The sequence below is a fragment of the Salinibacterium sp. AL4.1 genome (assembly GCF_059767305.1).
Genome location: NZ_JBSOQK010000001.1, coordinates 225945 through 283615, shown reverse-complemented (window position 1 = coordinate 283615; position 57671 = coordinate 225945). Strand labels below are relative to the sequence as shown.

Sequence of the window (57671 nt, the reverse complement as noted above, 5' to 3'; positions counted from 1 at the left end):
CGTCGAGCGCTTCGAAACGCGAAAGCTCGTCGACCGCGCCAAGGGCCTCCTCAACGAGAAGATGGGCCTCAGCGAGCCAGACGCGTTCCGTTGGATTCAAAAGGCTTCTATGGACCGCCGTCTCACGATGCACGATGTTTCGCAGGCGATCATCGACCAGTTGAGCGCCAAGAAGTAGACGCTTCACCAAAAACCCGGTCCGCCTCGTGATAGCGAGGCGAACCGGGTTTTCGTTTTTCTCACGCGTGCGACACGCCCGTGGTTACGACGTGGGGCGATCTTTCAGGATGTTCGTAATCCGGATCGTGGAGAGGCGGCGCTCTTCCTCATCGCGAACGACGATCTCGTGAGTCGCTAATGTGCGCCCCAGCGCAAGCGCAGTGCAGGTCGCGGTCACGACGCCGGAGCGCACGGACCGGCTATGAGTCGCGTTAATCTCGATCCCCATGGCGATGCGCCCAGGTCCGGCGTGGATCGCGGACGAAATCGAGCCCAAGGACTCTCCGAGCACGACGTGTGCTCCGCCGTGAAGGATGCCGATTACTTGGGTGTTGCCCTCCACTGGCATCGTCGCCACGGAGCGTTCAGCGCCCAGCTCGAGAAATTCGATGCCCATTTTTCGGGTGAGTGATCCGCCACCAGACTCAACGAGGCGAGCAATTAGTTCAGGATCTAGGGTCTCGGGGTACTTCACAGAGGGTGTCCTTCTTGTTGGGCCGTTTCCGCTGTCGGCAGCCCCGGCTAGGCTGGCTGCGTGTCGGATTCCCAAAAGCCTACTCTTATGATCATTGACGGCCACTCGCTGGCCTTCCGAGCGTTTTATGCGCTCCCCGTCGACAGTTTTCAGAACCGCGAGGGGCAGCACACCAATGCCATCCACGGTTTCTTGTCGATGCTGATTTCTCTTCTTCAGAACGAGAAACCAACGCATCTGGCGGTCGCCTTCGATATTTCGCGGTACTCCTTCCGTACCCGTGAGTATCCCGAGTACAAAGGAACTCGCGGCGAGACGCCCGTCGAGTTCGTCGGTCAAATACCGCTTCTTGAGGAAGCGCTCAAGGCCATGGGCATTCAGACGCTCAGCAAAGAAGACTTTGAAGCCGACGACATTCTCGCCACTCTGGCTCACGAGGGTTCGGAGAATGGCTATCGAGTACTCGTGGTCTCAGGTGACCGCGATGCGATTCAAATGGTCAATGACAACGTCACCTTGCTCTACCCGAACGCTCGCGGTGTTTCTGAGCTCAAGCGTTACGACCGTGATGCTGTGTTCGAGCGTTACGGCGTCGAACCTCATCAGTATTCGGATGTCGCAGCACTCGTCGGGGAGACCAGCGACAACCTCATCGGCGTCGACAAGGTGGGGGAGAAGACCGCTGTCAAATGGGTCAATCTGTACGGTTCCCTCGACGAGGTGCTCGCCCACGCTGACGAGATCAAGGGTGTCGTTGGGCAAAACCTCCGCGATCAGATTGATCGTCCCGTGCGTAACCGCAAGCTCAACCACTTGCTCACCACGGTCGACTTGCCCGTGAGCGTTGGAGACCTCGACCGCCGACCGATCGACGAGACGGCCGTCCGCGAGGTATTCGATCGTCTGCAGTTCAAGACGTTGCTGCAGCGAGTAATGAAGATCGCTGCAGCTGAACGCGGCGACGACGCGACGGCCAAGGCATCATCCGACGCCGTTGATGACGCGGCGGCCATTCCCGCCGTCCGAACCATGGTCGACGAAGAGCTCGCTAAATGGATTTCTACCAACAGCAAAGACAACACGGCGCCGCTCGGGCTCACAGTCACGAGCGTGGACGGTGTAGTCACCGGGCTAGGGCTCGCGACAGCTACCGAGACAGCGTTCGTTCCTTGGGCTGCTGATCGGCCCGACTACGAGGCGCTCACGACCTGGCTCGCGAGTGATTCTCCCAAGTTCATGCACTCCGCCAAGACGCAACTCAAAATAGCCGCAGAGTCGGGTCTGAACATTGCCGGTGTCGCGTTCGACACCATGTTGGCAGCCTGGGTGCTCAAACCGAGTGGTAAGCCCGAAGAGCTTGAGGCACAGGTTTACAACTACCTCGGCGAAACGATCGAGCAGGGCGATCCCAACCAGTTGGTCCCCGAAACCGAAGAGATGAGTCCAGCAACGAAGTCGTGGTACGTCGTGCGGCTAGCGGAGTACCTTGCGTCGCGCCTCGACGAGGGGTCCCTTACGGTTCTCACCGACATCGAAATGCCGCTTGTGCCCGTCTTCGCGCAGATGGAGCGCACGGGAATCGCCGTCAACCGCCAGCTGCTCACTGATCTCAGCTCGTCGCTCAGTACGACTGCGGCTGACGTCGCCCGGAATGCGTTTGACGTGATTGGGCGCGAGATCAATCTCGGTAGCCCCAAGCAACTTCAAGACGTGCTGTTTACCCAGCTCGAAATGCCGAAAACTCGTGCCAACAAAACGGGGTTCTCGACGGATGCTGCCAGTCTCGCCGATCTCCAAGAACAAGCACCGCACCCCTTCCTTGACCTGCTGCTTCAACATCGTGATGCGACCAAGTTGGTTCAGATAATCACCGGAATTGAGAAAGCGATCGATGACACCGGTCGTGTTCACACGACGTACGAGCAGGCCGGATCCAGCACGGGACGCATTGCCTCGAACGACCCCAACCTGCAGAACGTGCCGGTCAAAACGGCCACAGGGCGACAGATTCGCGCGGCGTTCGAAGCGGGCGCGGGATTCGACACGCTCCTCACTGCGGACTACTCGCAGATCGAAATGCGCATCATGGCACACCTCTCCGGGGATGAGGGCCTTATTCAAGCCTTCAACGAGGGTGAGGACCTCCACCGTTTCGTCGGCTCTCGCATCTTCGGCGTCGAGCCGGCAGACGTCACCGCCGAAATGCGCACCAAGGTCAAGGCGATGTCGTACGGGCTCGCCTACGGATTGAGTGCGTTCGGGTTGAGTAAGCAGTTGCGTATCGAGACCAGTGAAGCCAAGGCGCTGATGACTGACTACTTTGCTCGCTTCGGCGCAGTGCGTGACTACCTGCGTAACGTAGTTGAGCAGGCTCGAGTCGACGGGTACACCACGACAATCTTCGGCCGCCGCCGTCCCTTCGGAGACCTCAACTCCAAGAATCGTGTTCTGCGGGATAACGCGGAACGTCAGGCCCTGAATTCGCCTATTCAGGGCTCGGCAGCCGACATTCTTAAGCGGGCAATGCTGCAGATCGATGCAGACATTCGCAGCGAAGGGCTTCGATCGCGCATGCTACTTCAGGTGCACGACGAACTGGTCTTTGAAATCGCTGGGGGAGAACTCGAGCGAATGACTACACTCGTTCATGAGCGAATGTCAGGGGCTGCGTCGCTGACGGTTCCGCTCGATGTACAAATCGGAACGGGCCACAACTGGGACGCTGCCGCGCACTAAGCGCGCCAGCGGCCGACGCCGTACCCCGCACCCGGTATGCACGAGCAACACGCGCACCCCACGAAGGAGCAGATGTGAATAGCAGAACAGTCACTGTTGGTTCGAAAGTGGGGCTGCACGCCCGCCCCGCTTCGGTGTTCGCGCAGGCGGTCGCTGAGTGCGGCGTTGTAGTGATGCTGACGGATGCCGCGGGCAAGACCGTGAACGCAGGCAGCATCCTCAGCGTGCTCTCGATGGGTATCGGCTACGGAGATTCGATCACTCTCAGTTCCGACGACGAGGGCGCCGACCCCGCTCTGGATTCTCTCGCTCAGTTGCTCGCAAGCGAACTCGACAACTAATACACCCACCCCGGCAACGTGAAGGAGCCCGACACCGATGTCAGACACGAACATCTCATCTGCAGCAGCCCACCATGCACCTCGTGCGGCCACACCGATCGACGCAATCGCCGAGGCGTGGGTAGAGAAGCTGGTGGAGCTGAACCCCGCTATTGGAACCTACATCGGTTCGCCGGGGGAGCACTCGGGCTATGCCGACTACTCGCCTGAAGGTCACGCGAATGTAGTCACGGCTACCCGCGAAGTGCTGGCGCGTCTAGAAGCGGCAACGATCGTTGACGACGTTGACGTCGTGACCAAGACAGAGATGGTCTCGACGCTCAAGCTTGATCTCGATTCCGATGCCGCTCAACTGTGGAAACGCGATCTCAACAACCTCGCTAGCCCAGCTCAAGATATTCGGGGCGTTCTTGACCTAATGCCCACCGCGACTGAAGCGGATTGGTCTGTCATCGCCGAGCGCCTCCACAACATCCCCGAGGCGATCAACGGCTACATAGCAACGCTTCGTCACGGAATCGAAGGTTCAGTCGTCCCTGCCCAGCGTCAAGTCGCTGAAGTGATCGCTCAAGCGCGCCAAATCGCTGCTCCCGGCGGGTTCTTCGACTCATTCATCGCCCAAGCCGCCGCGGAAGGTGGCAGCAGCACGCTCAACTCCGCACTGTCGGAGGGCGCAGCGGCTGCAGCATCCAGCTATCAGAAGCTCGAACACTTCTTGGCAGACGAACTGGCACCGAACGCAACTTCGCAGGATGCATTCGGTCGTGATTTGTACGCGCTGCAGTCGCAGTCGTTCCTCGGCGCGAAAATCGATCTAGACGAGACCTATGAATGGGGAATCGAAGAGCTTGCGCGCATGACGGCCGAGCAACAGGAGATTGCTCACGAGATCAAGCCGGGTGCTTCGATTGCCGAAGCGATCGAGCTTCTCGACGCTGACCCGTCCCGCACCCTTCACGGCACGGATGCTCTGCAGCAGTGGATGCAGAAGCTCAGCGATGAAGCGATCGAGGCGCTGGCTGGCACACACTTCGACATTGCTGAACCGATGCGCGCTCTCGAGTGCATGATTGCCCCCACGCACGATGGAATCATCTACTACACCGGCCCCAGCGATGACTTCTCGCGCCCCGGCCGCATGTGGTGGTCTGTTCCCGAATCGGTGACGGAGTTCACGACCTGGCGCGAGGCAACGACCGTCTATCACGAGGGCGTTCCCGGCCACCACCTCCAGATTGCTCAGGCTGTCTACAACCGCGATCAGCTCAACACGTATCGGCGTCAGCTGGCCGGCTCCTCGGGTCATGCCGAAGGCTGGGCACTCTACGCCGAGCGACTCATGAGTGATCTGGGCTTCCTCGACGACCCTGCGAATCGTCTTGGGATGCTCGACGGCCAGCGGATGCGGGCGGCGCGGGTAGTTCTTGACATCGGTGTACACCTCGGCAAGCCCAAGCTCACGGGTTCTGGCGTGTGGGATTGGGACTATGCGCTCGATTTCATGACGAACAACGTGACTTTGGATCCCGCAAACGTGCGGTTCGAAGTGAACCGTTACTTCGGGTGGCCAGGGCAAGCCCCGTCCTACAAAGTTGGCCAGCGTATTTGGGAACAGTTGCGAGACGAGTGCCACGCCAACGAGGGTGCGGACTTCGATCTCAAAGAGTTCCACCGGCGAGCTCTTAACGTCGGCGGCGTCGGTCTCGACACGCTCCGTGCAGCACTTTTGGCCCCATACTCGGCGTCGTAAACCCACGGTCGTCACTGGCGGTGCGCGAGTATCGGTCCACGGCGGATGCGGGTGAAGCGACATCCGCGAAATACCGGCGCATAATGGTTGGTTTTGTGGGCTTCGAAGGGCTAGGCTGGAGTGTCGCAATTGCGACTTCTTATTCGCCTGCCTTCGGCGATCCACAAGATTCATTTCGTCGGCGGCCCAATTATTCGCTTCTCGAAGCGTGACCCATACCGGAGCAACTACTACATGACAAACGCAACGACCGACAAGGCACCCAAGCAGGTCGCCATCAATGACATTGGATCTGCTGAAGATTTCCTCGCCGCGGTCGAAAAGACGCTGAAGTTCTTCAACGATGGTGACCTTATCGAAGGTACCGTCGTCAAGATCGACCGCGACGAGGTTCTCCTCGACGTCGGTTACAAGACTGAGGGTGTCATTCCCTCTCGTGAACTTTCCATCAAGCACGACGTTGACCCCACTGAGGTCGTCAACGTTGGTGACACCGTTGAGGCCCTCGTTCTCCAGAAGGAAGACAAAGAAGGCCGCCTCATCCTCTCCAAGAAGCGCGCACAGTACGAGCGTGCTTGGGGCGACGTCGAGAAGATCAAGGAATCGGATGGCGTTGTCACCGGTTCGGTCATCGAGGTCGTCAAGGGTGGACTCATCGTTGACATCGGACTTCGTGGATTCCTCCCGGCATCGCTCATCGAGCTGCGCCGCGTTCGTGACCTCACGCCGTACCTCGGCCAGGAGATCGAAGCCAAGATCCTCGAGCTCGACAAGAACCGCAACAACGTTGTTCTGTCGCGCCGTGCACTCCTTGAAGAGACGCAGTCGGCGAGCCGCACTTCGTTCCTCAACAACCTCGCCAAGGGCCAGGTTCGCAAGGGTGTCGTTTCGTCGATCGTCAACTTCGGTGCATTCGTTGACCTCGGCGGCGTAGACGGCCTCGTCCACGTTTCTGAGCTCTCGTGGAAGCACATCGAGCACGCTTCAGAGGTTGTTGAAGTTGGCCAAGAAGTTACCGTTGAAATCCTCGAGGTTGACCTCGAGCGCGAGCGCGTGTCGCTGTCGCTCAAGGCAACGCAGGAAGACCCGTGGCAGGTATTCGCCCGCACCCACGCAATCGGACAGGTTGCTCCCGGTAAGGTCACCAAGCTCGTTCCGTTCGGTGCGTTCGTTCGCGTCGCAGACGGCATCGAGGGCCTCGTGCACATCTCCGAGCTTTCGGGTAAGCACGTTGAACTCGCCGAGCAGGTTGTGTCGGTTGGCGACGAAGTATTCGTCAAGGTCATCGACATCGACCTCGAGCGTCGCCGTATCTCGTTGAGCCTCAAGCAGGCCAACGAGGGCGTTGACCCCGAGGGTACCGAGTTCGACCCGGCTCTCTACGGAATGCTCACGGAGTACGACGACCAGGGTAACTACAAGTACCCGGACGGCTTCGACCCCGAGACCAACGAGTGGAAAGACGGCTTCGAGTCGCAGCGCGAGAAGTGGGAGCAGGATTACGCTGCTGCCCAGGGTCGCTGGGAACAGCACAAGAAGCAGGTTGCCGCCGCAGCGATTCAGGAAGAATCGATCAGCAGCGCACCCGCCGGAGCATCCTCGTTCTCGAACGACGACGCTGCATCGAGTGCAGGCGCGGGAACGCTCGCAGACGACGAGACTCTCGCCGCTCTTCGCGAGAAGCTCTCGAGCAACAACTAGTAGCACCTAGCTGAACGTTGTGGCCAGTCTCCTTCGGGAGGCTGGCCACAGTCAGTTAAGGCGGCGTCTGTCTGGGCGCTAAGAAATCTGAGCCTTAACCCGACGGGCTCGTCTCACTCTCACCACAAGCAGAGCGATAAGTCCCACGAGCGCGATCGTGCCGATCACCGGGACGATCAGCGCGAGAAGACTGAGCACAACGCTGCTGATGTCTTCGACAGTGCTCACGACCGGCGCGGCTACCCCGGCTGTTGCCGCATTGAGCACCGGCCGAGCAGCCATCTTCGTGGCATGGGTACCCAGCGCGAGTACTATTCCGATCACGACGGGCACCCAGGCGCTCGACGAGAAGAAAGATGCGGGGTCGGTAACAACCGCTGTTTCTGAGGCAGCCCCGGTCCCAAAAGCGATTCCGCCGGCTGCCGGTCGGACGATGGTTTGGATCCAGTCGTTGATTGAATCAACCATTGGCACCTTGTCGGCGATGACCTCGACGACGAGAAGCACGCCGAGGATTGCAATCACCCAAGGATTCTCGAGCCAAACCCAGGCGCCGGGCAACTCTACGAAATCTAGCGTTCGACCCGCGACCCCGAGCACGAGCAGGGGTATGTACGCGTTAAGACCGGCCGCCACAGCGAGTCCGCTACCGGTGAGAATTTCGAGCATCCGCAGCTCCTTTCGACAGGCTGAGGCTAGCATTAGGGCATGCATTTGATAGCGCTCACTGGAGGTATTGCCTCGGGTAAATCGACCGTCGCGGCGCGTTGGGCGGAGCACGGAGCCGTCGTTGTCGATGCGGATGCGTTGGCACGAGAAGTCGTGGAGCCGGGGTCACCCACGCTCAGTGCGATCGCGGACCGTTTCGGCGAGCAGGTGTTGCGAAGCGACGGCGCGCTCGACCGTCAAGCACTGGGGGCACACATCTTTGACGATGCGAAAGCGCGCGAAGCGCTGAACGCGATCACGCATCCCGCCATTAGCGCTCTTGCGCATCAACGCTTCGAACAGGCCGCCGAGCAAAACCCTGACGTGTTCGTCATCTACGATGTGCCGCTGCTCGTGGAGTCTGGTCAGCCACTGGCGAAGTTCGAGGCGGTCGTAACGGTCGAGGCCGATGCGGAGCGCCGAGTGCAACGGCTCATCACCCATCGGAATATGGATCCCAGCGAAGCAAAGCGTCGCGTTGCGTCGCAAGCAACTGGTGATCAACGGCGTGCCATTGCCGACTTCGTCGTCGATTCGGGTGACGACTTAGAGAGCACCGTTGCGCGAGCGGATGACGTGTGGCACGAACTCCACAACAAGCTGGTGCGTTCGCCCTAAGCGTGCGCCAGACGCTCGACTTTCAGGCTCGTTGTCAGTGCCCTTGTTTACACTTGAGGGATGCAACCAACTCGATCTGTGCGTCCTTTTGAGGTGATCAGCGAGTACTCGCCTTCGGGCGACCAGCCTCAAGCGATCAAGGAATTGGCTCAGCGCATCAACGCGGGCGAAACAGACATCGTGCTGTTGGGTGCTACCGGTACTGGTAAATCGGCAACGACCGCGTGGCTAATCGAGCAGGTGCAGCGTCCGACGCTCATCATGTCGCACAACAAGACTCTCGCGGCTCAACTTGCTAACGAATTCCGCGATCTGATGCCCAACAACGCTGTCGAGTATTTCGTGTCTTATTACGATTACTACCAGCCTGAGGCCTACATTCCTCAGACAGATACCTTCATCGAGAAAGACTCCTCGGTAAACGCCGAGGTTGAGCGACTCCGTCACTCCACTACGAACTCGCTACTGAGCCGCCGCGACACGGTCGTGGTTTCGACGGTGTCAAGCATTTACGGATTGGGCGCCGCAGAATCCTACTTGGAAGCGATGATTGCTCTGCAGGTGGGCATGCGCATCGATCGCGAGGCGCTCATTCGCAAGTTCGTCGGCATGCAGTACCAGCGCAACGACTACGACTTCTCCCGGGGCAATTTTCGAGTGCGTGGCGACACTATTGAAATCATCCCGGTGTACGAAGAGTTGGCTATCCGCATCGAGATGTTCGGCGATGAGATCGAAGCCCTCTACTCGCTCCACCCGCTCACGGGCGAAATCGTGAAGAAGATGGACTCAGTTTCCGTCTTCCCCGGTACGCACTATTCGGCCAGCCCAGAAACAATCAAGACGGCGATCGTCTCGATTCAAGAAGAACTGGCAGAACGCCTTGCCGTCCTTGAACGTCAGGGAAAGCTTCTCGAAGCACAGCGTCTTCGAATGCGCACGACGTTCGACATCGAAATGATGGAACAGATCGGATTCTGTAACGGCATCGAGAACTACTCGCTGCACATGGACGGCCGCCAACCGGGGGAGCCGCCAAGCTGTTTGCTCGACTATTTCCCCGATGACTTCCTGGTTGTGCTCGACGAGTCGCACGTTACGGTGCCGCAAATTGGTGCGATGTACGAGGGCGACGCCTCTCGCAAACGCACTCTGGTGGAGCATGGCTTCCGCCTCCCCAGCGCTCTCGATAACCGACCGCTCAAGTGGGAAGAATTTCTCGAACGGGTGGGCCAGAAAGTTTATCTTTCGGCGACACCCGGTAAGTACGAACTCGGAATCACTGACTCCATCGTTGAGCAGGTCATCCGCCCCACGGGTCTCATCGACCCCCAGATCATCGTCAAGCCGTCACAGGGGCAGATCGATGATCTGCTCGAACAAATCACGGTGCGGGTGGAGAAGAACGAGCGCGTCTTGGTGACTACGCTCACGAAGAAGATGGCAGAAGAGCTCACCGAGTTCCTCTCCGAAAACGGTGTTCGAGTGCGCTACCTGCATTCGGATGTAGATACGCTGCGCCGAGTTGAACTGCTCACAGAACTCCGCCAAGGCGTCTACGACGTGCTCGTCGGCATCAACTTGCTTCGTGAGGGTCTCGACCTTCCCGAGGTATCGCTCGTGGCAATTCTTGACGCCGATAAGGAAGGCTTCCTCCGCTCGTCGACCTCCCTCATCCAGACCATTGGTCGAGCGGCGCGTAACGTTTCGGGCGAAGTGCACATGTACGCCGACGTGGTGACGCGCTCGATGGCTTTCGCAATCGAAGAAACCGACCGGCGCCGCGAAAAGCAGATCGCTTACAACACCGAACACGGAATCGACCCTCAACCTCTTCGAAAGAAGATTGCTGACATCACTGATGCGCTGCTCCGCGAAGGTGCAGATACCGCTGAACTTCTCGCCACACGCAGCCGGGACGGCAAGAAGCGCGCTCCGACTCCGAACCTCAAGCGTGAAGGGATCGCGGCCGCGGGCGGCAACGATCTCGAACAAATAGTTTCAGACCTCAACGAACAGATGCTGCAAGCAGCATCCGAATTGAAATTCGAACTCGCAGCTCGACTGCGCGACGAAGTTCAAGATCTCAAGAAAGAACTGCGGCAGATGGAGCAGGCCGGTCACTTGAAATAGCGGCCGGTGCGCGCCGCCGTCGAACGCGTTCGCAGCGGTTGTAAGTGCCTTGACGCGAGGAGCGGCTACTCTTCCTCGTTGCACAGCGATTCGTGGAGAGCGAGAAGAGTTCGCTCTGATTCGGTGGAGTCATAGCGGAGCGCGGTAGACCGCGCAGCATCTCGCCTATTCTCGACCGGCTCACCCTGAATGATGCGCAGTGCGTGTTCGATATGGGTCAGGTCCGGCTCGACTGCGAGCCCGCCACCGTCGACAAATTGGAGCAACGGGCTGCAGGCACTGGTTGCAACAACGGGCGTTCCTGAGGCGAGCGACTCCAACGCAACCGCATGACCGTGATGGTTTCCGACTGTCACTAGGGTGATGTCAGCAGTGGCGAAAACTTCGGCACGTTCAGCGAGCTCTAGATCGCTTGCGCTCAGAAACTGTACGGGCAGCTCGACAGTGCTGCGCTCCAGGCGTCCCAGAAGCGGTCCATCTCCCAGCATCACCAGATGGACATTCTCGCCGGCTGCAACGAGCCGCTTCACCACGTCGACGGCGAGGGCCGGCATACCGGCGGAGGTGAGGGGCGTTGCGCACAGAAGGACGAGGTCGGCATCGCTTGAATCTCTCAGGGTGCTGTTGTGGCGAAGCGGCGAGAACACCTCCACATTTACGCCCGCCGGGGCGTAAACCAATTCATCGCCGCTAGCTGTTGCTGCGACAGCTGGCTTATGTGCTGCGCGAGCGGTGTCGCTACCATCCTGTGCCGAGTTCGGCGCAGTTTCTGGCCGCCCGAGTTCCTGAGCGACCGGAGCCACACTCAGTACGCGGTCATAACCGACGAGGTCATGGATGCTGGGCACAGCTTTGCTTGACGGGTCGACAACGTAAATCGCGGGGACACGGTTGTGTCGCGCCCACGACCCGATTTCACGAGCGCTCAGGCGATCGGCGACCTCAATGTGATCGGGAACAAGCTTCTCAAGTGCATGCCGAATTGCTTTCGCTATCGGCACAAAACCACGAGATAGCGAGCGTCCACGAGCGGGAACCGTAATAACCGTGCCGTACTCAGCCCACGCCACAGATGCCTCTTTACCCGGAACAATGACCGTAAACTCGTGGCCTGATGCTCGGTAAGCGAGTCCGCGAGAGCGGACCGCGCTCGACGGGCCGAGCGCGGGAGCAGTGAAGAAACTCGTGACGTGCGCAATGTGCATGGTGCCATTATCCCGGTTGCTGCTCGCGCTACACGGTGAACGTACAGGCAATGTCAGTGGTCTCCGTAGAATAGTAAGAGTGACTACTGCACAGTCGATCCCCAATTCTCACCTCAGCGTCCGTGGCGCTCGGGTTCACAATCTCAAGAACGTCGACCTGGAGATTCCGCGCGATTCTCTCGTCGTCTTTACCGGCCTGTCTGGTTCGGGTAAGTCGAGTCTTGCATTCGACACGATCTTCGCGGAGGGTCAACGACGCTATGTTGAGTCTCTCTCGGCCTACGCCCGCCAGTTCTTGGGACAGGTGGATCGACCCGACGTCGACTTCATTGAGGGCTTGAGCCCTGCGGTGTCGATCGATCAGAAGTCGACCAACCGCAACCCTCGCTCTACTGTCGGCACGATCACAGAGATTTATGACTACATGCGGCTCTTGTGGGCCCGCATCGGTGTCCCGCATTGCGCTGTTTGTGGTGAAAAGATCGAGCGCCAATCGGTGCAGCAGATCGCTGACCAGCTCATGAAGCTTGAGACAGGCAAGCGCTACCAAGTGGTGAGCCCCGTGGTCTCGCAGAAGAAGGGCGAATTCGTCGATCTCTTCGCAGAACTCGCGTCGAGCGGTTACTCTCGTGCCATTGTTGACGGCGAAGTTGTGCAGCTCAGTGATCCACCCAAGCTTAAGAAGCAGATCAAACACGACATCTCCGTTGTCGTCGATCGTCTGGTCGCTGGCGACGATATCTTGACCCGTCTCACCGACTCCCTCGAAACGGCGCTTCGCCTCACCGACGGCACCGTTGCGATCAACTTTGTGGACGAAGAGGGCGATGCCGCCTGGCGTTCGTTCTCCGAAAAACTATCGTGCCCGAATAACCACCCCGTCCAACTCACCGAAATCGAGCCACGTACGTTTTCGTTCAACGCTCCTTTCGGCGCTTGCCCGGAGTGTTCAGGGCTCGGTACTCGCATGTCGATCGACGCCGAACTACTCGTTGCCGATGACTCGGTGAGCCTTGCTGAAGGCGCGATTCTTCCGTGGGCTCAGGCGGGTAAGGGCCTTTATAACTACTTTGAAAAGCTACTCGATGGCCTCTCTCGTGATCTCGATTTCTCTTTGGACACCCCGTGGGGCGAATTGCCCGAAGATGTTCGGGAGGCCGTGCTTCGCGGCAACGACTTCAAGGTCTCGGTCAAATGGAAGAACCGTTACGGCCGTGAGATGAAGTACTCGACCGGCTTCGAAGGCGTTATTCCGTACATTGAGCGTAAATATCTCGAGGCCGAGACTGACGTGCAGCGTCAGCGTTATGCCGCGTACCTTCGAGAGATTCCGTGCCCTGTCTGCGACGGAAAACGGCTCAAGCCTGAGGTCTTAGCTGTCACGGTCGCTGATAACAGCATTTCGGATATCTGCGAGCTCAGCTTGATTGATGCTTACGGCTTCATGAAGGAACTGGAGCTCTCCGATCGTGATGCTCGGATCGCCGCACAAGTGCTGCGTGAAATTCGTTTGCGCCTCGAGTTCTTGGTTGAAGTCGGGCTGAGCTATCTCAATCTCGCTCGCGCAGCAGCTACGCTGAGCGGCGGAGAAGCACAGCGCATCCGATTGGCAACCCAGATCGGTTCCGGCCTTACCGGAGTCCTCTACGTGCTCGATGAGCCCAGCATTGGCCTGCACCAGCGTGACAACCGCCGACTGATCGAGACGCTTGTAAAGCTGAAAAACCTCGGCAACACGCTCATCGTGGTCGAGCACGACGAAGACACTATTCGTACAGCGGACTGGGTCGTTGACATTGGGCCGGGAGCCGGCGAGCACGGTGGAGAAGTCGTTCACTCTGGCTCGTACACAGACCTACTTAAAAACAAGAACTCGATTACGGCTGATTACCTCTCGGGGCGAAAGGCTATCGAGACGCCAAAGAAGCGCCGCCCCGTCGATAAGAACCGTCAGATTGTGGTCGAAGGCGCCAAGGCGAACAACCTCAAGAACCTTACGGTCAAGTTCCCCTTGGGAACCTTCACGGCGGTGACGGGGGTGAGCGGGTCGGGAAAGTCCAGTCTCGTCAACGACATTTTGTACAAGGTGCTCGCTAACGAGCTCAACGGCGCACGCCAGATTCCGGGAAAGCACACACGCGTTACTGGCCTTGAGAACCTTGACAAGGTTGTGCACGTAGATCAAAACCCGATCGGCCGCACACCACGATCGAACCCTGCCACCTACACAGGAGTCTTCGACAAGATTCGAACTCTCTTCTCTGAGACCGCGGACGCTAAGGCGCGTGGGTATCTTCCCGGTCGCTTCAGCTTCAACGTCAAGGGCGGCCGTTGCGAGAACTGCTCGGGTGACGGCACGATCAAGATTGAGATGAACTTCCTGCCCGACGTTTACGTCGCGTGTGAAGTGTGTGGGGGAGCCCGGTACAACCGCGACACGCTCGCCGTGAAGTACAAAGCGAAGAACATCGCTGAAGTTCTCGATATGCCGATCAGCGAGGCCGCCGAGTTCTTCGAGGCGATCTCCAGCATCCACCGTTTCCTAAAGACGTTGGAAGATGTCGGACTCGGCTACGTGCGGCTTGGCCAAAGCGCGACCACTCTCTCGGGCGGTGAAGCCCAGCGCGTCAAGCTTGCGACTGAGCTGCAGAAGCGTTCCATGGGCCGTAGTATTTATGTGCTCGACGAGCCGACGACTGGCCTGCATTTCGAGGATGTACGTAAGCTCCTCCTCGTACTTAACGGACTCGTCGACAAAGGCAACACTGTCATCGTCATTGAGCACAACCTGGACGTCATCAAGTCGGCAGACTGGCTTATCGACCTCGGTCCTGAGGGTGGATCTGGCGGCGGCGAGTTGCTCTCCACCGGCACGCCCGAAAAGGTAGCCAAGGTCGCTGGCAGCCACACTGGTCAGTTCCTTGCTGAGGTATTGAGCGGCAATCGTGTCTAGAACGCAAGGGGTGCACCGTGGCTAACACTGTGGCGTGGCGCCCCCGAGCGGGCGATATGCCTACGCGGCCGGGGGTCTACCGGTTCACGGACGACAACAAACGAGTGCTGTACGTCGGCAAGGCCAAGAACCTTCGCGCCCGATTGAGTAACTACTTCGCCCCTTTAACGACGCTTCACGAGCGAACTCGGCGCATGGTCCTGTCAGCGTCGAACGTCGAATGGACGATTGTCGGCAACGACTTCGAAGCGCTCCAATTGGAATACACGTGGATCAAGGAATTCGATCCGCCATTTAACGTTCAGTACAAGGACGACAAGTCATACCCGTATCTGGCCCTCACGATGGGCGACGATGTTCCGCGAGTACTCGTCACTCGCAACCGGAAGCTTCCCAATGCGCGCTATTTTGGGCCGTATTCCCGCGCGTGGGCTATTCGCGACACGGTCGACGTTTTGCTCAAAGCATTTCCGATGCGCAGTTGCTCGACGTCGGTGTATAAGCGTGCCCAACAAACCGGGCGTCCCTGCCTTCTCGGCGATATCGGCAAGTGCGCCGCTCCCTGTGTTGGCCGGGTATCTCAAGAAGATCACAAGTCAATCGCCCTTGACTTTGCCTCGTTCATGGCAGGCAACGATTCTCGAATGTTGGACTCCATCCGAGTAAAGATGACGGATGCCGCTGGCGAGCAAGACTACGAATCTGCTGCTCGATACCGCGACCAAATCGGAGCAATGGAGACTGCCCTGGCGAAGAACCAGATTGTGCTCTCTGAAGACGTTGACGCCGATTTCTTCGGTATCGCTCACGATGAGTTAGCAGCTGCTGTCCAGCAGTTCATCGTGCGCGGCGGGCGCATCCGCGGTGTGCGGGGTTGGGTTGTCGACAAAGAACTCGATGTCGAGCTCGGCGGACTCGTTGAGTCGGTACTCCAGAACGCCTATGACGACACCTCGCCGCCGCGCGACGTGCTCGTGCCGGCGCTGCCGCACGACAGCACAGCGCTCGAAGAATGGCTTGCTCAACGGCGGGGCTTGGGGGCCCGAGTTCGGCTTCGTGTCGCGCAGCGTGGCGAGAAGGCAGCGCTCGCGCAAACAGTAGAGACGAACGCGAAGAACGCGCTCATGCTCTATAAATCGAAGCGAAGCGGCGACTTCGTTGCCCGATCACAGGCCCTGGCTGATATTCAAGAAGCGCTCGGCATGGCAGAAGCACCGCTGCGCATGGAATGCTTCGACGTCTCGCACCTCTCCGGAACCAACGTCGTCGCCTCCATGGTTGTTTTCGAAGACGGGCTGCCGAAGAAGCAGCATTACCGTCGCTTCAACATCACCGAGACCACCGATGACACCGACTCGATCTATCAGGTGCTGAAGCGCCGCCTCGCCTACCTCGCTGCTGGGGACGCCGTCCCGACTGCAGCTGAGGTCGAGGCGGCGGCGGTGGCACCCGAAAGCTCGGGTGAGCCGGGTGATTCCTTACGACCAGCACCCGAAAGTGATGAGCTTCCGGCACCACCGTCCAAATTCGCCTATCCGCCGCAGCTTCTCATCGTCGACGGCGGTCAGCCCCAAGTGAACGCAGCGCAGCGCGCTCTCGAAGAATCGGGTGTCTCGGGCATCCAGCTGGCGGGAATTGCCAAGCGACTTGAGGAGATTTGGCTGCCGGATTCTGATTACCCCGTCATCTTGCCTCGAAACAGCGATGCGCTCTTCCTGATTCAACGTCTTCGCGATGAAGCTCACCGTTTTGCGATTACACATCAACGTCAGCGACGTTCCAAGGACATTTCCTCAGTGCTCTCCACCGTGCCGGGTCTTGGTCCCTCGCGTATCAAGGCGCTGCTCCAGCATTTCGGCTCGGTCGCGAGGCTCAAGGCGGCGACGCCCGAGCAAATGAGCGAAGTGCCCGGTATCGGAGAGACGACAGCGGCGGCGATTATCGAAAAGTTGGGTCAGCGCTAGCTCGGGTAGTCTGGACACACCATGAAACCCGTCACAGAGCAGCAGGAAGTACTCATTGTGACCGGCATGTCGGGCGCGGGGCGTTCGACTGTTGGCAACGCACTAGAAGACCTCGGATGGTATGTCGTCGACAACCTTCCGCCCCAGATGCTTCTGCCTCTCGTCGACCTTGCTCATCGCGCGGGGGACTCGCTTCCTCGAGTCGCTGCTGTGATCGATGTGCGCGGCGGAAAGCTTTTCTCGGATGCGCAGCATGCGATTGAAGCGCTACGCGGTTCAACATCGTTGCGGGTGCTCTTCCTCGATGCCGAGGACGTAGCGCTTGTACGCCGATTCGAGCAAGTGCGTCGGCCGCATCCTCTTCAAGAAGAGGGCACTCCGCTCGACGGTATCGCCGCTGAACGAACGCGCATGGCGGAGATTCGCTCAAACAGCGACATCATCATCGACACTACCGATCTCAACATCCATCAACTCGCTACCACCATCATCGAGAAGTTCTCTGCGGAGAACGACGCTGGATTGCGTATTACTATTGAGAGCTTCGGATTTAAGTACGGACTTCCAGCGGACGCCGACATGGTGGCTGACTGCAGATTCTTGCCTAATCCCTTTTGGGTGCCCGAGCTCAAAGCACTAGACGGACTCAATGAACGCGTCCGTGCGTATGTGGTTGGGGCGCCCGGAGCACAGGAGTTCGTTGCGGACTACGCACGAGCCCTCGAACCTGTATTCGCCGGGTATCAGCGCGAGAATAAACGACACGCAACGATCGCGATCGGCTGTACTGGTGGCAAACACCGTTCGGTCGCGATTGCCGAAGAGTTGTCAGCTATTCTTAGCGGCCTGCCCGGTGTAGCCGTCAGCATCAAACATCGGGACCGTGGACGAGAGTAGATTACTCATCCAACCGCACCGTCATCTTGGAAGGAAGGCCAGTTAGTGGCATTAACTGCTGAAGTCAAAGACGAACTGGCACGAATTCAGTTAGGCAAGACGACTGAGCGCGCTGCAGAGCTCGCGACTATTTTGCGTTTCTCCGGTGGTCTCCACCTCATTTCTGGACGCATCGCAGTCGAGTCTGAGCTAGAGAGCGAACTACTCGCGCGCCGGGTGCGCCGCGATATCGCGGAGCTTTACGGCGTTCGTTCCGAGATTTCGCGAGTTGCCTCGTCAGGCGGTGGCCGCCGCACCAACAACCTTCTCGTTCGCGTGCTCGACGGGGGAGAGACTCTGGCGCGTCAGACCGGGCTTCTGGATGCTCGTCGACGCCCCATCCGCGGGCTTCCGAATCGAGTTACCACTGGCGGTCGCGGCGAGCTCGCTGCCGTGTGGCGTGGTGCTTTTCTCGCTGCTGGATCACTGACTGACCCTGGTCGCTCCGCCGCGCTCGAGGTCACCTGCCCCGGTAATGAAGCAGCTATGGCTCTCGTGGGAGCAGCCGGCCGTCTTCGCGTCGCTGCTAAAGCCCGCGAAGTCCGCGGCGTGCACCGCGTGGTGGTTCGTGACGGTGAGGCGATCAGCGCCATGCTTACGATCATGGGCGCCAATACAACGGTGGTGAGCTGGAACGAGCTTCGCCAGCGCCGCGAAGTGCGCGCGACAGCCAACCGCTTGGTGAACTTTGACGACGCAAACCTCCGTCGATCGGCGCAAGCAGCCGTGGCAGCCTGTGCGCGGGTTGAGCGCGCGCTCGAAATTTTGGGTGATGATGTTCCGCAGCACCTTCGTTATGCGGGAGAGCTTCGGTTGAGCCACCGTGACTCGAGCCTCGACGAGCTTGGTCATCACGCCGACCCACCCATGACAAAAGATGCTGTGGCCGGTCGTATTCGCCGCTTGTTGGCGATGGCCGACAAGCGCGCCAGCGATCTGGGCCTTGCTGGCACCGAGGCAAACCTTCCTGCGGAGTTGGACGAGGCTTAGCGTTCCCTCCATGCGGCACGAGTGTCGCATGGACGTGGTTACACTGGAAACATCGCCTGGCCGTGCTTACAGCCGGTTCAGGAATCTAGATCCTAGGAGGACTTTCGATGGCTGACTACACTCTTCCCGAACTCTCATACGACTACTCCGCGCTTGAGCCAAGCATCAGCGCGATGATCATGGAGCTGCACCACAGCAAGCACCACCAGGCTTACGTCACTGGGGCGAACGCAGCGATCGCTGGCCTCGCAGAGGCTCGCGATTCTGGCGACCTCGCCAACGTGAACAAGCTTGAGAAAGACTTGGCCTTCAACTTGGGTGGCCACGTCAACCACTCCATTTTCTGGACCAACATGTCTCCCAACGGTGGCGACAAGCCCACTGGCGACCTCGAGAGTGCGATTGATGACCACTTCGGATCGTTCGACAAGTTCACCGCGCACTTCACTGCGACCGCTATGGGCGTTCAGGGCTCCGGTTGGGCCGTACTCGCTTGGGACTCGATCGGAGAACGACTGATCATCGTTCAGTTCTTCGATCAGCAGGGAAACCTCCCCGCCGGTATCGTGCCCCTCCTCATGCTCGACGTGTGGGAGCACGCGTACTACCTCGACTACAAGAACGTACGTGCCGACTACGTCAAGGCGTTCTGGAACATCGTTGACTGGGCAAACGTACAAGACCGCTTCAGCGCAGCTCGCTCGAAGACAAACGGTCTCCTGCTACTCTCGTAGCGGCATCGTGGCCGGGTTAGGCCCCGGCTTAAGCCCTGTCTCCGCTATAAGCAACATCCCACCACTACAGCACGACGCGTCGTAGACGCCTGATTTTCTGGAGTAACAGTGAGCGTAAAAATCGGTATTAATGGTTTCGGTCGCATTGGTCGCAACTTCTTTCGAGCGGCTATGGCCAAGGACAGCAACATTGAAATCGTTGCCGTCAACGACCTGACAGACAACAAGACGCTCGCTCATCTGCTCAAGTACGACACCATCACTGGTCGCCTCAACGCCGACGTTACGTTTGATGACGACCAAATCGTCGTTGACGGCAAAGCGATCAAGGTCTTCGCCGAGCGCGACCCTTCCAACCTGCCGTGGGGCGAGTTGGGTGTTGACATCGTCATCGAGTCGACCGGCCACTTCACCAAGTCGGCGGATGCTGCCAAGCACATTGCTGCAGGCGCCAAGAAGGTCATCGTTTCAGCACCGGCTACCGGCGACGACGTCGCTACGTTGGTTCTCGGAGTGAACGAAGACACCTACGACTCGGCCGTCCACAACATCATCTCGAACGCTTCGTGCACCACGAACTGCTTGGCTCCTCTTGCCAAGGTGTTCATGGACAACTTCGGCATCGAGACTGGCTTCATGACCACGGTTCACGCGTACACCGCTGATCAGAACCTCCAGGATGGCCCGCACGGCGACCTGCGTCGTGCACGCGCTGCAGCGCAGAACATCATCCCGACCTCGACGGGCGCTGCTAAGGCACTCGGTCTCGTCATCCCCGAGCTCGTCGGCAAGCTCGATGGCTATGCACTGCGCGTTCCCGTCATCACTGGATCGATCACGGACCTCACGATCACCACGAATGCCGACGTCACCGTCGAGCAGATCAACGCCGCGTACAAGGCAGCGGCTGAGGGCCCCCTCAAGGGAATCCTCAAGTACACCGAAGACGCGATCGTATCGACCGACATCGTTGGCGACCCGCACTCGTCGATCTTCGACGCTGGTCTCACGAAGGTCATCGGCAACCAGGTCAAGGTCGCTTCGTGGTACGACAACGAGTGGGGCTACTCCAACCGCCTCGTTGACGTTGCAGAGTTCGTCGGCGCACGCCTCTAACCCTCAACGACTATGAGCCTCAGAACTCTTTCAACGCTCTCCGATTTGCGCGGAAAGCGCGTCATCGTCCGGTGCGATCTGAACGTCCCGCTCAAGGATGGTCAGATCACCGACGACGGTCGCATTCGTGCATCCTTGCCCACACTGAACGCTCTCATCAACGAGGGCGCCCGCGTGGTTATCGTTTCTCACCTGGGTCGTCCCGGGGGAGAGCCCGATGCTCAGTACAGCCTCGAGCCTGTCGCTCAGCGACTCTCGGAGTTGTTGGGTAAGGCAGTGGTGTTCGCCAAGGACACCGTGGGTCACGCCGCCGAACAGGCGGTCGCTGATCTCGAAGACTGCGGCGTAGCGCTGTTGGAGAATCTGCGGTTCAATTCCGGTGAAACTTCGAAGTCAGAGGCTGAACGCGAAGAGTTTGCTCACAAACTCGCTCGCTTCGGCGACGCGTTCGTCTCTGACGGTTTCGGAGTCGTACACCGCAAACAAGCGAGCGTTTTTGAGCTTGCTCAGGCGCTTCCGAGCGCTGCGGGTTTGCTCATCGAAACTGAGCTGGGTGTTCTTGAGCGCCTCACGGTCACCCCTGAGCGCCCCTACACCGTTGTTTTGGGCGGTTCCAAGGTATCCGACAAGCTCGATGTCATCGGAGCACTGCTCCCTCGCGTCGACTCACTCCTTGTCGGCGGCGGAATGCTCTTTACCTTCCTTGCGGCGCAGGGCTACAAAGTCGGCGCAAGTCTTCTCGAGGAAGACCAGCTCGACACTGTCAAGCGCTACTTGACTCAAGCAGATGAGCTTGGTGTCGAGATCGTGTTGCCCACAGATATTTCTGTAGCCGCATCGTTCGGCCCCGACGCTGCGCACACCGTCACGTCAGCACACGCGATCGAAGATACTGAATTCGGCGCTTCGGGCATCGGCCTCGACATCGGTCCCGAGACTGCAGCGCGGTTCGCTCAGGTGATCCGAGATTCGAAGACGGTTTTCTGGAACGGCCCCATGGGCGTGTTTGAGTTCCCCGCTTTCGCGGCGGGCACGAAGGCGATCGCTCAGGCTCTGACCGATACCGAAGGTTTCGGTGTGGTTGGCGGCGGAGACTCTGCCGCTGCCGTACGAGCATTAGGTTTTGACGACGACCAATTTGGTCACATTTCTACGGGTGGCGGTGCAAGCCTCGAGTTCCTTGAGGGTAAGCAACTCCCCGGACTGGAGGTACTCGGATGGCAAAGGTAAAGCGCGTCCCGCTTATCGCGGGCAACTGGAAGATGAATCTCGACCATCTTCAGTCGATCGCCTTCGTGCAGAAGCTTGCATGGACGTTGAAAGACGCGAATCACGATTTCGGCGTCGATGGCGCAGAGGTGGCGGTATTCCCTCCGTTCACTGACCTACGGTCGGTGCAGACGCTCGTCGCCGCCGACAAACTCGACATTCGGTTCGGCGGTCAGGACGTCTCCGAGCACGATTCCGGCGCTTACACCGGTGAGATCTCGGGAGCGTTCCTCTCAGCCCTTGACTGCCGTTACGTTTTGGTCGGGCACTCGGAGCGTCGCACGATGCACGGTGAAACCGATGAGCAACTGGCTCGCAAGGTTGCCGCTGCTCTTAAGCACGGTCTCGTGCCAGTCTTGTGCGTTGGCGAAACTGCCGATGACCTCGAAGCCCACGGTCCGAGCGCCGTTCCTGTCGCTCAGCTGAAGGCCGGACTCGCCGGCATCACGGGTACGCCCGAGATCGTCGTGGCCTACGAGCCCGTATGGGCTATCGGCTCGGGCAAGGCCGCTACTCCGGAACAAGCCGAGCAGGTAGCTGCCCGTCTCCGCGAGACACTTGCTGAAGTCCTAGGCGACGATGTCGCAGCGGCCACCCGCGTCCTCTACGGCGGTTCGGTGAAGTCGAGCAACATCGCGAGTCTCATGCGAGAGCCGAACATTGACGGTGCACTCGTCGGCGGAGCGAGCCTTGATGTGGCCGAATTTGCCAGCATCTCGCGCTTCTCCAAGCACGTCGGCACCTAAACGCTATACTGTTCGAGGCCGCTACGGCCTGTTCGAAAGGTTCTTTGTGGAAATTCTCCAGGTTGTGCTGCAGGTATTGCTCGGTATCACGAGCTTGCTGCTCACACTTCTTATCCTTCTCCACCGCGGTCGCGGTGGAGGTCTCTCTGACATGTTCGGAGGAGGAGTCACGTCCAACCTCGGTGCGTCGGGTGTTGCTGAACGCAACCTCAACCGTATTACGGTGATCCTCGGCATCGTTTGGATCAGCTGCATCGTGGTTCTTGGTCTCATCACCAAGTTTGACGGCGCTTAAGAACCTCTAGCCTCAAGACGAAGGAACACAGTGGTATCAGGCGGAAGTGCAATTCGTGGTTCGCGCGTGGGCTCAGGCCCGATGGGCGAGCAAGATCGTGGGTTCCAAGCTGAGCGTGTCCAAATCTCGTATTGGGACGCTGCTGGCAACGAAACCGTGCGATCATTCGCTGCCAATGTGCCCGATGAAGACATCCCGGAAACGATCGATTCGCCATCCACGGGACTTCCTGCAGGCCGGGACAAAGAAAACCCGCCCTCAGTTTCAAAGCTCGAACCGTACAAGACACACTTGGCCTACGTAAAAGAACGTCGCAGCGACGACGAAGCCGCAGAGCTTCTCGACGAAGCACTCGTTCAACTCCGCACCCGCCGCGGCACCGTAACTTCTTAGAAGATACAACTCAGCCAGTGAACCCAGAGTTCGCGCGGCAGGCTCGCAGCTTGTAACAATAGGAAAGCCCCAACCGATTCGGTTGGGGCTTTCCTATTGTCTTGAAGCCTAGCGCTACCGCGTGCGCGAGAGAAAGAACTTAGTGCTCGTCTGTCGAATCGGCGCTCGTCCAAAACTGGCCTGGGTCGATCAGCGCCGCAGGGACCTGCGCCGCTGCATCAGAGTCGACAAGGAACAGAGTCTTGCGGCGCCCTTCGAGCCCGGCCGCCGGAACTTCGTTGTAGCTCGCACCAGCGAGCGTGAGTCCAAGAGCCGAGGCCTTGTCAGCGCCGGCTACAACTGCCCAGATACGTACCGATGAGTTGATGACCGGCAGTGTGAGGCTAACGCGCTCGTCGGGTGGCTTCGGCGAGTTGCGAACGGAAATAACTGTGCGCTCGGTCTCACGGATGCCTTCACGCTCGGGGAAGAGCGATGCGATGTGTCCGTCAGGGCCGACGCCGAGAAACACGATGTCGAAGTTCGGGTACTTACCATTGCGAGCGGCGTGCGCCCGCAGATCGTTAGAGTAAGCCTGAGCAGCGTCATCCAGCGACAGCCCTGCGTCAGAGGCCGCGACGGCGTGGACCCGAGCCGGATTAACCGGGATGTGGTCGAGAAGCGCAGCGCGCGCCTGTGCGTCATTGCGCTCAGGATCCCCGGCGGGCAGCCAACGTTCGTCGCCCCACCAGAAGTTGACGCGAGACCAATCAACGGCGTCACGCTGCGGTGACTCGTTGATGGCGGCGAGAACAGCCTGTCCCATGCTCCCACCGGTCAGTACGACTGTGGCTTCATCGAACTCCGCAATGATCTGGGGCACCTTGGAAAGAAAGTGAGCCGCTACCGCTTGGGCAAGGTCAACCTTGTTGGGGTGGACTATTGCACGACGTTCATTACTCATCAGATCTTTGCCTTCACGTATTTTTCGATCTCGACACCGGTGATGTCGCTTACGCCGTAGCGGACGACGTTTCCGAAGAGCTTGTCGGGGTCAAGTCTGCGCAATTCCTCCGAGAGGCAATCGCGAAGGTTGCGACGGGGGAGTGAGATGTCGTGCACCGGTTGATCGGGCTGCGTCAAAGTAGCGATCGACGCCACATTGCGTTCGAGCTTAATCGTTCCAGATGCACGTTCTAAGATCACGGCGTGGATCCCGGTCGGGACTGGGGAACCGTCTGCGACATCCAGAGTCACAGTTACCTTGAGTTGCATTTGCAACCATGCTGCCAGAAGCATCGTTGACGCAGACTCTGCGGAACCGCTCACGGTAACCGCGGTGATCGGCTCGTACGGAGGCTGGTCGAGTACAGCGGCAAGCTGAGCTCGCCAGAGCGTAAGGCGAGTCCAGGCGAAGTCGGTGTCTCCGGGAACGTAGGTTTTGCACATGCGGTGCATCGCGTCGAGCGGAGAAGCACTGGCCGCCGCGTCGGTGATGCGGCGCTGGGCAATGCGTCCCAGTGGCGACTCGGATGCGCTCTCCGGACCTTCGCCCGGCCACCATGCGACTACCGGCGCATCGGGCAGCAAGAGCCCCGTGACAAGGCTCTCCTGATCGAGTGCGGCATCTCCGTGGGCGGTCACGACGATAACTTCGCTCGCTCCGGCATCCCCGCCGACGCGAATCTGGGCGTCAACGCGAGCTTCCTCATCCGACGACGAAGCGGTGGGGCTGGTCGACACCACGAGAACCCGCATGGGGTGCTCGCGCGAGGCGTCGTTGGCCGCCTCGATTGCTTCTTCTTCGTTGCCGAACTCGGTCGCGATAATCAAGGTGAGTACGCGTCCGAGGGCAACGGCACCGCCATCTTCACGAATGCGCACAAGCGCTTTAGAAATTTTAGCCGTGGTGGTGTTGGGCAAATCAACGATCATGGTCGTCTCCAGACTCGGCCGTCGCGCTCCATGAGGTCATCGGCAGATTTCGGGCCCCAGGTTCCGGGACGGTATTGCTCTGGGGCGCCCTGCGTTGCCCAGAACTCTTCGATCGGGTCGAGAATCTTCCAACTGAGCTCAACCTCTTCGTGGCGTGGGAACAACGGGGGATCGCCGAGAAGTACGTCGAGAATCAAGCGTTCGTAGGCTTCGGGGCTGGCTTCGGTGAAGGCGTGGCCATAACCGAAGTCCATCGTGACATCGCGAACGTGCATTTCTGCACCGGGGACTTTGGAGCCGAAACGAATCGTGACACCTTCATCGGGCTGCACGCGAATCACGAGTGCGTTTTGCCCGAGTGCTGAAGTGCGGCTTTCCTCGAAAAGGTATTGCGGTGCCCGATTAAATACGACGGCGATTTCGGTAACCCGACGTCCAAGACGCTTGCCGGCGCGGAGGTAGAAGGGCACGCCTGACCATCGCCGAGTTCCGATGTCAAGACGGATGGCAGCGTACGTCTCCGTGGTCGACTCAGGATTCATGCCGTCTTCGTCGAGGAAGCCGCTGACCTTCTCGCCGCCCTGCCAACCGCCCGCATATTGTCCGCGCGCAGTGTGCTCCCCGAGGTTCTCCGGAAGGCGCACGGCTGAGAGCACTTTCTCTTTCTCAGCGCGCAAGTCGGCGGCATCAAACGACACTGGCTCTTCCATAGCGGTGAGGGCGAGAAGCTGCAAAAGGTGGTTTTGGATGACGTCGCGCGCGGCGCCAATGCCATCGTAGTAACCAGCCCGGCCGCCCACTCCGATGTCTTCAGCCATGGTGATCTGAACGTGATCAACGTGGTTGGAGTTCCAGAGGGGTTCGTACAACTGGTTCGCAAACCGCAGCGCCAAAATGTTCTGCACGGTCTCTTTACCGAGGTAATGGTCGATGCGGAAGACGCTGTCAGGCGGGAAGACCGACTCCACAACGTCATTGAGTTCACGGGCCGTATGAAGGTCGCTACCGAAAGGCTTCTCGATAACAACGCGGCTCCAGCGACCTTCGCGCTGTTCAGCGAGGCCAGAGTTACGAAGCTGCTCGGTCACCTGCGGGAACGATTTGGGCGGAATTGAAAGATAGAACGCGTGGTTACCCATGGTTCCTCGTTCGCGATCCAAGTCGGCCAAGGTGTCCTTGAGGCGCTCAAATGCCGCGGCATCGTCGAACTCGCCTTGGACGAAGCGGATGCCCTGAGCGAGTTGCTTCCAGACGTCCTCATCAAAGGGGGTGCGCGCGTACTGCTTTACGGCATCATGGACGACCTTCTCGAAGTCTTGGTCTTCCCAGTCGCGGCGGGCAAAACCCACGAGGGCGAAGCCAGGAGGAAGTAGCCCCCGGTTGGCGAGGTCGTACACAGCCGGCATGAGCTTCTTGCGCGACAAGTCGCCGGTTACGCCAAAAATGACCAGAGCGCTCGGGCCCGCAATGCGATTAAGCCTGCGGTCCGAGGTCAACCTCAGGGGGTTGAATTCGGCACTGATGTCAACGGGGGACATACTTCTCCTCTGTACGCTGCGCTAACGAGCGGCAGCTATCCGATGGCGTCGAGTACGAGCGGCAACGAAACGTTCGGGTTCGACACCGTGAGGCTCAAAACCGGACGGCCATGCCCTGCCAGAACGCTGGCGTCACCAGCAGCCTGCGCTCGGATAAGTTCGCCGAACGTAAACGGACGGTCAGGAATCTGCAGATCAGACTCTTCAACCACGATGATCTGCAAGAACACGCCTACCGCGGGCCCGCCCTTATGGAATTGCCCGGTCGAGTGCAGGAAGCGAGGTCCCCAGCCGAATGTCACAGGGCGCTTAGCGCGCGCTGCAGCGCGCTCACGGATCTCCGCGAGCTCGGGGTAGGCGGTGCGATCGGCGTAAGCCTGGATCGCAACATAGCCATCGTCATCCAAGTAGGACAGCAGCGACGAGACGACGCCGGCGAGATCGGTGCTCTCTGCCACGACTCCAGCGGTACCGCGCACCTCGATATCCCCGGCGACGAAGGCGGGAGCCTGCGGCGGTGTGGGGTTATCGATCAGCTCACGCGCTGCATTCTTCGCAGCTTCGACATCCGGCTGGTCGAAGGGGTTAATGCCGAGAAGACGTCCGGCGACAACGGTCGCATACTCCCACAGAAGTAGCTGCCCGCCGAGCGAACCGGCAATCTCGATCTCGCCTTCGACGACCTCTTTGGTGTCATCCCAGTCGCCAACGAGTCGAACTACCTGCAGGTCGTCGAGACCTTCAGCAATTTCGGGGGAGTCAGACTGCAAAACTACAGGCAGGATGCCCGTGCCCAGTTTTCCCGTTGACTCAGCGATGAGCTGTTCAGCCCAATCTCCGAAGCCGAGGATGTGGGTACCGTCAGCGACGATTCCCAGCTTGTCTTTGAGGGGGTCCGCACCAGCGATAGCCGCACCGAGCACGAGGCCCGGGTTGCTCTCGTTGTCGACCGCGAGTTCCACCATGACCGCTTCAGCTTCGTCGAGAAGCTCCGACAGGTCAACGCCGGCGAGTCCTGACGGAACAAGGCCGAACGCGGTGAGTGCCGAGTAGCGCCCGCCAACGTTCGGGTCGGCGTTAAAGACACGGTATCCGGCGGCCCGAGCCGCACCATCCAGGGGCGAACCGGGGTCGGTCACGATGATGATTCGTTCGCGGGGATCGATCCCGGCATCAGTGAAGAACTTCTCGTAGATTCGTTTCTGCGAGTCTGTCTCCAACGTCGAGCCCGACTTCGAAGAAATCACTACTGCAGTCGACTGCAGACGGTCAGCCAACGCAGCCTGCACCTGCGCGGGATCGGTCGAGTCAAGAACCGTGAGCTCCACGCCGTAGGTGCGAGTAATAACCTCGGGTGCGAGCGACGAACCGCCCATTCCGCCCAGCACGAAGTGATCGACGCCAGCGGCACGCAATTTATCGCGCAACGCGTAGATGTCATCGATCATGGGGCGTCCGACGGAAACGGCTTCGACCCAACCGAGACGCTTAGCCGACTCCTCTTCAGCGTCGGGGCCCCACAGGGTCGCGTCGCCTCCAGTAATTCTGCTCGCAACGAGATCGTTAACTAGCTGCGGCACAATACGGTTGACGGCCTCGGCAGCCGCTCCCGATACTGCGATTTTCACACTCATTTTGCAGCCTCTAGTGCGGCGGAGACCGTGTCGAGAAGCTCGTTCCAGGAAACGATGAACTTCTCAACGCCTTCTTTCTCAAGAAGCGCAGTCACCTCGTCGTAGGAAATTCCGAGCGCTGACAGAGCGTCCAGAGTGATGTTCGCGGCGTCATAGTTCGACGTCACCTGCTCACCCTCGATAACTCCGTGGTCGAACGTTGCTTCCAAGGTCTTCTCCGGCATTGTGTTCACGGTCTCGCCGACAGCGAGCTCGGTCACGTACAGCGTGTCGGGCAGGCTGGGGTCCTTGACACCGGTGGATGCCCACAGCGGACGCTGCTTGTTGGCGCCAGCGGCAATGAGGGCCTGAGCGCGGTCGGTCGCGAATACGTTTTCGAAGACCTCGTACGCCAAGCGTGCGTTAGCGACGCCCGCCTTGCTCTTAAGGGCCTTGGCCTCGTCGGTGCCGAGCGCGTCGAGACGCTTGTCGATCTCGGTGTCAACACGCGACACGAAGAACGAGGCGACCGAGTGAATCTTCGAGAGATCGTGGCCGGCGGCCTGCGCCTTCTCGAGACCGGTGAGGTAGGCCTCGATGACATCGCGGTGGCGAGCCAAGCTGAAGATCAAGGTGACGTTGACGCTGATGCCAGCGGCGATCGTAGCGGTGATGGCTTCGAGGCCTTCAACCGTTGCGGGGATCTTGATCATCGCGTTCTCGCGGGCGACCTTCGCCCAGAGCTGCTGCGCCTGTGCGATCGTGCCGGCCGCATCGTGAGCCAGCCCAGGCTCAACTTCGATCGACACCCGACCGTCGCGACCAGCGGTTGCGTCGTAAACGGGACGGAAGATGTCGCTGGCAGCAGCGACGTCATCGGTCGTGATTTCGAACACAGCGTCCGTAACGCTCGCGCCTTGAGCGGCCAGAGCGGCAACCTGCTCGTCGTAGGCCTCGCCCTTGGCGAGTGCCGTAGCGAAGATCGTCGGGTTCGTCGTGACTCCGACAACGTTGCGTGACGCCATCAGTTCCTGCAGTCCGCCTGAGTTGATGCGTTCGCGAGAAAGGTCGTCAAGCCAAATGCTCACTCCGAGGTCGGAGAGTGCTGCGGTGGGGGTTTCGTTGGTCATTCTTATCTCCTTGACTGGGGGCGCCTAAACGGCATCCAGCGAATCGCGTGCGGCGGCCACAACGGCCTCGGTGGTGATGCCAAACTCACGGAAGAGTGTCTTGTAGTCGGCGGATGCGCCGAAGTGGTCGATCGAGATGCTGCGACCAGCGTCGCCGACATACTCGCGCCATCCGGTGGACACTCCCGCTTCAACTGACACACGTGCACGCACAGTAGAAGGCAAAACAGACTCGCGGTATTCCGCGGACTGCTCAGCGAACCACTCGAGGCTCGGTGCCGAAACAACACGAGCGTTGATTCCGTCGGCCTTGAGTGTCTCGCGTGCTTCTACGGCGAGCTGAACTTCTGAGCCGGTTGCGATCAGGATCACATCGGGCGTTCCGTTCGGAGCTTCTGCCAGCACGTAGGCGCCACGGGCCACATTGGATGCTGCAGCGAAGGTCTCTCCGCTTGCCTCTGCTTCGCCACGTTCGAAGACGGGGATGTTCTGACGGGTAAGAGCGATACCAGCGGGTCCGTTGCGGCGCTCGAGGATCGTCTTCCACGCCCATGCCGTTTCGTTGGCGTCGGCAGGACGGACGACATCCATGCCCGGGATCATGCGGAGGCTTGCGAGCTGTTCGATGGGCTGGTGAGTCGGACCGTCTTCGCCCAGAGCGATCGAGTCGTGAGTCCAGACGAAGATCGACGGAACTGCCATCAAAGCAGCAAGACGAACTGCGGGACGCATGTAGTCGCTGAAAATCAAGAACGTGCCACCGAATGCACGGGTATTTCCGTGCAGGACGATGCCGTTGATGATCGCGCCCATGGCGTGCTCGCGGATACCGAAGTGAAGTACACGACCGTATTCGTTGCCGCTCCACTCGTCGGTCGAGTGCTCGGCAGGTATGAAGGACTTTCCACCAGCGATGGTCGTGAGGTTCGACTCAGCGAGGTCAGACGAACCGCCCCAGAGTTCGGGCATGACGGCACCGATAGCGCCGAGCACTTTACCGCTCGCTGCGCGAGTCGAAACATCCTTGCCCGCTTCGAACTGGGGGAGTGCATCGTCAATACCTTCAGGCAACGCGCCCGAGAGTACGCGGTCGAGAAGCTGCTTGCGCTCAGGGTTTGCTGCTGCCCACTCGTCGAACTTCTCAGTCCACTCAGCGCGTTCCTGCTTGCCACGTTCCACAGCCAAGCGAGTGTGAGCAATCACGTCGTCGTCGACTACGAAGCTCTTCTCAGGGTCGAGCCCCATAGCGACCTTCGTCGCAGCGAGCTCGTCAGCACCCAATGCAGATCCGTGGATCTTTCCGGTGTTCTGCTTATTGGGTGCCGGCCAACCAATAATGGTGCGCAAGATGATCATCGACGGCTGGTCGGTGACTGCCTTGGCAGCCTCAATCGCAGCGTTGAGTGCTTCAACGTCTTCGACGTACTCGCCAGTCTTCTTCCAGTCGACTACCTGAACGTGCCAGTTGTAAGCCTCGTAACGCTTCTGCACATCTTCAGTAAAAGCAATGTTGGTGTCGTCTTCAATAGAGATCTGGTTGCTGTCGTAGATCGCAATCAGGTTGCCGAGTTGCTGGTGCCCCGCGAGCGACGATGCTTCGGCGGAAACGCCTTCTTGAAGGTCGCCATCACCAGCGATGACGTAGACGAAGTGATCGAACGGGCTCGTGCCCGCGGCCGCCTCCGGGTCAAATAGGCCACGCTCGTAGCGGGCCGCATAAGCGAAACCAACTGACGAAGCGATGCCCTGGCCGAGAGGGCCGGTGGTGATCTCTACACCCTTGGTGTGGCCGAATTCGGGGTGTCCGGGGGTCAGCGAGCCCCACGTGCGAAGTGCTTTGAGGTCATCGAGTTCGAGACCATAGCCGCCCAAATACAACTGGACGTACTGAGTGAGCGAGCTGTGGCCCACTGAAAGAATGAAGCGGTCGCGACCGATCCACTGATCATCGCTTGGATCGCGACGCATGACCTTCTGAAAGAGCAAGTACGCTGCAGGCGCCAGGCTCATCGCGGTACCGGGATGCCCGTTACCTACCTTCTCAACAGCATCAGCCGCCAGAATTCGAGCGGTGTCTACCGCTTTGTTGTCGATGTGATCCCATTGAAAAGCTGCCATGAGATTAATGACCCTTCTGCAAGCGAAGTGCCCGGCCGAAAACGGTCAGGGCACATGAACGACCCGCCACGCGACATCATTGCCTCAGTCGGAAGTGTCTCGCTGCACCAAACTGTGTGCGAGCAGTCCACCGACAGGCGGGCACCCCAAGTATAGGGAACCGAGCAAGTGCGCGCTGCCTCGTTACGGGCGCGGTCAGCGCAATTCTCTATGCGGATTACAATCGTTGGTATGGATGTCACGTTAGAAGCCCCCACGCAGCAGGAACGCATTGGCATCCTCCGCAAGATTCGCGCTTACGTTGCGCTGACAAAGCCGCGCGTTATCGAGCTACTTCTCGTCACCACCGTGCCCGTTATGGTGCTTGCCGCAAATGGCATCCCGAATCTCTGGCTGGTCCTTGCCACTCTCGTCGGCGGCATTCTCAGCGCCTCATCCGCGAACGCGTTCAACTGCTACATCGACCGTGATATCGACCGTGTGATGGCCCGCACCAAGGGCCGACCCTTGGTGACCGGCGAGCTGAGCGACCGCGAGGCGTTGATGTTCGCCTGGATCAGTGGAGTCGGCTCCGTCGTGTGGCTCGGCATTTTGACAAACTGGCTCGCTGCGGCACTCTCGCTCTTCGCCATCCTCTTCTATGTCTTCGTTTACACGCTGTTGCTGAAGCGGCGCACCCCTCAAAACATCATCTGGGGCGGCATCGCTGGCTGCATGCCCGTACTCATCGGCTGGGCTGCTGTAACCGGCGACCTCTCATGGGCTGCCTTCATTCTCTTCGCGGTGGTGTTCCTGTGGACGCCGCCGCACTACTGGCCCCTGTCGATGAAGTATCGCGCTGACTACCAGTCAGTCGGCGTTCCCATGCTTGCGGTCGTCCGCGGCCGTGCGGCAGTGGGCCTGCAGGTCATTCTTTACGCGTGGGCCACCGTCGTATGCTCGTTGCTACTCGTACCGGTTGCAGGGATGGGCGTGCTGTACACGCTGGTCGCAGCCCTCAGCGGTGCATGGTTCATCATTGAATCGCACCGTCTCTACAACACCGCGATTCGTCACGGCGAAGTCAAGGCCATGCGCGTATTCCATAGCTCAATCAGCTACTTGACGCTGGTGTTCTTGGCCGTGGGCATCGACCCGCTGCTCCCGTTCTAGCTAGAGAACAACGGGCCCACCGGTTGCTCTAGAGAGCAGCCTTTTCCGCGCTGGTGCGCTCAACTTGGGTGACGCTGGGTCGCAGCGAGAGCACGACCGCGGTCATGGCCGCGGCAATCGTGCAGGCGATCACCATATGGCTGCCCACCAGGAGAATTGGTAGACCGCTGCGCGACTGGATGATTCCGATCAATGCCTGAACGACCTCAAGCACGAGCAGGATGATGGCAAAGTCCATAATGCGGCGGTGGCCTCCGCGTGCCAACACGATGACGAGCGCGAGAGTCGCTGCGATCAACGCGTAACCCGGCCAGCTGTGCACGTGCTGCAAGAGACCGGCGTCAAGGCCATTGCGGGCGGTTCCATCGTCACCGGCGTGAGGGCCTGCTCCGGTAGTCAAGATTCCCGCGATGATCGTTAATGCCACCAAGAGGCTCGTCACATGCGTAAGAATCGCCACGGGCTTGGGCACCGAGAGTGCCGGTCCGCGCAGGCCAGTCCAGACCCGATAAACAAGAGCGGCGCTAATGGCCACCAAAATCGCCGAGATGGCGTAGTGAACGCCCACGATGCTGGGGTCGAGCTGAACGCGCACCGAGAGACCTCCAATGAGGCCCTGAAGGACGGTACCGCCCAAGATCATGAAGGACAGCGACATGAGGTCGCGGCGTTCGCGACGGATGCGCAGCACCATCAGCACCATGAGAATCGCTACAAAGCCAACGATGATCGAGAGCAAACGATTGCCGAACTCAATTACACCGTGAACTCCCATCTCGGGAGTCGCGATCAATGACGCGTCTGTGCAGAGCGGCCAGGTTGGGCATCCGAGTCCCGATCCGGTCAAGCGAACGGCCCCGCCCGTGGCAACAATGAGGATCTGAATGACCAGCGAAGTGACGGCAAAAAACCTCACTCGAGCGTCGACAGAATGGGGCAATCGTGCGATGACGGCGTTCACGGCCGTACCTCCTGTTATTTCGGGCTTCTGCCTGTAGAATGGATTGCGTTCAGGAACACAGCCCACGCCGGGAAGTCAATGTTGACAGCGGGATAATCTCCCGCTTGTCCTGTTTCAGTCTAAGTTCGCCCGCGCAGTGTTGTGACACAGCGCACGCGAACCTCACGAAATATTCCCGGCAAAGTGCTGTGCGAAGGAATGCCAACGCAGCCACCTTGGTTGATAGGGGCAGGAAAAGAGGTACCAATGTCCGACGTGCTGATTGATCGTCCGGAACTCAATGGCTTGGGCCAGTATGAGTTTGGCTGGGCTGACTCCGACGTTGCGGGAGCCTCTGCGCGACGGGGCATCAACGAAGAGGTCGTTCGCGACATCTCTACACTTAAAAACGAACCCGAATCTATGCTCAAGATGCGCCTTAAGGGCCTCGAGCTGTTCGGTCGCAAACCCATGCCGAAGTGGGGCGCCGACCTATCGGGCATCGATTTTGACAACATCAAGTACTTCGTGCGCTCTACCGAGAAGCAAGCCCAAACGTGGGAAGACCTTCCGGCAGACATTCGCGACACCTACGAGAAGCTGGGAATCCCGGAAGCCGAGCGCAACCGCCTCGTCTCCGGCGTTGCTGCGCAGTACGAGTCTGAAGTCGTATTCCACTCGATCAACGCCGAGCTCGAAGCCAAGGGCGTTATCTTCATGGACACTGATACGGCACTGCGCGAGCACCCCGAGTTCTTCGAAGAGTACTTCGGAACCGTAATTCCGGCCGGCGATAACAAGTTCGCGGCTCTCAACACGGCCGTCTGGTCGGGGGGCTCGTTCGTCTACGTCCCTAAGGGCGTGCACGTAGAGATTCCACTTCAGGCTTACTTCCGCATCAACACGGAGAACATGGGCCAGTTCGAGCGCACCCTGATCATCGCTGACGAGGGTTCCTACGTTCACTACATCGAGGGTTGCACCGCGCCGATCTACAAGTCGGACTCGCTGCACTCCGCAGTTGTAGAGATCATCGTCAAGAAGGACGCCCGCGTTCGCTACACGACGATCCAAAACTGGTCCAACAACGTGTACAACCTCGTGACCAAACGAGCTATCGCGCACGAGGGCGCCACCATGGAATGGATTGATGGCAACATCGGCTCCAAGGTGACGATGAAATACCCGTCGATCTACCTGGTGGGGGAGCACGCCAAGGGCGAAACGCTTTCCGTCGCATTCGCTGGCCCCGGTCAGCACCAAGATGCCGGCGCCAAGATGATTCACATGGCGCCGTACACAACGTCATCGATCGTCTCGAAGTCTGTCGCACGGGGTGGCGGCCGCGCTGGTTACCGCGGAGAAGTCCGCGTGGACGAGAAGGCCCACCATTCGGCCAATACCGTTCGCTGCGACGCACTGCTAGTCGACACCATTTCTCGCTCGGATACGTATCCGGCAATCGACATCCGCGTGGATGACGTACAGCTCGGTCATGAAGCTACGGTTTCGAAGGTCAGCGCTGAGCAACTCTTCTATCTGCAGTCTCGCGGAATGGAAGAAGACGAAGCTATGGCGATGATCGTCCGCGGCTTCATCGAACCCATCGCGCGCGAACTGCCCATGGAGTACGCCTTCGAACTCAATAAGCTCATTGAACTGAGCATGGAAGGATCCGTCGGCTAAATGACCGTCGTTACACCAGAACAACACGGATTTAAGGCTCACAGCGACGGCGGATGGGACGCGAGCGAAAAAGGCTTTGTTCCTGTCCAGACTCGTTCGGAGCGCCCCAAGTCATTCGCTCACGACGATTTCGCTGCGGTCAACGGACTCGAAGCGGAGTGGAAGCTCACTCCCGTCAAGCTCGTCAAGCCACTCATCGACGACGCCCTCGACGGCTCGCCGTACGACATCGTTACTGACGCGGTCGACGGCGCCACCATCGAGTGGGTTCCACGCGAAGATTCTCGCGTCGCTTCCGCTGGCGCGCCCGAAGAGCGTGCTTCCGCTAACGCGTGGAGCAGCTTCGAACAGGCTTTGGCAATTACGTTGACGGGCGAAGAGCACCGCACAGTGCGAATTTCGCGCTCGACTCTCGGTACTGCTGCGCGCGGCGCGCACACGGTTATTACTGCTCGCCCTCACAGCAACACCACGGTGATCATCGAATCTGCTGGTGAAGCGTTGCTGAGCGAGAACGTTGAGGTCGTAGTCGAAGAGGGCGCGACTTTGAACTTCGTGAGCGTGCAGGACTGGGCGGCTGACGCCATCCACCTCTCCAGTCACTTTGTTCAGGTGGGGCGCTCGGCCACGTTGAAGCACACGATCGTGTCGCTCGGCGGCAAAGTTGTTCGCGTGAACCCGTCTGTTCATCTGTCAGGAGAGGGCGCCGACGGCGAACTCTACGGTCTGTACTTCGCTGACGCGGGACAGCACCTCGAGCAGCGCGTGTATCTACACCACCAGGCTGCCCAGACTCGCGGTCGCGTCAACTACAAGGGCGCGCTCCAGGGCGACGGCGCACGCACGGTGTGGGTCGGTGATGTCTTGATCGGTCGCGACGGTGCTGGCACAGACAGCTACGAGCAGAACCGAAACCTGGTTCTTACCGAAGGCACGCGCGCTGACTCGATCCCGAACCTCGAAATCGAAACCGGAGACATCCAGGGAGCCGGTCACGCCAGCGCCACCGGACGCTTCGACGACGAACAGCTGTTCTATCTGCAGGCTCGTGGAATCTCTGAGGCCGAAGCACGTCGCCTCGTGGTCATCGGCTTCCTCGCAGAGATCGTTCAGAAGGTTGGCGACGAAGAACTCGAAGCGCGACTTACTGTTGCGATCGAGTCTGAGCTGGAAGGAACGCACTCGTGACCGCTCAGCGTGTCTGCGGCGTCGAAGAACTTGAACTCAACAAGGCTTACCGCGTCGAGCTCGATGGCACCGCAATCTGCATCGTCAAGGACTCCGCCGGTGAGGTACACGCCATTGGCGACACCTGCACCCACGGAGATATCTCCCTAGCCGAGGGCTTCGTTGAAGACGGAGCGATTGAATGCTGGGCCCATGGCTCGCTTTTCTCGCTCGACACGGGAAAACCACTGAGTTTGCCTGCCTATGAACCTGTACCGGTCTTTGTAGTGAAGATCGACGACGACGGAGGGGTTCATATCGACCCCGAAGACACCGTCGCCATTGAGAGCTAACAGCTCTCCACACGAGACCATTAAGGAAAGAAAACGAATGTCAGTACTGTCAGTCAAAGACCTGCACGTGAGTGTCGAAACCGAGCAGGGTACAAAGCAGATCCTCAACGGTGTCGACCTTGAGATCAAGCAGGGTGAAATCCACGCCATCATGGGCCCCAACGGCTCGGGTAAGTCGACTCTCGCTTACACAATCGCTGGCCACCCCAAGTACCACGTCGAGGGAGGCTCAATCACTCTCGACGGCGCTGAAGTTCTCGACATGAGCATCGACGAGCGCGCCCGCGCTGGGCTTTTCTTGGCCATGCAGTACCCGGTAGAGATTCCTGGCGTCAAGGTCGCCGACTTCTTGCGCACTGCTAAAACCGCCCTCGCCGGTGAAGCCCCTGCTCTTCGTCCGTGGATCAAAGAGGTCAACGGGTCGATGAAGGCGCTCCGTATGGACAAGACCTTCTCTGACCGCAACGTAAACGAAGGTTTCTCCGGTGGCGAAAAGAAGCGCCACGAGATTCTTCAGCTTGAGTTGCTCAAGCCGCGGTTCGCGATTCTCGACGAGACCGACTCCGGCCTCGATGTCGACGCATTGAAGATCGTCTCGGAGGGCGTGAATCGTGCCCAGGAAGCGACCGGACTCGGCCTGCTGCTGATCACGCACTACACGCGCATCTTGCGCTACATCAAGCCCGACTTCGTGCACGTGTTCGTTGACGGTCGTGTCGCCGAAGAGGGCGGTCCGGAACTTGCAGATCGCCTTGAGAACGAGGGCTACGATCGATTTTTGACCGACACGAGCGTAGCCTAAGCGTATGTCTACCGTTCTGGCTCCCGCGCTCTTCGACGAAGTCGAAGAAGCCCTCAAGGACGTTGTTGACCCCGAGCTTGGTGTCAACATCGTCGACTTGGGTCTCATTTACGATCTCAGCTGGGATCCCGAAAACAATGCCCTGATCATCAGCATGACGCTGACCTCAGCCGGCTGCCCACTTACCGACGTCATCGAGGAGCAAATCGCTCAATCTCTCGATAACGTCGTCGAGGCCTTCCGCATCAACTGGGTGTGGATGCCGCCATGGGGCCCCGAAAAGATCACTGACGACGGCCGCGACATGATGCGCGCCCTCGGCTTCTCAATCTAGACAAACTCTGCAGCACGTGGTCGTCGCTGCAGCACTGCTTTCCAGGTAAACGAAAGTAGCGCTGCGGCGATTGTCACTTTAATGAGGGCGCCAGGGGTGAACGGTGCGACGCCAATAGCAAACAGATAGCCGAGGCTGAAGTCTTCACCGGCTTCTGACAGCACTCTCGCGATGCCCATCATTCCAAATGCATAGATGACAACACTGCCGATGACGCTGGCGAGAGCGGCTCGCCAGAAAGTCTTGTTCCAGCCCCGTTCGGCGAGGGCGCCGATCAACCAGGCCGCAGCGATGTAACCAATGATGTAACCGCCGCTGGTACCGGCAACGACATCGGCACCGCCTTGAGCGTTACTGAATACCGGGAGGCCACTAAGCCCGAGCGCTGCGTAAAGCAGCATGGCGAGGGTCGCCCGTGTGGCTCCGAGGCTGAGCCCTACGATCATCACAGCGAGCGTTTGTGCCGTAATCGGAACGGGATTCAGGGGAACAACGAGTTGCGCAGCGATCGCAGTGAATCCGGCCGCAGCCGCGATGAAGACGACGCTGGAAGCGGGACTCGGGCCGAAAATGAGATCGATCATCGTCGGCTTGAAGAATCGCTCGCTCACGCTCTTAGCCATGGCATTCCCTTTGAATCGTCGTTCGTGCACTGATCGACCAGCGCTAGGAAGTAGACTAGTTGGTTGGTGCTGTCGCCCACTTTCCCCAACCCCCAAGATTTGGATGTTTTGCCGTGCTTGCTGTGCATGACCTCGAGTTGCGCGTAGGCGCACGCATGCTGATGCAAGGCGTCAACTTTCGCGTAGACCGTGGAGACAAAATCGGGCTCGTCGGGCGCAACGGTGCTGGCAAAACCACGCTGACCAAAACCCTCGCGGGGGAGTTGGAAGCCACCGACGGCAAGATCGAACGCACGGGTGAAATCGGCTACTTGCCGCAGGACCCACGCTCGGGAAACCCCGAAGATCTCGCCCGCACCCGTATTCTCGATGCGCGTGGGCTGGGAAGCATCGTTCTCAAGATGCGTCAGGCTCAAGACGAAATGGGCAGCAGCGATCCCGCGATCAGCGCCGCAGCGATGGACCGGTACAGCAAGCTCGATGACCGCTTCTTAGCGCTTGGTGGTTACGCGGCCGAGGCCGAAGCCGCGTCTATCGCGAGCAACCTGAGCCTTCCTGACCGCATCCTCGATCAGCCGCTCTCCACGCTTTCGGGTGGACAGCGCCGCCGCATCGAACTCGCGCGCATTCTGTTCTCGGGCGCCGATACCATGCTGCTCGACGAGCCGACAAACCACCTCGACGCCGATTCAGTTGTGTGGCTCCGCGAGTTTCTCAAAAACTTCAGCGGCGGTTTGATCGTGATTAGCCACGATGTTGAACTGGTGGAAGACACCGTCAACAAGGTGTTCTATCTCGATGCCAACCGCCAATTGATTGACCAGTACAACATGGGCTGGAAGCACTACCTGCGCCAGCGCCAGTCCGACGAAGAGCGTCGCAAGAAGGAACGCGCCAACGCCGAGAAGAAGGCGTCAACGCTCCAGGCGCAGGCCGCACGTTTCGGTGCGAAAGCATCCAAAGCCGCCTCAGCTCACCAGATGGTGGCTCGCGCCGAGAAACTGCTTGCCGGGCTTGAGGATGTTCGTGCCTCTGACCGTGTCGCGGCTTTGCGTTTCCCGGATCCAGCACCGTGCGGTCGCACGCCGCTCATGGGTTACAACCTCAGCAAGAGCTACGGCTCGCTCGAAATCTTCGCGTCCGTCGATCTCGCGATCGACCGTGGCTCGAAAGTGGTCATCTTGGGCTTCAACGGTGCCGGAAAGACGACTCTGCTTCGGATGCTGGCCGGGGTAGATCTGCCGGACACTGGCCACATCGAGCCCGGTCACGGACTCCGAATTGGCTACTACGCGCAGGAGCACGAAACGATTGACGTCAAGCGCTCCGTGCTTGAGAACATGGTTTCGTCGTCGCCCAACATCACCGAGATGGAAGCGCGTCGTGTTCTTGGCTCATTCCTGTTCACCGGGGATGATGCGACTAAGCCTGCTGGAGTTCTCTCCGGTGGAGAGAAGACCCGACTTGCTCTCGCCATGATCGTCGTGAGCGGCGCAAACGTATTGCTGCTCGACGAGCCGACTAACAACCTCGACCCTGCGAGCCGTGAAGAAATTCTCGGAGCCCTCGCGAATTACACCGGTGCCGTTGTTTTGGTCAGCCACGACGAGGGCGCTGTCGAAGCCCTCAACCCCGAGCGGGTCTTGATTCTTCCCGACGGTATCGAAGACCACTGGAACAAGGACTACGCAGACCTCATCAGCCTGGCCTAAGAATCGAGCAACGCGTCTTCAATCTCCGCGTCGGTGGGGCCACGCTTTTCTGACTTGAGGCGACGCTTCTTCGCGCGCTCCTGCTCAGCGGGGTCGTCTTCATTGATCAGGCGGTACTCCTGACGCACAGCCCAACCCAGGCCGATAAAAGCGAGCACGCCAAACGCTACCCACTGGAATGCGTAGGACAGATGCGCACCTTCGTCGAGGAGCGGTTTGGGGTAGGCGAGTGGTCGTACGTCGACGGCAGGTGTCTCTGTGGCGAGCAACCCATAGGCGCCGGTGTAAGTAGAGTCGCCGAGGATCTCCGCGATCGCCGGTAAGTGAATGGTTGCGATCTGGCCCTCAGGAGCTGAACGTCCGAATACGGTTGGTTCACTCGGCTTGAGTCTGATGACCACATCGACGGTGCCCGTCGGAGCTTCGGGTACCGAATCCGGAGCGTCTTGGCTGTTACCCGAGGGCACCCAGCCGCGATCGACGATGATGATTTCGCCGCTCTCAAGTTGCAGCGGCACCAAAACTTCGAATCCTGACTGTCCGCCGTACGGACGACCTCGGACGAGGAGCTGTTCCTCGCTGAGATACTCGCCGCTCACCGCGACCGACATCCACTTATTGTCTTCGTCGAATTCGTTGAGCTCAGGCATCACTGAGTCAAGGGATCGCGGAGCGGATTCCCAGTTTTCACTGACGCGAGCTACTTCAGTAGCGGCCTCTTCGCGGCGATCAAACTGCCAATGTGAGAGAAAAACGCAACCAATTGCGAACACAATCACAAGCGTGAGGTAGCCGAACCAGCGACTTGAAAGCACGAAACGCCATTTACTCACGCAGCACCGCCATCCGGAACCATGCTGACGGGGGAGTCGAGATCGCTCACCAGAACGGGGAACCCCCGGCTTGCGAGATAGTCACGAAGAAACTCTTCGTGTTCGGCGCAGGCGAGCCATACCTTCACACGCTCGGGGCCGTGAATACGGGGGTTACGCCAGTTGACGTTGACCTGCGCTGGCGCAGTGCAGCCAGCGCGCGAGCACTGTTGCGTGCTCGGGCCACTCTCTCCGATCACCGAGCAGCCTCATCCGATCCATGAGCAAGGAAAGAATCACGCGACTCGAGAGCAAACTGCCCTGGCGCGCTCACGGTGCCCGAACGACGTGTCTCGACGTTCGCGAGGACGACCGCGACATACGGCAAGACCACTGCACCAAGAATCGGCAGCACGAGCCACCAGCCGCGCACGAACACACACAGCAACACGCAGACGACGCGAATCGCCATGGCTATGGAGTAGTTGATGACGCGGCGACGACGCTCATCATCCGGCCGCTCAGGGAGGGACGTGATCGACTCAGGAGTGTTCATTGGCTTTCTTCGGTTGCCGAGGTTGTACCCCTAAGCCTACGCCGCCCTCGGCGACTATATGCTGGGAACTATGAGCACCACAGCAACTGAATCACGAATCGTTCTCGTCACCGGCGGCAATCGCGGCATCGGCCGGGCCATCGCCGAAGAATTTGTGGCTCAGGGCTACCGCGTAGCCGTGACTGCGCGCTCGGGCACCGGCCCCGAAGGAACCCTTACGGTCACCGCGGATGTCACCGACGCTACAAGCATTGATGCCGCCTTCACCGAGGTTGAAGCCAAGCTCGGCCCAGTCGAAATCGTTGTCGCCAACGCCGGCATCACCCGCGACATGCTGTTGATGCGCATGAGTGACGAGGACTTCACCGACGTACTCAACACCAACCTCTCCGGAGCCTTCCGCGTGGTCAAGCGGGCTTCAAAGGGCATGATGAAAGCGCGCTTCGGGCGCGTCATCCTTGTGTCGAGCGTTGTCGGCCTCTTGGGCTCGGCGGGCCAAGTGAACTACTCCGCATCGAAGAGCGGTCTGATCGGGCTCGCTCGCTCGCTCACTCGTGAGTTGGGTAGCCGCGGAATCACCGCCAACGTGGTTGCTCCCGGTTTCATTGAAACTGACATGACAGCCGCTCTCGCGACAGAGCAGCAGGAGGCGTACCTCAAGCAGATTCCCGCGAACCGCTTTGCCCAGCCGGCTGAAGTTGCGAAAGCAATCACGTGGTTGGCCAGCGATGACGCCGGCTACATCTCGGGCGCGGTTATCCCAGTCGATGGCGGCCTCGGCATGGGCCACTAGCCCACACGCCTGCTGGGCAGCTGCCCAGCACTGGGCGACCTCGGATGCACGCTAGCTGCGCAATCCCAATAGCGGCAGAACGGCGCTGAGATCGCGAATGTCGATGTGTACGTCGGCGTTGGCGCGCACGATCGGTTTCGCGGTGATGCCGACAGACAGCCCTGCAACCTCCATCATGCGGAGATCATTGGCGCCGTCGCCGACGGCAATGGTTCGCGAGAGCGGAATGCCTGAATCGGCGACCCACTCGCGCAGTGCATCGGCTTTGGCTTGCGCATCGATGACGGGACCGAGAACCGCCCCGGTCAGTGCACCATCGACTATCTCGAGTCGGTTCGCTCGGGCGTAGTCCAACCCGAGCGTGGTTGCGAGGGGATCAAGAAGCTCATGGAAGCCACCCGAAACTGCGGCAACGCGGCCTCCGGCATCCTTCACTCCAGCAATAAGTTCGGTGGCGCCATTGGTGACCCGGATGTCGCGAGCACACTCGGCGATGACACTCTCCTGGAGCCCCGCGAGCGTTGCGACGCGCGCTCGGAGGCTCTGCTCGAAATCGAGTTCGCCGTTCATGGCGCGCGCGGTAATTTCGGTAACTTCTGGTTCGGAGCCTGCGCGAGCGGCGAGGAGTTCGATAACTTCATTCTCGATGAGCGTCGAGTCGACATCGAAAACAACGAGAAACTGTGCCACAACGAGGCTCCTTCTAACGACGATTACTGCCGCGAGGTTCGTCACCCCACCGCTTTACTCGTCAGACTATCGGGATCGCCCTTCGCGCCTCGCCCATAGAAGCCTGCGAAGCAATAGGATGAACACATCATGGCTAGCGTTCTTTCATTCACCGACGTCACCGTCACGCGTAGTGGCAACACGATCCTCGACTCCGTTTCTTGGAGCGCGGACGCTTCCGACCGGTGGGTGATACTCGGTCCCAACGGTGCAGGCAAGACAACGCTGCTCCAAATCGCTGCGGCGCAGATTCATCCCAGCTCGGGTGATGTCACCGTCCTCGACAGCACGCTCGGCTCTACTGACGTGTTCGATGTGCGCCCGCGCATTGGTTTTTCGTCGACCGCGCTTGCCCGCCGCGTGCCCAGCAACGAACGCGTTATCGACGTCGTGCTTACTGCGGCGTATTCGGTGACGGGGCGCTGGAATGAGGAATACGAAAGCGTCGACATTCGTCGCGCGCGCCGAGTACTCGCCGAATGGAGCCTTTCGCACCTCGAAGAACGTCGCTTCGGCGACCTCAGCGATGGTGAGCAAAAGCGAGTTCAAATCGCGCGCTCAGTCATGACCGACCCAGAAATTCTTCTTCTCGATGAGCCAGCAGCAAGTCTTGACCTCGGTGCACGGGAAGAACTCGTTCAATTGTTGAGCGGTTATGCGCAAGCGGAGACCGCGCCAGCAATTGTTATGGTCACGCACCACGTTGAGGAGATTCCCCGTGGATTTACTCACGCGCTGGTTTTGACCGAAGGATCTGTGCACAGCGCCGGTAGAATCGACGACGTTGTTACATCAGAGAACTTGAGCGCCGCATTCGGCCTCGAACTCATCATCACGAAAGACGCCGGCCGCTACACCGCACGAGCCGCCTAATCCTCTGATAGGCTTGTGTGTCGGTCCGCGTGACCGCCTACGTCTTTTTTCATCCAGAATCCAGGGAAATCCAATGAAGTCCGAGATCCACCCCACGTACGCGCCCATCGTTTTCCGCGACCTCGCGTCTGGTTCCACGTTCCTTACCCGTTCGACCGTGTCGAGCGAAAAGACGATCGAGTGGGAAGACGGCAACACCTACCCGGTGATTGACGTTGAAATCTCGTCGGAATCGCACCCCTTCTACACCGGTAAGCAGCGCATCATGGACTCCGCCGGCCGCGTTGAGAAGTTCAAGAACCGCTACAAGGGCTTCGGCAACTAGTAGCAGCCAGTTTTCCCTGAAGGCGACCGGATATCCGGTCGCCTTCAGTCGTTAACGTGGCGGACTGCACAATGCTCTCCGCCCCAACGGCAAGTGCGCAGCACCCGAGGGCGCTGCGCACTTCGACGCAATGAGCCGGGCGGCTACTGGGGGAGTGAACGCACAGGCCAGTCCGGGTTAGCCACAAAACTGTGATCACCCTTGGACGAGCGCATGTAGTCCTGAAAACTGGCGGCCTGATCGGCGTACCAGCGCTGCTGCTGCGAATGCAGTTCTCCGAACGGAATGCTGAGCTGGTCACCGTACTTGGCGAGGAGTGCCTGCGCGACGCGTGCCGCTGCGATGGCATCCGCCCCAGCATCGTGCGCATCGTCGAGTTCGACGCCGTACAGCGCGGACGTGACTTCGAGCGTGCGCTTGCCGCGACGGTAGCGGTCGACCGCTTTGTCAATCACGAGCGGGTCGATCACGATGTACGGCTCAGCGAGGCTATCAAGCGAGTACCGACGACATTCGCGGTCAAGCAGCGACAGGTCATAAGGAGCGTTATAGACAACCAGCGGGATTCCGAGAGCACAGGTCACCTTAAGGGTTTGCACGATCTCCGCGACGACCAAGGATGCCTGGCGGCCTTCCGTTTGAGCTCGTGCGGTCGAAATTCCGTGAATTGCCGCCGCACCCTCCGGAATCTCGATGCCGGGATCAGCGAGCCAATCCCACCGCGATACGACAGCGCCAGAGGCATCGACGATCGCGATGCAGGCCGAGACGATACGACTGGTTTCGACATCGACGCCGGTGGTTTCAAGATCAAAGGTGGCTAACGTGCCGGAGTTGCTCATGCACTTAGCGTAGAGCGCGACACTGACACCGGGAACTCGGCTCGCGGCACTCCGCGGGGAAGCGGCTAGCCGATCACTACTCCGCAGCACCCCCGATATGCTCAATGCCGCCAACCGTCGCCGCACTACATAGAATTGTCTGAATGAAGCCCGCATCGCCGTATGGAGCACTGCTCGACGCCACACCGGCGAAGCACTCCGAAATAGCCGTGCTGGGGTCATCCACCCATTACTGGGAGTACGGCCCTGCAGATGCCGACACCGTTGTGGTGCTGGTCCACGGGTTTCGGGGCGACCACCACGGTCTTGAGGCTGTCTGCGCCCACCTTCGCGGCATCCGCATCGTCAGCCCTGACCTTCCGGGTTTTGGCGAGTCCGAACCGCTCACCGGGCACGTTCATGACATCGCGGGCTACGCGATGTGGCTCGACGCGTTCGTAGGACAACTCGGGCTCAGCGGCCGGGCATACATTCTGGGGCACTCGTTCGGGTCGATTGTCGTGTCTGCTGCACTCGCACGCGGCCTCACTACGCCCCGACTCATTCTGGTGAATCCCATTGCTGCACCAGCGCTCTCGGGGCCCAATGGTGTGCTCAGCAAGATCACGCTCTGGTTTTACCAGGCTGCTCGCGCCCTGCCGCTCGCCATTGGCGCGCCGCTGCTCAGCAATTGGCTGGTCGTCCGCGTGATGAGTCTCGCCATGGTCAAGACCCACAACCCTGAGCTGCGCCGCTGGGTGCATCAGCAGCATCATGCTCACTTCAGCAGCTACGCCAATCGCGACAGCCTGCTCGAAGCTTTCGAAGCCTCGATCGGTTCGGATGTCAGCATGTTTGCCGAGAGCATCACGGTGCCCACACTCCTGATTGGCGCGCGTAACGATCCGATCAGTCCCGTTCCCGCCCAAGAGCGACTGCACACACTGTTCGCCGACTCTCAGCTCGAAATTTTCGACAACGTCGGCCATCTCATCCACTATGAGCGGCCGCGCGAAGCTGCCGAACTCATCGTCTCGTTCCTCGGCGCAGGAACAGTTGCGGAGCCCCACTCATGAAGATCGTTTTTGACTGCCGTTACACGCGCATCGGCCGCCACGATGGGATCAGCCGCTACGGCTCACGCCTCGTCGAAGAGATAAGCAAGGTCCACCCGGTGACAATGCTTATCTCTGACAAGCGCCAGCTTGAGCTGCTGCCTGATCTTCCGTGGGAGATGGCATCGTCTCCCACCGGCATCCTTGAACCTTTCGTGGCGCTTCAGGTGAACAAACTTAAACCGGATGTGGTCTTCACTCCGATGCAGACCATGGGGCCATTTGGCCGTAAGTATGCGCTCGTCACCACGGTGCACGACCTCATCTACTACAAGCACCCCACACCACCCCGCAATTTGCCCGCGGCCGTGCGCGTCATGTGGCGCCTCTACCACTTGACCTGGGCGTTCCAACGCGCCCTCTTGAACACGGCAGATGGACACGTCTCCGACTCCGACACCACGCGCAATCAGATGCTCGAGCACAAGCTCACTCGCAATCCCATTTCGGTGGTGACGCTCGGCACGGATAGTCCGGGGGAGTACGCCCCTCGTAGCGCACCGACCACACGTGAACTCGTCTACATGGGCTCGTACATGCCGTACAAAAACGTCGGTCTAATCGCCCGCGCGCTCCATGAGCTTCCGGGCTACACCCTGCACCTGATGAGCCGGGTCGATGACGCCAACAGAGCAGAGCTCACTGCTTTGGCGCCCGCCGACAGCCTCGTCTTCCATAACGGTGCAAGCGACGAGGTCTACACCGAGACGCTATCTCGCGCGACCGCTTTGGTCACTGCATCCCGCGACGAAGGCTTCGGCCTGCCCCAGGTCGAGGCGATGGTTCTCGGAACTCCCGTATTGGTCAGCGACACAGAAATCTTCCGCGAAATCTCCGGCCCGGCCGGGGGATTCTTCAGCCCGGATGACCCTTCCGAACTGGTACGCGAGGTGAAAGCTCTCGAAGACCCCGCAACCTGGCAGGCACGCTCCACCGCGGCGCGCGAGCGGTCGGCCGAATTCACGTGGGAGAAGGGCGCGGCAACGCTGTATACGGCCCTTGAAGATGCTGTCGCTGCTCGTGGCGCAAAGAAGAAGCGCTAGCGAGCATGAACCACTAAAGAGTACTTTCGCGCCGAGCGAGAGCGTTCTGAGCAGCGAAGTCTTCGCCACCCTGGCGCTCTGACTCTTCTTCGATGGGATCATCGAAGTCCACCAAGGTCAGAGATCCGTCGTCGTGACGGAAACTGTGCACCGAGCCGTTCGCGATCCGACCATGAGAGTGATCGGGAGCGACTGCGGCGAGAACAGCAGCAATGACGCCTCCGTGGGCAACCACGATGATCGACTCGCCGTGGTGCTCTTCAGCGAGCGACACGAGCGCGGGAAGAACTCTCTCGACCACAGACTCTCGCGATTCTCGACCCGGGACTTCGACATCCGCCGAATAAATGGCATCGATCTCCTCGGCAGTGCGCCCCTCGGCAACCCCGTAGTTGCGTTCGACAACAGCAGCGATGGGCTCGGGCGCCGGCAGCCCCACCTCGGCGGCGATGATCTCGGCTGTCTCCATGGCACGCGACAAGGGGCTGGCGAAAATGCCGTTCCATCGGCGGCGAGCGAGAAGGGCACCGGTGGTTCGAGCCTGGGCACGACCAGTGTCGTTCAGCGGGATATCGGTGCTGCCCTGAATGCGACGCTGAAGATTCCAGTCGGTCTCTCCGTGCCGCACAAGGTAAATGAACACAACGCTCCATTCGAAAGGCAGGACTCAGCGCGGGCGAGCTGAGATGCGCCGGTTACTAGGCGGCTAGCCGTTCCACGAGTTCACCGAGAACCGCAGAAGCACCACCGTCAATCTTAACGTCGGCTCGACGATCGGCCTTTGTGGTTCCGCGATTGATAATCACGAGCGGAATCTTCTTGCGCATTGCGCGTTCGACCAAGCGGATGCCGGAATTCACCACGAGAGAGGACCCCGCGACGATCATCGCCTCTGATTGATCTACGAGCGCGGCACCGAGTTGGAACTTTCGCGTCGGCACGAACTCGCCAAAGAAGACGACATCCGGCTTCAACAGCCCACCGCACACCGTGCAATCGGGAACGATGAAGTCATCGACATTATGCACGTCAGCATCGCCGTCAGGGTTGAGAGTGTGGGAATCGGACTCTTCAAGCCACGGATTAAGTTCGGAGATCCGGGCGGCCAGGGGAGTACGCGCAAAGTACTGACCGCAACGCAAGCATCGAGCTCGGTCGATGCTGCCGTGGACGTCGACAACGCGCTTAGAGCCTGCCCGCAAATGCAATCCGTCGACATTTTGAGTGACAATGCCGTTGCTGAGGCCCAAGCGCTCGAATGCGGCAAGCGCCTCATGGCCATCGTTGGGCGTGGAGGCCGCGAAACGCTTCCAGCCGAGGTGACTGCCCGCCCAATACCGTTGACGAAATTCCGGCGAGCTCTGAAACTGCTGGAACGTCATCGGATTGCGCACAGCGGCGCCTTCACCGCGATAATCGGGTATGCCCGAATCGGTGCTGATGCCAGCGCCAGTGAGTACGCTAATGAGCTTGCCCTGAAGAAGCTCGGCAGCACGATCAATATCGTCGCTGAGCGGGAGTGTATTCACACTTCAAGCGTAAGCACTTCGAGCACGATAAGCGCCATGAGAGATTCACCTGATGGCGAAACCGCACAGTTGGGACCACACCGTGAACGTCATCCGCGTCACCGATCTCTCCGATCCTCGCCTCAGCGACTTCGCTAACCTCACGGATGTCGCGCTGCGTCGTCGCACCGAACCCGCCGGCGGTCTCTACATCGCCGAGTCATCGAAGGTGATCGCACGTGCATTACGTGCCGGCCATCAGCCGCGTGCGATCCTCGTTCTTGAGCAGTGGCTCGACGACGTGGCTGAACTGCTGGGAGACTCCGATACGCCGGTCTATGTGGGCGAATCAAACTTGCTCGAGCAATTGACCGGCTTCAACCTGCATCGGGGGGCCTTGGCATCCATGCATCGGCCGGTTCTGCCCACGGTTGCCGATCTGGTGAAGGATGCACGACGGATCGTCATTCTCGAAGACATCGTTGACCACACCAACGTGGGTGCGATCTTTCGCTCGGCGGCTGCTCTGGGCGCCGACGCAGTACTGATCACGCCCCGCTGCGCAGATCCCCTGTACCGTCGCAGCGTTCGCGTGAGCATGGGCACGGTGCTGCAGGTGCCCTGGACGCGCATCCCGAACTGGCCCGAAGACGCCGCCGAGCTCAAGGCTGCAGGCTTCCATCTTGCCGCGCTCGCCCTCAACGACGACTCGGTTGACCTCGATACTTTTGCTGCGACAGCGCCCAAGCGCGTCGCTCTCATTCTCGGCACGGAAGGCGACGGCCTCTCGCGCAGCACGATCGAAACTGCCGACACCGTCGTGAAGATTCCAATGATGCACGGGGTCGATTCGCTCAACGTTGCCGCGGCGAGTGCTGTCGGGATGTACACACTTCGGGTGCGCTAGGTTTCGCCCGCCCCGCACCTGTTAGCGTTATCCGGTGCCGCTGACTCAACGCCAAATCTTCCGTCGCCGTCGCATCGTCGTTTTCTCCGCTGTAGCCGTTGCATTCTCGTTAACGTTCTATCTGCCTCTGACGTTGCTAGCACCACTGGATGCGATCTCTGCGAGCGTGGTGCCCGTAGCCGACCCCGAGGTAGCGGTACCCGAAATCACCCTTCCGGAATACGGCGCTTCAGCAATCGGCGCTCTCGACCGCCCGGGTGTCTTGGCCCAGGCGGGGAGCGCAGAAGCTGTACCGATTGCCTCGATCACGAAGATCATTACGGCGCTGGTCGTTCTTGATGCCAAGCCACTCGCTGCGGATGAAGCGGGACCGACCATCACCTTTGGTCAGACGGACGTCGATTATTACTACGACCAACTCGCTCAGTACGGTTCGGTCGCCCCTGTCTATAACGGCCAACAACTCTCGCAACGCGATGTATTGACTGTCGTTTTGCTCCCCTCAGCAAATAACTACGCTCAATCGCTGGCCCTCTGGGCTTTCGGCTCCGAAGAAGCGTTCGTTGCCGCGGCCGCGGCGTGGCTAGACACCAAGGGTCTGGCCGACACGACGCTCACCGAAGCATCGGGCATTCAAGACACCAATCGGAGCACCGCTGCTGATCTGACCGAGATCGCGCGGTTGGCCACCGCAAACCCCGTCATCGCACAGATCGTGTCGAGCTCAACTGCAGAAATCCCCGGCATCGGTACGGTCAGCAACAGCAACAAACTTCTCGGCATCGATGGAGTAGATGGAATTAAGACGGGAACCCTAGACGAGGGCTGGTCGTGCCTTCTCTTCTCGGCTGATGTTTCCGTTGGCGACACCGTAATTACGCTGGTTGGCGCCGTGGTGGGCGGTCCAGACCACCCCACGATTAACGCCGCGATCCAAGAACTCATTGCGGATGCGACTGCCGGTTACTCCGAAGTGACGCTCGCCAGCATTGACGAAGAGTTCGCCGAATATGACACGCCGTGGGGTGACGAAGCGTCCGCCGTCTCAGCGTCCACAGTCAGCGCCGTCGTGTGGGGCGAAGACGAGATTTCGATGAGCGTGAATGTGCCGACTGTGCGGACTGCGGATGCGGGAGAGAGCGCAGGAACCGTGGAATTCCGGGTCGGGAACGAAACGATTAGCGTACCGCTGGTCTTGAGCGACGAGATCGACGATCCAGGGCCTTGGTGGAGACTGACAAATCCGACTGCAATGTTTTAGTTATCGAATAGACACGGCGCTCACAGCCTGCCGCGATAAGATGGAGTGCATCTGGAGCACTTGCTCGCTTGTCACATGACTGGGAAGTCATTCGAAAATATCTGAGGTCACGTGAGTAGTTCTCTCTCAGCCGATCCCGTACGTGTAATTAAAACTGGTCCCCGCGGCGTGGGTAGCCAGATGAGCGATTTCGCCGCCCTCTTGCGCACTGTGCGCGAGGCTGGCCTGCTACGTCGCAGCAAACGCTTTTACATCACCACTTTTGCCGTCATCACCCTCGCCATGGCTGGCGCTTGGGTTGGCTTCGCGATGCTCGCCGGCACGTGGTACATCCTTCTCATCGCCGCGGCGATGGGCATCATCTTCACGCAGTACGCATTCTTGACTCACGAGTTGGCGCATCGCCAGGTCTTCCAGTCAAGCAAGCTCAACGACACGCTCGGCCGGCTGATGTCCGACCTCGTGGTCGGCATTAGCTACGCGTGGTGGATGAACAAGCACTCGCGTCACCACGCGAACCCCAACACTGTCGATAAAGACCCCGACATTGAAACCGACTTCATCATTTTCCAGAAGGAAAAGGCTGTCGGCCTCAAGGGACTCACCAAGTTCATGGCTAACCGCCAAGGCTACCTGTTCTTCCCTGCGCTGTTGCTTGAGGGCTTCAACCTTCATTCACACGCCTTCCAAGAAGTTTTCAACTTCAAGAAGAAGGTCGACAAGCGTTGGCTCGAGATCACGCTGTTGCTCGTTCGCAATATCGGTTACCTCGCAATCGTATTCAGCTTCCTGCCCCTCGGAATGGCTTTTGCCTTCCTCGGAGTGCAGATGGGAATCTTCGGTCTCTACATGGGCGCATCATTCGCGCCCAACCACAAGGGAATGCCGATCCTGCCCAAGGGCTCCAAGGTCGATTTTCTTCGCCGTCAGGTACTCACGAGTCGCAACATCCGTAGCGGTCACTTCATGAACCACTTCATGGGCGGCCTCAACTACCAGATCGAGCATCACTTGTTCCCGACCATGCCCCGACCCCACCTGCGCCGCGCGCAAGAGATGGTCAAGGAGTACTGCAAGACCAAGGACATCAAGTACACCGAGGTCGGTCTCTTTACGTCTTATGGCATCGTTATTCGCCACCTCAATGAGGTCGGGCTGAGCGCCGATGGCGATCCGTTCGATTGCCCTGCAGCAGGACGCACCGGCTACAGCGGCTAACGGCCGCTTGAGTTCATAGAAAAGGCCCTCACCACTAGGTGAGGGCCTTTTCTGCGTTCACGGGGCATCCAGCGACTGCTGACCAGGTAGCGAACCCCGGAGACGAGCCTGAGCTGGCGTGACCTAAAAGCCTGGGCGCTTAGCCGTGATGTTGTCGCCCGACGACTGGTGGCGAACGCGACGCAATACCCACGGCACGAGGTGCTCGCGAGCCCAACCGATGTCTTCTACCCGCGCTTGACGCCACCGCCGCGGAGGGAGCGGCTCTGGCTGGAATGGTTCGAGATCGTTCTCGACGTTGATGGCATCCAGCACCATCCGGGCAACCGTATGGTGGCCCACTGCCGAGAAGTGCAAACGATCGGGGGCCCACATGCGCGGATCGCCCAGTTCACGCAGCGACCACATGTCTGCCACGATCGCGTCATGGCGCTGAGCCACGGCGCGGATGTTCTCGTTGTAGATGGCTACCTTGCCGCGCATTCGGTTCAAAACTGGGGTCATCCCGATGTCGGGCCCCGTGAAGAGCACGACCGTGGCGCCGTCGCTGCGCAGCTGACGAACGAGTTCGTCTACACGGCCGGCAACCTCGTCGGCATCCGAACCGGGGCGGATGATGTCGTTGCCGCCCGCAGACACGCTGATGAGGTCAGGCTTCAGTTCGAGGGCCGGCTCCAGTTGCTCGCCAGCAATCTGATTGAGTAGCCGGCCTCGGATCGCCAAATTCGCGTAGGCGAAGTCTTCTTTGCGCGAGCCAAGCACTTCGGCCACGCGGTCTGCCCAGCCACGATTGCCGCCGGGGGAGTCAGGCTCGGGGTCCCCGATGCCTTCGGTGAACGAGTCGCCGATCGCGACGTATCTACTCCAAGGATGTTCGTGTTGCATAGTTCTAGCCTGTCTCAAAATACTGCTGTGCGCTACCCGAGTGAAACCTGTGAGCAACCTGTATTGCTTTGACCCTCGTACGGGGCACGTGGTTAAGTCTTCTCTGTTGGTTTTCACAACGAAAACCATGTAACCACCGTTTGGAGAACACACAATGGGAATCATCGGTTGGATCGTACTGGGATTGATCGCTGGCGCTATCGCTAAGGCTATTCTGCCCGGACGCCAAGGCGGCGGTTGGCTCGCAACACTCCTGCTCGGTGTAGTAGGAGCTCTCGTTGGAGGATTCGTGGGAGGCGCCATCTTTGGCATTGGCCTCGAAGAATTCTTCTCAATTGAAACCTGGCTCGTCGCTATCGGCGGCTCGGTACTCGTGCTCTTCCTCTATGGACTGATCACGCGCGGCTCACGTCGCTAAACACTCTTAGCTAGACAGCTTCACAACTAGGGCGGTGCACTTCGGTGCACTGCCCTTTTTGGCGCCAGCACAACGTCGCCGGGCGCGGGTGCCGAGTCGATGGCGAAGCTCCAACGTCAGCGGCACCTGAGACAATAGGCCCATGGGTAAGCAAGACGGTCGAACGCGGTACGTAACCGCGGCGGACGTCGATGACAGCACCGCCACGATCCTCCATGTAGACATGGATGCGTTCTTCGCCTCCGTGGAGCTTTTGGATCATCCGGAGCTCGTGGGCAAGCCCGTCATTGTTGGGCACAACTCGGTGCGATCCGTGGTCACCGCAGCAACATATGAGGCCCGCAGGTTCGGTGTGAACTCGGCAATGCCGATGGCGCTGGCACTTCGCCGGTGCCCCCACGCCATCGTGCTCGAGCCACACTTTGAGCGTTACCAGCACTTCTCTTCGGTCGTCTTCGACATCTGCGACCAACTCACACCCAAGGTCGAACGCCTCGGCATCGATGAAGCCTTTTTGGATGTTGCAGGAGCCCGCGCGATCTATGGTTCACCGATCGAGGTGGCCACTCTGCTGCGCAAGCGAGTGTTCGAAGAGACTGGGCTAGTGTGCTCTGTCGGAGCCGCCGCGTCGAAGTACGTGGCGAAAGTTGCCTCCGGGCTCTCCAAGCCCGACGGACTTCTGGTCATCCCCGCCGACAAGACTGTCGACTTTCTTCACCCCCTCCCCATCTCCGCGTTGTGGGGCGTTGGCGGCAAGACGGCTGAGGCCCTCCAGCAGCGCGGATTCACGACCATCGCCCATGTCGCCCGTGCAGACCGCGAAACGCTCACTCGCGCCGTTGGCGAGGCGGGAGCAGTGAAACTGCACAATCTCGCGTGGGGCAACGACCCGCGCCCGGTAGTCGAACGAGCAGCAGAGAAAAGCGTCGGGCACGAGACCACATTCGAGTACAACGTGCTTGATGCCGATGAGATTCGTCGAGAGTTGCTTCGACTTTCCGGCAAGGTCGCCGCTCGACTGCGGGCCGGGGGCGTCGAGGCGCGCACCGTCGTGCTCAAACTCCGTTTCGAGGACTTCAGCACCATCACTCGGTCGCGCAAGCTTCCCGACCCCACCGACCTCGGTCGCACGCTGTACGAGACCGTGCGCGACATCTACGCCGACTTTGCACGCGAGGGTCGACCGGTGCGCCTCGTCGGCGTGCGCGGTGAGCAACTCGTCGCGCCCGGAGGCGGGCAGATGAGCTTGTGGGACACAACTGACGGCTGGCGGGATGCCGAAGAAGCCATGGAGGCGGCATCCGCTCGATTCGGCACCGGCGCTATCGGTCCAGCCCGGTTGCTCGGCTCGCAACGTTCCGAGCGTCCTCGGCTTGGCCAACGCGACTAGCTCTCTTCCGCAATAGCTCGGAATTCGCGGCAAGTCGAAAAACGCAGCCGACACGAACACGGTTGTCAGAAGTGAACGGTAAAGTCTTATCAAGTGAGTACTCCATTGCCAGCCCCCACCGTGGGCACCTTCGCGGCGGAACATCTCTCACCGTCGTACCCTGAACGCGCCGCCCGCGGCACCGCGTCCAAATTGCGGGCGTGGCAGGCAGAAGCGCTTGACCTGTACTTCGAAAAAGAGCCGCGCGACTTTCTCGCCGCGGCAACACCGGGCGCAGGCAAGACCACCTTCGCGTTGCGCTTAGCGGTTGAACTCATTGCCCGTCGCGAGATCGACCGCGTTACCGTTGTTGCGCCGACTGATCACCTCAAACGCCAGTGGGCAGATGCTGCCAATCGCGTTGGTCTGCGCCTGAACCCGTCGTTCTCCAATGGCGATGCGTGGGGCGGCCGTCGTTTTCATGGCGTCGCCGTCACTTACGCACAGGTGGCGATGAAGGCATCGTTCCACCAAGAGATCACTGACTCCGCCCGCACCCTCGTTATCCTCGACGAGGTGCACCACGGTGGTGATGCGCTCAGCTGGGGTGACGCGATCCACACGGCCTTCGGTCGCGCCACACGCCGCCTCTCGCTTACGGGAACCCCCTTCCGCAGCGATACCGCCCCCATTCCCTTCGTCACGTACGCGCCCAACCACGAGGGCATCCGCACCTCGGTTACCGACTACAGCTATGGCTACGGTCGCGCGCTCGAAGACGGCGTTGTTCGCCCCGTGATCTTTATGGCGTACGCCGGCAAGATGAAGTGGCGTACGCGCATGGGCGACGAGATGGAAGCCAGACTCGGCGAAGGAGACACCAAAGACGTCACGGCGCAGGCCTGGCGCACAGCACTTGACCCTAAGGGCGAATGGATGCCAGCCGTACTGCGGGCGGCCGACCGTCGCCTCAGTGAGATCCGCCACTCTGTTCCGGATGCCGGAGGGCTCGTGATCGCGACGGATCAGCTCGCGGCGCGCGCTTACGCCAAACTGATCAAGGACATCACGGGGGAGTCCGCCACGATCGTTCTCTCCGACGAAAAAGAGTCGTCGTCGCGCATTGAGACCTTCGCCGAGAGCGATAGTCGCTGGATGGTCGCCGTGCGCATGGTGTCAGAGGGCGTCGACGTGCCTCGACTGGCTGTGGGCGTGTACGCAACGTCGGCATCTACCCCGCTCTATTTCGCTCAGGCAGTGGGACGCTTTGTGCGCACCCGTCGTCGAGGCGAAACAGCGTCGATCTTCCTGCCGAGCGTTCCGAACCTCATGAATCTGGCCGGCAAGCTCGAGAAAGAGCGCGACCATGCGCTTGACCGTAAAGAAACGGGCGACGAACTGCTCGACGACAGCCTCCTTGATGCGGAGAACCGCGAAGAGAAGACGAGCGACGAGCTTGCGGACGAGTTCACGTGGGAAGCGCTGGAGTCAGAGGCAAACTTTGACCGGGTGCTATTCGACGGCGCCGAGTTCGGCTTTGCCGCCGAGCCGGGCAGCGACGAAGAACTCGACTTCATTGGCCTTCCCGGCATTCTGGAGCCCGAGCAAGTGCGCGAACTGCTCATGCAGCGCCAGAAGCGTCAGTCAAAGCGCACTGAGAGCCGGCCGAAGGCTGAACAACCCGCTCCGCTGTATCGCACGCTCAAAGAGCAGCGAACCCTGCTGAACAACCTCGTGGGCCGCAGAGCGAAGCTTTCCAACGAACCGCACGGATTGATCCACGCCGAGCTCCGACGCGTCTGTGGCGGTCCTGCGGTCGCTCAGGCCACTGTGACGCAATTGCAGACCCGCATCGATTACCTGCGCAAGGGCTTTCACTCCTAAAAGCCGCTCTGCGTGGTCGTTGACGCAAAAACGCGGCTGTTCAGAAGCCGCGGTCGTCCTGTGCGCGTAGCACCAGCATCGTTGTTGACCAGAAAACGCCGTTAACAAGAAAACGCCCCCGGTATAGGACCGGGGGCGTTCTCATTACTGAACTATCAAGATCAGAGGGGGCGGATGTTCTCCGCCTGGGGACCCTTGGGTCCCTGTGTGATGTCAAACTCAACCTTTTGGTTCTCGTCGAGCGACTTGTAGCCATTTGTTGCGATGGCCGAGTAGTGGGCGAACACGTCAGGACTTCCATCCTCGGGGGCGATGAATCCAAAGCCCTTTTCTGCGTTGAACCACTTGACGGTACCTAGTGCCATTTAAAACTCCTCCAGGAGCGTTCTTCAGGCCCCGACAGTCGAGGCCGCCTTCATGCCTTTGTATAGAACATGAACGATGGCCTAAGGCTATAGCAGGAAAGCCCTGCATGTGTCATGTATTTCGAAAAAGTCACATAACGGTAATGAATTGGTCACTAATGAAAGTCGCGAGATTGGGTGCGGGGGAGTCCTGAAAGCGGTTCAAAACGGTCGGCAACCACATTGATTACGCCGTCAACAGATCTTTCCAGCACCCCGCGAACGATGAGGGCGGCGCTATCCCGAGCGACTCGCCGATAACGACCCCAGACCCCGACGCTGCAGATTACGTTGATCAGGCCCGTCTCATCCTCGATATTCATAAAAGTGATTCCGCTGGCGGTGGCGGGGCGTTGACGGTGGGTCACTACGCCCCCGATTTCAAT

General features: G+C 59.6%; 56 protein-coding genes (2 of these 56 cut by a window edge). 35 read left to right on the top strand and 21 right to left on the bottom strand.

Features of this window, described 5'->3' with window-relative positions; all coding sequences use genetic code 11:
- Positions 1–178 carry the 3' portion of an ANTAR domain-containing response regulator gene (locus ACWTV3_RS01435; protein ID WP_100388959.1) on the top strand. 428 nt of this gene lie to the left of the window's left edge, so the window shows 178 of its 606 coding nt (coding positions 429–606); its start codon lies off the left edge, out of view; its stop codon occupies positions 176–178.
- A gap of 84 nt (positions 179–262) precedes the next feature.
- Here ACWTV3_RS01435 and ACWTV3_RS01430 read toward each other — a convergent pair whose 3' ends face one another.
- Positions 263–694: a PaaI family thioesterase gene (locus tag ACWTV3_RS01430; protein WP_498476517.1), complete on the bottom strand. Its 432-nt coding sequence runs from the start codon at positions 692–694 to the stop codon at positions 263–265.
- An 87-nt stretch (positions 695–781) separates the two neighbouring features.
- Between ACWTV3_RS01430 and polA the strand changes: the two genes are divergently transcribed.
- The 4 genes from polA (at position 782) to rpsA (ending at position 7222) form a co-directional block, all read left to right on the top strand.
- The gene (gene polA / locus ACWTV3_RS01425) at positions 782–3430 is read left to right on the top strand and encodes a DNA polymerase I (protein WP_498476516.1); all 2649 of its coding nucleotides are present in this window, start codon (positions 782–784) and stop codon (positions 3428–3430) included.
- Between the two features lie 74 nt (positions 3431–3504).
- Positions 3505–3771 carry an HPr family phosphocarrier protein gene (locus tag ACWTV3_RS01420; RefSeq protein WP_498476515.1) on the top strand — a complete coding sequence of 89 codons (267 nt, stop codon included), beginning with the start codon at positions 3505–3507 and terminating at the stop codon, positions 3769–3771.
- 37 nt (positions 3772–3808) lie between these two features.
- Positions 3809–5521: a DUF885 domain-containing protein gene (locus ACWTV3_RS01415; protein ID WP_498476514.1), complete on the top strand. Its 1713-nt coding sequence runs from the start codon at positions 3809–3811 to the stop codon at positions 5519–5521.
- Between the two features lie 234 nt (positions 5522–5755).
- Complete coding sequence (rpsA, locus tag ACWTV3_RS01410) at positions 5756–7222, top strand: 30S ribosomal protein S1 (RefSeq protein ID WP_100389304.1); 1467 nt, start codon at positions 5756–5758, stop codon at positions 7220–7222.
- Between the two features lie 78 nt (positions 7223–7300).
- On the opposite strand, the gene ACWTV3_RS01405 is transcribed toward rpsA, so the two are convergent.
- Positions 7301–7891, bottom strand: coding sequence for a DUF4126 domain-containing protein (locus ACWTV3_RS01405; RefSeq protein ID WP_498476513.1), 591 nt, complete (start codon positions 7889–7891; stop codon positions 7301–7303).
- A gap of 39 nt (positions 7892–7930) precedes the next feature.
- On the opposite strand from ACWTV3_RS01405, the gene coaE reads away from it, so the two are divergent.
- Positions 7931–8548: a dephospho-CoA kinase gene (gene coaE, locus ACWTV3_RS01400; RefSeq protein ID WP_498476512.1), complete on the top strand. Its 618-nt coding sequence runs from the start codon at positions 7931–7933 to the stop codon at positions 8546–8548.
- Positions 8549–8608: 60 nt separating this feature from the next.
- Positions 8609–10681, top strand: a complete 2073-nt coding sequence (gene uvrB, locus ACWTV3_RS01395) for an excinuclease ABC subunit UvrB (protein ID WP_498476511.1) — start codon at positions 8609–8611, stop codon at positions 10679–10681.
- 65 nt (positions 10682–10746) lie between these two features.
- Here uvrB and ACWTV3_RS01390 read toward each other — a convergent pair whose 3' ends face one another.
- A complete protein-coding gene (locus ACWTV3_RS01390) occupies positions 10747–11886 on the bottom strand; it encodes a glycosyltransferase (RefSeq protein ID WP_498476510.1) in 1140 nt (379 codons plus the stop codon).
- Positions 11887–11965: 79 nt separating this feature from the next.
- Between ACWTV3_RS01390 and uvrA the strand changes: the two genes are divergently transcribed.
- From uvrA to ACWTV3_RS01340, 10 genes are all read left to right on the top strand, one after another.
- Positions 11966–14839 (top strand): excinuclease ABC subunit UvrA, encoded by a 2874-nt coding sequence (uvrA, locus tag ACWTV3_RS01385; RefSeq protein ID WP_498476508.1) that lies wholly within the window; start codon positions 11966–11968, stop codon positions 14837–14839.
- 17 nt (positions 14840–14856) lie between these two features.
- Positions 14857–16803 carry an excinuclease ABC subunit UvrC gene (uvrC, locus tag ACWTV3_RS01380; protein ID WP_498476507.1) on the top strand — a complete coding sequence of 649 codons (1947 nt, stop codon included), beginning with the start codon at positions 14857–14859 and terminating at the stop codon, positions 16801–16803.
- A 21-nt stretch (positions 16804–16824) separates the two neighbouring features.
- Positions 16825–17700 carry an RNase adapter RapZ gene (gene rapZ / locus ACWTV3_RS01375; protein ID WP_100388970.1) on the top strand — a complete coding sequence of 292 codons (876 nt, stop codon included), beginning with the start codon at positions 16825–16827 and terminating at the stop codon, positions 17698–17700.
- A 45-nt stretch (positions 17701–17745) separates the two neighbouring features.
- Complete coding sequence (whiA, locus tag ACWTV3_RS01370) at positions 17746–18729, top strand: DNA-binding protein WhiA (protein ID WP_498476506.1); 984 nt, start codon at positions 17746–17748, stop codon at positions 18727–18729.
- A 107-nt stretch (positions 18730–18836) separates the two neighbouring features.
- Positions 18837–19463 (top strand): superoxide dismutase, encoded by a 627-nt coding sequence (locus ACWTV3_RS01365; RefSeq protein ID WP_487029166.1) that lies wholly within the window; start codon positions 18837–18839, stop codon positions 19461–19463.
- A gap of 108 nt (positions 19464–19571) precedes the next feature.
- The gene (gene gap, locus ACWTV3_RS01360; protein ID WP_100388973.1) at positions 19572–20579 is read left to right on the top strand and encodes a type I glyceraldehyde-3-phosphate dehydrogenase; all 1008 of its coding nucleotides are present in this window, start codon (positions 19572–19574) and stop codon (positions 20577–20579) included.
- A gap of 12 nt (positions 20580–20591) precedes the next feature.
- Positions 20592–21809 (top strand): phosphoglycerate kinase, encoded by a 1218-nt coding sequence (locus ACWTV3_RS01355; protein WP_498476505.1) that lies wholly within the window; start codon positions 20592–20594, stop codon positions 21807–21809.
- Complete coding sequence (gene tpiA / locus ACWTV3_RS01350) at positions 21797–22594, top strand: triose-phosphate isomerase (RefSeq protein ID WP_498476504.1); 798 nt, start codon at positions 21797–21799, stop codon at positions 22592–22594. Before ACWTV3_RS01355 ends, tpiA begins: the two co-directional genes overlap by 13 nt.
- 46 nt (positions 22595–22640) lie before the next feature.
- A complete protein-coding gene (gene secG / locus ACWTV3_RS01345; protein ID WP_100388976.1) occupies positions 22641–22889 on the top strand; it encodes a preprotein translocase subunit SecG in 249 nt (82 codons plus the stop codon).
- Positions 22890–22919: 30 nt separating this feature from the next.
- Positions 22920–23282 (top strand): RNA polymerase-binding protein RbpA, encoded by a 363-nt coding sequence (locus tag ACWTV3_RS01340; protein WP_100388977.1) that lies wholly within the window; start codon positions 22920–22922, stop codon positions 23280–23282.
- 139 nt (positions 23283–23421) lie between these two features.
- On the opposite strand, the gene pgl is transcribed toward ACWTV3_RS01340, so the two are convergent.
- The 6 genes from pgl to tkt are packed head-to-tail and all read right to left on the bottom strand — an operon-like array spanning position 23422 to position 31595.
- Positions 23422–24225 (bottom strand): 6-phosphogluconolactonase, encoded by an 804-nt coding sequence (gene pgl / locus ACWTV3_RS01335; protein ID WP_498476503.1) that lies wholly within the window; start codon positions 24223–24225, stop codon positions 23422–23424.
- Positions 24225–25196 (bottom strand): glucose-6-phosphate dehydrogenase assembly protein OpcA, encoded by a 972-nt coding sequence (locus ACWTV3_RS01330; protein ID WP_498476502.1) that lies wholly within the window; start codon positions 25194–25196, stop codon positions 24225–24227. Before ACWTV3_RS01330 ends, pgl begins: the two co-directional genes overlap by 1 nt.
- A complete protein-coding gene (zwf, locus tag ACWTV3_RS01325) occupies positions 25193–26734 on the bottom strand; it encodes a glucose-6-phosphate dehydrogenase (RefSeq protein WP_498476501.1) in 1542 nt (513 codons plus the stop codon). The genes ACWTV3_RS01330 and zwf overlap by 4 nt, the downstream gene beginning before the upstream one ends.
- 35 nt (positions 26735–26769) lie before the next feature.
- Positions 26770–28368 (bottom strand): glucose-6-phosphate isomerase, encoded by a 1599-nt coding sequence (locus ACWTV3_RS01320; protein WP_498476499.1) that lies wholly within the window; start codon positions 28366–28368, stop codon positions 26770–26772.
- Positions 28365–29477, bottom strand: a complete 1113-nt coding sequence (gene tal / locus ACWTV3_RS01315) for a transaldolase (protein ID WP_498476498.1) — start codon at positions 29475–29477, stop codon at positions 28365–28367. The genes ACWTV3_RS01320 and tal overlap by 4 nt, the downstream gene beginning before the upstream one ends.
- Before the next feature lie 24 nt (positions 29478–29501).
- The gene (tkt, locus tag ACWTV3_RS01310) at positions 29502–31595 is read right to left on the bottom strand and encodes a transketolase (RefSeq protein WP_498476497.1); all 2094 of its coding nucleotides are present in this window, start codon (positions 31593–31595) and stop codon (positions 29502–29504) included.
- 231 nt (positions 31596–31826) lie between these two features.
- Between tkt and ACWTV3_RS01305 the strand changes: the two genes are divergently transcribed.
- The gene (locus ACWTV3_RS01305; protein WP_498476496.1) at positions 31827–32747 is read left to right on the top strand and encodes a heme o synthase; all 921 of its coding nucleotides are present in this window, start codon (positions 31827–31829) and stop codon (positions 32745–32747) included.
- A 28-nt stretch (positions 32748–32775) separates the two neighbouring features.
- Here ACWTV3_RS01305 and ACWTV3_RS01300 read toward each other — a convergent pair whose 3' ends face one another.
- Positions 32776–33708 carry a COX15/CtaA family protein gene (locus ACWTV3_RS01300; protein ID WP_498476495.1) on the bottom strand — a complete coding sequence of 311 codons (933 nt, stop codon included), beginning with the start codon at positions 33706–33708 and terminating at the stop codon, positions 32776–32778.
- Positions 33709–33954: 246 nt separating this feature from the next.
- Here ACWTV3_RS01300 and sufB point away from each other — a divergent pair, with 246 nt between their 5' ends.
- The 5 genes from sufB to ACWTV3_RS01275 are packed head-to-tail and all read left to right on the top strand — an operon-like array spanning position 33955 to position 38029.
- Positions 33955–35373 carry a Fe-S cluster assembly protein SufB gene (gene sufB / locus ACWTV3_RS01295; RefSeq protein WP_339620503.1) on the top strand — a complete coding sequence of 473 codons (1419 nt, stop codon included), beginning with the start codon at positions 33955–33957 and terminating at the stop codon, positions 35371–35373.
- Positions 35374–36561: a Fe-S cluster assembly protein SufD gene (sufD, locus tag ACWTV3_RS01290; RefSeq protein ID WP_498476494.1), complete on the top strand. Its 1188-nt coding sequence runs from the start codon at positions 35374–35376 to the stop codon at positions 36559–36561. It begins immediately after the preceding gene.
- Complete coding sequence (locus tag ACWTV3_RS01285; protein WP_498476493.1) at positions 36558–36893, top strand: non-heme iron oxygenase ferredoxin subunit; 336 nt, start codon at positions 36558–36560, stop codon at positions 36891–36893. Before sufD ends, ACWTV3_RS01285 begins: the two co-directional genes overlap by 4 nt.
- 37 nt (positions 36894–36930) lie before the next feature.
- Positions 36931–37695 carry a Fe-S cluster assembly ATPase SufC gene (gene sufC, locus ACWTV3_RS01280; protein ID WP_498476492.1) on the top strand — a complete coding sequence of 255 codons (765 nt, stop codon included), beginning with the start codon at positions 36931–36933 and terminating at the stop codon, positions 37693–37695.
- A gap of 4 nt (positions 37696–37699) precedes the next feature.
- Positions 37700–38029: a metal-sulfur cluster assembly factor gene (locus tag ACWTV3_RS01275; RefSeq protein ID WP_100388990.1), complete on the top strand. Its 330-nt coding sequence runs from the start codon at positions 37700–37702 to the stop codon at positions 38027–38029.
- Here the strand turns inward: ACWTV3_RS01275 and ACWTV3_RS01270 are convergent.
- A complete protein-coding gene (locus tag ACWTV3_RS01270) occupies positions 38026–38652 on the bottom strand; it encodes a biotin transporter BioY (protein WP_498476491.1) in 627 nt (208 codons plus the stop codon). The two genes, ACWTV3_RS01275 and ACWTV3_RS01270, sit on opposite strands and share 4 nt — an antisense overlap.
- Before the next feature lie 113 nt (positions 38653–38765).
- On the opposite strand from ACWTV3_RS01270, the gene ACWTV3_RS01265 reads away from it, so the two are divergent.
- Positions 38766–40364: an ABC-F family ATP-binding cassette domain-containing protein gene (locus ACWTV3_RS01265; protein WP_100388992.1), complete on the top strand. Its 1599-nt coding sequence runs from the start codon at positions 38766–38768 to the stop codon at positions 40362–40364.
- Here ACWTV3_RS01265 and ACWTV3_RS01260 read toward each other — a convergent pair.
- From ACWTV3_RS01260 to ACWTV3_RS01250, 3 genes are read right to left on the bottom strand one after another with little or no spacing between them, the layout of a single operon-like run.
- A complete protein-coding gene (locus tag ACWTV3_RS01260; RefSeq protein ID WP_498476490.1) occupies positions 40361–41197 on the bottom strand; it encodes an SURF1 family cytochrome oxidase biogenesis protein in 837 nt (278 codons plus the stop codon). The two genes, ACWTV3_RS01265 and ACWTV3_RS01260, sit on opposite strands and share 4 nt — an antisense overlap.
- Positions 41194–41436, bottom strand: a complete 243-nt coding sequence (locus tag ACWTV3_RS01255) for a hypothetical protein (protein WP_100388994.1) — start codon at positions 41434–41436, stop codon at positions 41194–41196. Before ACWTV3_RS01255 ends, ACWTV3_RS01260 begins: the two co-directional genes overlap by 4 nt.
- A complete protein-coding gene (locus ACWTV3_RS01250) occupies positions 41433–41732 on the bottom strand; it encodes a DUF3099 domain-containing protein (RefSeq protein WP_498476489.1) in 300 nt (99 codons plus the stop codon). Before ACWTV3_RS01250 ends, ACWTV3_RS01255 begins: the two co-directional genes overlap by 4 nt.
- 70 nt (positions 41733–41802) lie before the next feature.
- On the opposite strand from ACWTV3_RS01250, the gene ACWTV3_RS01245 reads away from it, so the two are divergent.
- On the top strand, positions 41803–42525 hold the full coding sequence (locus ACWTV3_RS01245) for a beta-ketoacyl-ACP reductase (protein ID WP_498476488.1): 723 nt from the start codon (positions 41803–41805) through the stop codon (positions 42523–42525).
- Positions 42526–42576: 51 nt separating this feature from the next.
- On the opposite strand, the gene serB is transcribed toward ACWTV3_RS01245, so the two are convergent.
- Positions 42577–43215, bottom strand: a complete 639-nt coding sequence (gene serB / locus ACWTV3_RS01240) for a phosphoserine phosphatase SerB (protein WP_498476487.1) — start codon at positions 43213–43215, stop codon at positions 42577–42579.
- 129 nt (positions 43216–43344) lie between these two features.
- Between serB and ACWTV3_RS01235 the strand changes: the two genes are divergently transcribed.
- Together ACWTV3_RS01235 and ACWTV3_RS01230 are read left to right on the top strand one after the other, a co-directional pair.
- The gene (locus ACWTV3_RS01235) at positions 43345–44127 is read left to right on the top strand and encodes an ABC transporter ATP-binding protein (protein ID WP_498476486.1); all 783 of its coding nucleotides are present in this window, start codon (positions 43345–43347) and stop codon (positions 44125–44127) included.
- A gap of 73 nt (positions 44128–44200) precedes the next feature.
- A complete protein-coding gene (locus ACWTV3_RS01230; protein ID WP_498476485.1) occupies positions 44201–44452 on the top strand; it encodes a type B 50S ribosomal protein L31 in 252 nt (83 codons plus the stop codon).
- 143 nt (positions 44453–44595) lie between these two features.
- Here the strand turns inward: ACWTV3_RS01230 and ACWTV3_RS01225 are convergent, their stop codons facing one another.
- A complete protein-coding gene (locus ACWTV3_RS01225) occupies positions 44596–45294 on the bottom strand; it encodes an exonuclease domain-containing protein (protein ID WP_498476484.1) in 699 nt (232 codons plus the stop codon).
- A gap of 143 nt (positions 45295–45437) precedes the next feature.
- On the opposite strand from ACWTV3_RS01225, the gene ACWTV3_RS01220 reads away from it, so the two are divergent.
- Positions 45438–46349 (top strand): alpha/beta fold hydrolase, encoded by a 912-nt coding sequence (locus ACWTV3_RS01220; protein WP_498476483.1) that lies wholly within the window; start codon positions 45438–45440, stop codon positions 46347–46349.
- On the top strand, positions 46346–47431 hold the full coding sequence (locus ACWTV3_RS01215) for a glycosyltransferase family 4 protein (protein WP_498476482.1): 1086 nt from the start codon (positions 46346–46348) through the stop codon (positions 47429–47431). The genes ACWTV3_RS01220 and ACWTV3_RS01215 overlap by 4 nt, the downstream gene beginning before the upstream one ends.
- Before the next feature lie 13 nt (positions 47432–47444).
- Here the strand turns inward: ACWTV3_RS01215 and ACWTV3_RS01210 are convergent, their stop codons facing one another.
- Positions 47445–48074 (bottom strand): histidine phosphatase family protein, encoded by a 630-nt coding sequence (locus tag ACWTV3_RS01210; RefSeq protein ID WP_498476481.1) that lies wholly within the window; start codon positions 48072–48074, stop codon positions 47445–47447.
- 55 nt (positions 48075–48129) lie between these two features.
- Entirely contained in the window at positions 48130–48960 is an 831-nt protein-coding gene (locus ACWTV3_RS01205; protein WP_341619950.1) for a Sir2 family NAD-dependent protein deacetylase, read from the bottom strand.
- Between the two features lie 52 nt (positions 48961–49012).
- On the opposite strand from ACWTV3_RS01205, the gene ACWTV3_RS01200 reads away from it, so the two are divergent.
- From ACWTV3_RS01200 to ACWTV3_RS01190, 3 genes are all read left to right on the top strand, one after another.
- The gene (locus tag ACWTV3_RS01200) at positions 49013–49846 is read left to right on the top strand and encodes a TrmH family RNA methyltransferase (protein ID WP_498476480.1); all 834 of its coding nucleotides are present in this window, start codon (positions 49013–49015) and stop codon (positions 49844–49846) included.
- A 34-nt stretch (positions 49847–49880) separates the two neighbouring features.
- Entirely contained in the window at positions 49881–51107 is a 1227-nt protein-coding gene (locus tag ACWTV3_RS01195) for a D-alanyl-D-alanine carboxypeptidase family protein (RefSeq protein ID WP_498476479.1), read from the top strand.
- Positions 51108–51218: 111 nt separating this feature from the next.
- Positions 51219–52325 (top strand): fatty acid desaturase family protein, encoded by a 1107-nt coding sequence (locus ACWTV3_RS01190; RefSeq protein ID WP_425355787.1) that lies wholly within the window; start codon positions 51219–51221, stop codon positions 52323–52325.
- A gap of 123 nt (positions 52326–52448) precedes the next feature.
- On the opposite strand, the gene ACWTV3_RS01185 is transcribed toward ACWTV3_RS01190, so the two are convergent.
- Positions 52449–53210, bottom strand: a complete 762-nt coding sequence (locus ACWTV3_RS01185) for an SGNH/GDSL hydrolase family protein (RefSeq protein WP_498476478.1) — start codon at positions 53208–53210, stop codon at positions 52449–52451.
- Between the two features lie 154 nt (positions 53211–53364).
- Here ACWTV3_RS01185 and ACWTV3_RS01180 point away from each other — a divergent pair, with 154 nt between their 5' ends.
- The 3 genes from ACWTV3_RS01180 (at position 53365) to ACWTV3_RS01170 (ending at position 56881) form a co-directional block, all read left to right on the top strand.
- Positions 53365–53628, top strand: a complete 264-nt coding sequence (locus ACWTV3_RS01180) for a GlsB/YeaQ/YmgE family stress response membrane protein (RefSeq protein WP_197105618.1) — start codon at positions 53365–53367, stop codon at positions 53626–53628.
- Between the two features lie 142 nt (positions 53629–53770).
- The gene (gene dinB, locus ACWTV3_RS01175) at positions 53771–55018 is read left to right on the top strand and encodes a DNA polymerase IV (protein WP_498476477.1); all 1248 of its coding nucleotides are present in this window, start codon (positions 53771–53773) and stop codon (positions 55016–55018) included.
- A 93-nt stretch (positions 55019–55111) separates the two neighbouring features.
- Complete coding sequence (locus tag ACWTV3_RS01170; RefSeq protein WP_498476476.1) at positions 55112–56881, top strand: DEAD/DEAH box helicase; 1770 nt, start codon at positions 55112–55114, stop codon at positions 56879–56881.
- A 161-nt stretch (positions 56882–57042) separates the two neighbouring features.
- On the opposite strand, the gene ACWTV3_RS01165 is transcribed toward ACWTV3_RS01170, so the two are convergent.
- Both ACWTV3_RS01165 and ACWTV3_RS01160 read right to left on the bottom strand, forming a co-directional pair.
- Complete coding sequence (locus tag ACWTV3_RS01165; RefSeq protein ID WP_100389010.1) at positions 57043–57246, bottom strand: cold-shock protein; 204 nt, start codon at positions 57244–57246, stop codon at positions 57043–57045.
- A 155-nt stretch (positions 57247–57401) separates the two neighbouring features.
- Positions 57402–57671: the 3' portion of an error-prone DNA polymerase gene (locus ACWTV3_RS01160; protein WP_498476474.1), read on the bottom strand. Its footprint extends 3174 nt past the window's final position; 270 of the gene's 3444 nt are visible here — the last part of the coding sequence; the start codon falls outside the window, past its right edge — the gene reads right to left on this strand; it ends in the stop codon at positions 57402–57404.

Coding starts and splice junctions, on each gene's coding strand:
- ACWTV3_RS01225 (WP_498476484.1), bottom strand. CDS start 45,294: ATGAGCAACTCCGGCACGTTAGCCACCTTTGATCTTGAAACCACCGGC.
- ACWTV3_RS01220 (WP_498476483.1), top strand. CDS start 45,438: ATGAAGCCCGCATCGCCGTATGGAGCACTGCTCGACGCCACACCGGCG.
- ACWTV3_RS01245 (WP_498476488.1), top strand. CDS start 41,803: ATGAGCACCACAGCAACTGAATCACGAATCGTTCTCGTCACCGGCGGC.
- coaE (WP_498476512.1), top strand. CDS start 7,931: ATGCATTTGATAGCGCTCACTGGAGGTATTGCCTCGGGTAAATCGACC.
- ACWTV3_RS01250 (WP_498476489.1), bottom strand. CDS start 41,732: ATGAACACTCCTGAGTCGATCACGTCCCTCCCTGAGCGGCCGGATGAT.
- ACWTV3_RS01320 (WP_498476499.1), bottom strand. CDS start 28,368: ATGAGTGTGAAAATCGCAGTATCGGGAGCGGCTGCCGAGGCCGTCAAC.
- tkt (WP_498476497.1), bottom strand. CDS start 31,595: ATGGCAGCTTTTCAATGGGATCACATCGACAACAAAGCGGTAGACACC.
- tpiA (WP_498476504.1), top strand. CDS start 21,797: ATGGCAAAGGTAAAGCGCGTCCCGCTTATCGCGGGCAACTGGAAGATG.
- ACWTV3_RS01405 (WP_498476513.1), bottom strand. CDS start 7,891: ATGCTCGAAATTCTCACCGGTAGCGGACTCGCTGTGGCGGCCGGTCTT.
- ACWTV3_RS01275 (WP_100388990.1), top strand. CDS start 37,700: ATGTCTACCGTTCTGGCTCCCGCGCTCTTCGACGAAGTCGAAGAAGCC.
- ACWTV3_RS01165 (WP_100389010.1), bottom strand. CDS start 57,246: ATGGCACTAGGTACCGTCAAGTGGTTCAACGCAGAAAAGGGCTTTGGA.
- ACWTV3_RS01365 (WP_487029166.1), top strand. CDS start 18,837: ATGGCTGACTACACTCTTCCCGAACTCTCATACGACTACTCCGCGCTT.
- ACWTV3_RS01200 (WP_498476480.1), top strand. CDS start 49,013: ATGGCGAAACCGCACAGTTGGGACCACACCGTGAACGTCATCCGCGTC.
- ACWTV3_RS01215 (WP_498476482.1), top strand. CDS start 46,346: ATGAAGATCGTTTTTGACTGCCGTTACACGCGCATCGGCCGCCACGAT.
- polA (WP_498476516.1), top strand. CDS start 782: ATGATCATTGACGGCCACTCGCTGGCCTTCCGAGCGTTTTATGCGCTC.
- rapZ (WP_100388970.1), top strand. CDS start 16,825: ATGAAACCCGTCACAGAGCAGCAGGAAGTACTCATTGTGACCGGCATG.
- sufC (WP_498476492.1), top strand. CDS start 36,931: ATGTCAGTACTGTCAGTCAAAGACCTGCACGTGAGTGTCGAAACCGAG.
- ACWTV3_RS01180 (WP_197105618.1), top strand. CDS start 53,365: ATGGGAATCATCGGTTGGATCGTACTGGGATTGATCGCTGGCGCTATC.
- ACWTV3_RS01230 (WP_498476485.1), top strand. CDS start 44,201: ATGAAGTCCGAGATCCACCCCACGTACGCGCCCATCGTTTTCCGCGAC.
- zwf (WP_498476501.1), bottom strand. CDS start 26,734: ATGTCCCCCGTTGACATCAGTGCCGAATTCAACCCCCTGAGGTTGACC.
- sufD (WP_498476494.1), top strand. CDS start 35,374: ATGACCGTCGTTACACCAGAACAACACGGATTTAAGGCTCACAGCGAC.
- ACWTV3_RS01185 (WP_498476478.1), bottom strand. CDS start 53,210: ATGCAACACGAACATCCTTGGAGTAGATACGTCGCGATCGGCGACTCG.
- sufB (WP_339620503.1), top strand. CDS start 33,955: ATGTCCGACGTGCTGATTGATCGTCCGGAACTCAATGGCTTGGGCCAG.
- ACWTV3_RS01330 (WP_498476502.1), bottom strand. CDS start 25,196: ATGATCGTTGATTTGCCCAACACCACCACGGCTAAAATTTCTAAAGCG.
- ACWTV3_RS01305 (WP_498476496.1), top strand. CDS start 31,827: ATGGATGTCACGTTAGAAGCCCCCACGCAGCAGGAACGCATTGGCATC.
- ACWTV3_RS01415 (WP_498476514.1), top strand. CDS start 3,809: ATGTCAGACACGAACATCTCATCTGCAGCAGCCCACCATGCACCTCGT.
- pgl (WP_498476503.1), bottom strand. CDS start 24,225: ATGAGTAATGAACGTCGTGCAATAGTCCACCCCAACAAGGTTGACCTT.
- uvrB (WP_498476511.1), top strand. CDS start 8,609: ATGCAACCAACTCGATCTGTGCGTCCTTTTGAGGTGATCAGCGAGTAC.
- ACWTV3_RS01235 (WP_498476486.1), top strand. CDS start 43,345: ATGGCTAGCGTTCTTTCATTCACCGACGTCACCGTCACGCGTAGTGGC.
- rpsA (WP_100389304.1), top strand. CDS start 5,756: ATGACAAACGCAACGACCGACAAGGCACCCAAGCAGGTCGCCATCAAT.
- ACWTV3_RS01390 (WP_498476510.1), bottom strand. CDS start 11,886: ATGCACATTGCGCACGTCACGAGTTTCTTCACTGCTCCCGCGCTCGGC.
- ACWTV3_RS01270 (WP_498476491.1), bottom strand. CDS start 38,652: ATGGCTAAGAGCGTGAGCGAGCGATTCTTCAAGCCGACGATGATCGAT.
- dinB (WP_498476477.1), top strand. CDS start 53,771: ATGGGTAAGCAAGACGGTCGAACGCGGTACGTAACCGCGGCGGACGTC.
- ACWTV3_RS01355 (WP_498476505.1), top strand. CDS start 20,592: ATGAGCCTCAGAACTCTTTCAACGCTCTCCGATTTGCGCGGAAAGCGC.
- tal (WP_498476498.1), bottom strand. CDS start 29,477: ATGACCAACGAAACCCCCACCGCAGCACTCTCCGACCTCGGAGTGAGC.